Genomic DNA, 57,671 nt, shown 5'->3' with positions numbered 1-57,671 from the left:
AAACGGGTTTTTCCTTTCTCCATCTCTTCTTCCAGTCTATCAATTTCTTTTTGATACTCGATTTTTTTATCGGCAGTGGCCTCTTTGAGTCTGGCTTTCATACCAGCCATTTCTGCTTCCCAGCCTTCAATACGGGCTTGCAATTTTTGTTTGTAGTTTTCAAAAGTCTCCATGTTTTCAGATTTTAAAGATTGTGGACAGGCTCGAACATGACCAATTGTTTTTCGATAGTCTTAAGTTACAAATATACTATCATTTTAATTAGCCAAGAAGTGCCATAATTTCATCTTTCGACAGATCGTTCAGGGGATTATTGGTGTGGACAAACGTGTCGGCCAAGCGGGATTTGTTTTGTTGCAGACGGGCTATCTTTTCTTCTATAGTGCCGGTGGATATAAAGCGGTACACAAACACATTTTTATCCTGACCAATACGGTGGGCACGGTTGATGGCCTGTGCCTCAGCAGCCGGGTTCCACCAGGGATTCAGCATAAACACATAATCGGCTTTGGTTAAATTTAGTCCTACACCGCCTGCTTTTAGTGAAATTAAAAATATGGCCGCATTTTGGTTAAATTCTTCTATCACTTTTTGTCGCTCGCGTGTGGCGCCGGTGAGTTTGGCATACGGAAGTTTTTTTTGAATAAGTTCTTTCTCTATCAAATCCAGATCTTTCACAAATGATGAGAAAATTAATACACTGTGATTTTCGGCCACGATGCTTTGCAAGGCGTCAAGCATCTGTTCGAATTTGCCCGACGAACCCGTGTAATTGGGATCGACCATGGCCGGATGATTGGCTATTTGTCGCAGTGTTGACAAGGCCTGAAGCGCAATAATGGAACTTTGCTTCGGACTTTTGGATTCAAATATGTGCGCCAAGCTGTTACGTACCCCTGATTTTTCTTTTTCGTAAAATTGATTTTGTTCATCGGTCATATCGCAATGTATCACCTGTTCCATTATTGGCGGTAAGTCTTTGGCAACGTGTTCTTTGGTGCGCCGCAGAATAAATGGTTGAATGAGCTTCTGAAGTTTTTCTTCCTTGGTCTCATCTTGTTGTCGGGTGATTGGCTGGATAAAATAGCGTTTAAAAAATGCCAGTGTACCAAGCAATCCTTTGTTGACAAAATTTAGTTGTGCCCATAAATCGGTCAGCGAATTTTCAATGGGTGTTCCTGTTAGTACCAAACGATGACTGGATTCCAACGAATTTACGGCTGTATAGATTTTTGAGCCCGGATTTTTTATATACTGACTTTCATCTAAAATAACGTGGTGAAAATGATAATTTTTCAGGTATTCAATATCATTGCGTAAAACGCCGTAGGAAGTTAGCACTACATGATAATGACGTAATATTTTGCCAATATCTTTGGTTTTAAGACGATTACTTCCGGTGTAGAGGTATGTTTTAATGGAAGGCGCAAATTTTTGAATTTCATTTTGCCAGTTGTGTATGAGTGATGTTGGCATGACTATAATGGATGCCGGCTGATTCGTTTTGTTAAATTTAGCTGGCGAAGGCGCTTCAAATAATGATAGTTGCTCAACCGGTGCCGGCTCGCTGTCGCGCGCCGTTTCCGATTTGGCATAAATGTTTAGAAGCAACGTGATGGTTTGTAGTGTTTTACCCAAACCCATATCGTCGGCCAGGATACCTCCAAGATGGTTTTTCAGCAAAAAATTCATCCAGGCATATCCTTCCTTTTGATACGGCCGCAAAGTGGCATTTAGGCCTTCGGGTAACGTGGTCTCCGGAAAATGAATGCCGGTTTCTTTGTTTTTAATGTTTGAAACGCCGTATTTAACTTGCTCAATGATCTGAAAATGGGAGCGGGGTAGTCTTAGTGCATTCTGCTCTGCTTTGGCGTAGTTAAATAATTCGCTGAACCGTGTGAACCATTCGGGCGGTAACATAAAAATTTGTCCGTTTGGCAGAATAAATTCCGGGTCGTTATCAAGCAAGTTACGTCGAAACTTCACAAATGGAATGGTAAAATCACCTATTTGAACTCTTGCCCGTATTTCAAACCAGTCGTTGGTTTCGGAGGTATCAATTTCCAGAGAATGCCGGCCCACATACAATTTTTCATTTTGATTATTGGCCTCAAATGAATAATCAATACTATTTAGCTTTGACTCATGTTGACTCAGCCATTGCACAATGGTAGAGGTTACCATTGCTTCATCGGTCATATCGTGGGCTTCTTTTGGTCTGAAAAGAGCTTCACCTATTTGTTCCAATCCCCAGGTCTGAAGTTGTGCCATTACTTTTTTTTCATCGTCGTAACGACGTTTTATTTTCTTGAAATGAAACAGAGAAGCCGACTCTTCCAGTTTGACAAATACCGAAGCCCCTCTGTCAGCCAGAAAGCTGGCCTCTTCGTACTTAAAATGAAGAGCCAAAGCAGGCATATGATTAAGGTCGTAACTCATAATCAATTGTACTTTCGGGGTTTGTTCACTGTTGTTGATGGTAAAGCCTTTGGCCGTTATGTTATAATTCCTGATACAGTTTGAAACAAAGGTTTTCATATAGGTTCTCACCTGCTGCCGGGGAACTATAATGGTTGTCTTAGTAAGGAACGGATTGAGCTTCTTTTGGTCAATATTTTCAAAATAATAGAGTGTGTGCCGAATTTTTAAAACAGCGGGACTGGTGCAGATAAATTCGATTGGTTGTCCGGTTGGTGAGAATAGTTTGTCATCACCACCAGTATTTGATTTTTGTCGTATTTTAAAACTATAATGAAGATTTTCCTCTTTTATTTCAAAATTAAAATCCGGTTGTGCCGGCTCAGAGGGTATCGTAAGTCGGTCGGATTCATACAAATTGCTGAAGGTATCGTCTTTGTAATAACATGGAACGGAGGTGCCGGCAATAGCACGAATAAGATCATAAACGATTTTTTCAATAAATGGTTTTATCGTCGATTCGAAGCGTGGTAGTGTCGGTAATACATCAAAAAACTCTTTTAATGTTGCGATTTGTTTCCCGCCAAATTTTTTAAATAAGGCGTGTTCACTGATGCGCGATAGAATTATGACAATTTCTTTTTCGGCATCGTTATACCTGTCCTCATTTTTGCTGATATGCGTTGGCGTGACGTGTTCAATCAATGAAATAGGGTTGTTTTCACTGTAACTGGCGTGGTAGGGAATGGCGGTTAATCCTATGTTTCTTTTTTTTGTGAAAACGACAATAAATTGTTCCATTGATGGTATTATTTGGTGGTTCAAACCAACAAATATAGTGAAAGTCGATATTCTTGAAGCCAATTTGTAACCGAAAACAATGGGTTTCTAATCACTTTATTAAAGTTACATCTATGTGAGTAATTCTTAATGTCTGTAAAGTAGGTAGTTTATAGCCTCGTGGCTATTTCTGAATAATAAGCAGATATATAATGTCAGCGAGAAACTCTGTTTTTTTCGTTACGCTTGTTTTTAAAATAGTGATTTACAGGATTAAACTCTCATTTTTTAAGCTTCTAAACCCTTAAAAATGAAGCTTTTTAATTGACACAATATTTTTTGTCAAAACCTATATCTCATTGTATCAATAGATTAAGAATCAACAGAATTGTCTGGAGAGTGGTTTGTAACCATTGTGCTCCGATTTATTTGGTGTTATTGGGGCGAACAAATGCTCGGTTTTTTAGTTTTATTGGAAGTCGCACGAATCAATAATTTTAACGAACCGATTGGTATGAATCATTTAATAATAACCGCTCATCCCTCAGAAAATAGTTTTAGTAATTATTTGTCCAAAAGCATTTATGAATTTTATAACAATAAAGCGTGGACGGTAACAGTGAGGGATCTTTATAAAATCAATTTTAACCCCATATTGTCTCCCAATGATTTAAAGATGTTGAAATTAAGACAAACACCTTTAGATATTCAGCGTGAACAAAAATATCTGGCCGAAGCTGATTTGATTACTGTTATATACCCGCTTTGGTGGGCCAGCTTTCCGGCGATACTAAAAGGTTATATCGACCGTGTTTTAGCCAATGGTTTTGCCTTCCGGTATACGCAAAACGGACCGGAGCCCCTATTAAAGGATAAGCAGGTAATATTGCACACCACCATGGGTAATACAGTGGAAGAGTACGAAGCAAAAGGCCTTATTGAGGCCTTTCGAAGCAGTCAGGGTGACGAAGTTTTTGGTTACTGCGGAATGGCGGTGATTGATCATTTGTTTTATCCACAAATTACGGTAGCCGATGAAAGTCGACGCAATCATTTCATCGAAATGGCTTTAGATGCTTATCAGCCCGTTCAGGCCAGCCGTCTTTTTTAGTCTTGTCTTTTTTTATCACGACTCAGATTTTGTACTTTTGGACAAATTTAGGGGTTATTGATGACTGTTTCAGACTTATATCATACCATTGAATCGGCTTCTGAAGGCATTTACAAAGAAAAGGGTAGTAAGTTTTTGGCTTATGCTTACCCGGTAATGACCGAAGATGAAATAAAGACGCACATTGATGGGTTAAAGCAATTGTACTATGATGCACGGCATCATTGCTACGCCTGGCAATTGGGCCTCGATGGGATGAACTACAGGGCTTACGATGACGGTGAACCGTCGGGCACAGCTGGCAAGCCTATTCATGGACAAATTTTATCGCATGAGCTTACCAATATTCTGATTGTGGTAGTGCGTTATTTTGGTGGCACAAAACTGGGTACCAGTGGTTTGATAAGAGCATACAAAGAAGCTTCGGCCGATGCATTGGACAATGCAGCCATCGTTGCTAAAACAGTGGATTCTGTCTTCGATCTGTTTTTTGATTATGGGGCCATGAATGATGTTATGCGTGTGGTGAAAGACGAAAATCCCAATGTTCTTCAACAAAATTTTAATCTGAGTTGTTCTCTTCGTCTTTCCATTCGTCAGTCAAATGCCCCGGCACTTATTCAGAGGCTTGGTAAAATAGAGTCGGTACGTATCGAACCGTTATGACAATAGGTTGCCACTAAAAGTGCATGACTGGTGATAGCCCATTTTATGAGCATAACGCAGAAGTTGGATTTTCTAGACAGACTCTAACTAATAGTTGTTTAGAACTGAGGCGCCTCCCAATTGATGGAATACTTTAAATGTGGTTTTTCCCGCCTTTATATCAACGGTCACCTTCTCTGTTGTCTTGGTGTTTTGTCCGTACTGGTTCAACTGAAGTTGATGGATGCCTTCTGATAATGGTATTTTGGTGTATGATATTGCATAGGGTAACGATTGCCAGTTGCGCGTGTCAGCTTTCTCGGTCATGGCATTTACAATGCTGATAATGGTTCCCAGATTTTCATTCTGATTGCGACCTGCCTGTTCCATCATTTGTTTGGTTGCCAGTCTTAACAAGCTGTTTCCCAATTCGCGCAACAGTCTGTCCTGTAGCGACTGATAGGCTATTTTGTTGATATCTTGTGCCAGTTCCAAAGGATATTTTTTTGATTCCGACGCCAGTTCGGCGGTAACAAATTTTGGCGGGCGCTCAATATATTTGGGGAAGGCCATACGTACAATCGATAAATTTTTAAAGGCCGATTGTTGTTCCCTGCTTTGATTTCCAATAAATACAGGGAAGGTCATACCTAACTCATCGCTTCCAAATATCATATTGCCATTATTAACACCCATATTTGTCAAATTCAGACTCCATTCTGATTTAACCGGGCCAAAGCCGGTCATCCATATATACACCAATTTGCCATCATTTTGATTTTCGGTAGGGCAAGTCATTCCAAATTTATCTTCATAGTACTGAACTTCTTTGGGAAAACCTGATTTTTTAGCCGAGAGCAACAGGTCTTTTTTAAGTTGGAGTGGAGGGGTTACTCCAAATAGGGTGGTGTATTCGTCGTCATAAACTTCAAACGCATTTCTATAAGCAATAAATGCATTGTTATAATCGCCCATTGCATCATAAATTAAGCCCATCAGGTTATGAGCGAAGGCATCGTTGGCGTATTTATTTTTATGTTTTTTATACCGGTCGTTTAGTTGTTGTAATCGTATGTTCACCCGCCGGCACTCAACCAGTGCACCTTCGTAGTCGGCAAGGGCTATATAATTCAGCGCTTTATAATAATTAACCATTATGGCCTCAAAATCTTCCGGCTGATAAGGTTTTACCATCGGGTTGGAAATAAGAGCCAATGCTTCACTACCCATATTTTTGCTGAAATCCTCAATGTAGTAGTCAGCTTTATTAAAATACTGGTTACTTTCGTCATGCAATCCCAACATAAAATCTACTACACCGCGATTCATAAAATAAAGAACGCGATTTTGGTTCGTGGCCCACTTTTTTTCTTTTTCCAGTTGTTTATTGGCTGCCTCAAAATTTCCTTGCTGTATATTATTCTGAATAACAGCAGTAGTTTGATAAAAAGTGGCACAGCCCCAGACCAATAATGATAGTATGGCCATAGAGGGCAACGCATATTTCATGCGCGAGAATAGTTTATTATGCGAATGTGACATAAGAGAAGGTCCGGAATTTCTTTGCTGATAGAACAGTACAAAACAGCCGTAAGCTGAAGCATGGCCTCAACTTACGGTTTTTATTAACAGCAAATATTTAGTTGCGAATATATTTGCGGATTTTTTTGTCTCCAATCCAAACTACTTCGCTGGTCTCGAGATCTGTTAGTTCCAGATTAACCTGATAGTAGTTGACTTTTTCTTTTTTGTAGGAGTCTACAATAGAGTTGATGTCTCCGTTTAGCATATAATCGGCACCCAGTTCCTGTCCCCATTTTTTGGCTGTTTCTTTGGACGCAAATTCCTGTTGGGCAGCTCTTTCACGACGCAGCTCTTCGCGCTTATCGCCGGCTTGAACCAAACGGACTCGTCCGCTGTTGATGAAGGCCCGTTCTACATCTTTAATGAAGGTTTCGGCATCGATATGTTCGTGCGATTTATTGTAAACCAGACCTACAATAACCACCGGCTTTTTACCGGTATCGCCTGAATGATTAGAAATCCAGGTACCTCCCAGAATCTGGTCTACCATGGCTTCGGCCGTCATGCGGGAGTCTGAATCATTCCAACGTCCGCTTAAATCAATATTTTCTTCTGTTCCCACTCTTTCCACTTTATGTGAAAAACAGCCTTGAAGCATAAGTCCCAGGAACAATACGGTGACTAAAGAATAAATTTTCATAGTTGATAGTGTTGAATTAGTGTTTTTATTATGATATCAATATTTATGCCATCTGATTTTCTGCGACCTGCAAATTACCCAAATAGTGCTCAATTTCTTTAAGTAATTGAGCGGTCGATGTTATATCTGTATTGATCATAAAGTCAAGGTCTTCATGATAATAACCTTCAGCACCTGCTTTAAATTTTGCTTTTGATAAGCGAAGCACCCATTTTAATGGAAAATAGTCTTTTACCGCAAAAAAGAGAAGGATGTCAAATTTTTGATTGATAAAATGATCTACCTCTTTAGTTGTTGGCCGGTATAACCAGTCGCATTCCTTGATGCTGAAAAAAGTATAGGTTTTATCGCTGATATAATCATTTTGATCTTTTATGTCGGGGATAAATCCCAATATACTATATTTTGCACCTCTATCGGCCAAAGGTCGTAAAAAATCGCTAATAATTTTACGGTCCTCTTTTTGGCCTGCATCAAAGATAACGCCAACTGATTTGGCCTGTTTTAGGTTTATAGCCTTTAATTCCCGGCTGATACCCCGCGATTGCTTTTTTAGGAGGTATTCACCCAGACGAAGTTTCGTTTTTTTTAAGAAGCTCACAATATTACGATTCAATTAGTTGCATAAATTCATTTTCGCTGATGATCTTTATCCCCAGTTTTTGGGCTTGTGCCAGTTTAGCCGGCCCCATATTTTCACCGGCCAAAACAAGGTCGGTTTTGGATGATATGGCTGAAACATTTTTGCCACCATGAGCCTCTATCATAGATTTGAACTCATCACGTGGCCGACTGAAAACGCCACTAATAACAATTGACATTCCTTTTAGATTATCGGAAGCCGCTTCCTGTTTGTTGTTAATGGCCTCCATCTGCAAGCCAAACGATTGCAGGTCTTCTATCAGACGTCGATTTTCGCTGTCGGCAAACCAGGCTATAATGCTGCCTGCAATTTTATCGCCTATCTCGTCAATGGCTATCAGCTCATCGTAGGTGGCATTCATTATTTGATTTATTGAAGGCATAGCCTGTGTCAATGTTTTGGCCACTGTTTCGCCAACAAAACGGATGCCCAGTGCAAATAAGACTCTGGCAAAAGGAACCTTACGCGATTCGTTGATGCCGGTCACAATATTAGCGGCCGATTTACTTCCCAATCGTTCCAGACCCGACAGATGTGATGGTTTTAAGCGGTATAAATCAGACACTGTGTGCACCAACCCTTGTTGATAAAGTAATGCAACGGTCTCGCTGCCCAAACCATCAATATTCATTGCTTTTCGACTGATGAAATGTTCAATTTTACCCTTTATTTGTGGCGGACAAGCAACGGCATTGGGACAATAGTGAGCCGCTTCGCCTTCGATACGTATTAAAGGGGTGCCACATTCGGGACAGTTGGTTATAAAAGCGACTTTGGGTGAGCCTGGCTGACGCAACCCTGCGTCGACGCCGGTAATTTTTGGAATAATTTCGCCACCTTTTTCTACCGAGACCACGTCGTTAAGATGTAAATCAAGAGCCGCAATAATATCGGCATTGTGCAACGAGGCTCGTTTCACTGTTGTTCCGGCTAATTGCACTGGATTCAGGTTAGCCACCGGTGTGATGGCACCTGTGCGCCCAACCTGAAAATCAACAGAAAGGAGTTGTGTAAAAACCGATTCTGCTTTAAATTTATAGGCGATGGCCCAACGCGGAGATTTGGCTGTGAATCCCAATTCATCGCGTAACTGCAGATCGTCCACTTTTATCACTACGCCATCAATGTCATAAGGAAGGTCTTTGCGGGCATTATCCCAATAGCGTATGAAGTTAAAGACTTCATCGAAGGAGCGGCACAGTTGCATGTGCGGAGAGATGCGTAATCCCCACGATTGAACCGTTTTCAGCGTTTCATAATGACTGTTGGCAGGCGGGGTATCGGTTATCAGGTGGTAAAGAAAACATTCCAGTGGTCGTTTAGCCACTTGTGAACTGTTTTGAAGTTTCAGTGAGCCGGCCGCCGCATTACGAGGATTGGCAAAAGCTAACTCTCCGGCGGCTTCGCGTTCCGCATTAATCTGGTCGAAACCGACATGTGGCATGAATATTTCGCCACGAATTTCAAATAATTCGGGATAATTGCCATGTAATTTTAAGGGAATGCTTTTTATGGTACGCACATTGGCTGTTACATCGTCGCCCATGACGCCATCGCCACGGGTAACGCCCAATACCAGCATGCCTTTTTCATACGTCAGTGAAATGGCCGTTCCATCGTATTTTAACTCACAGACAAAAGTAACAGGATGCCCAATATTTTTTTCAACGCGATTCACAAAATCGCGTAATTCTTCTTCTGAGTAAGTGTTTCCCAGCGAAAGCATCGGATATTTATGTGGCACCGACCGAAAATCGGAACTCAGGTCACTGCCGACTCTAACCGATGGGCTATTGGCATCAGTCAGCTCCGGATGTTTATGCTCCAAATCAATAAGTTCGGCCATTTTTTTATCGTACTCATAGTCCGAAATTAAGGGTTCATTGAGTATGTAGTAACGGTAGTTATGATGATGAAGCTCTTCGCGTAACTGCTTTAATCGAAGGACACTGTCGTTTTGTTCCATAAATCTATTTTTCCCTGTTGACCTAGCAAAAATACAATTTTATAGGACAAAAACATTTCGTAGCCATTTATTTTACCTCTTCACGATCCTGTTTCGAATTCCCCCGGATAAAATCCACAAGCCATTGTTTTATACCAGCTTTAACTGGCTTTACCCACTCCGAGAAAAGTGTTCCTAGCAGACGTATAGGACTCAGCGTTGACTGAAGCTCCAATACCGACATTTCAAGTTTACGACGCGCCAAACGGGTTTCATATAATAAACGAAACTGCTCATTTTTAAGGTCGTTGAAGGAATTTATATGGTCGTATGCATTCTTAGGCCTCTTCATTGGTATCGAATTTTGGAAAAAATAAATTGATAAAGGAACGGATAACTGGCCGATGTACAATAATGCCACGCATTAGGAAAAAAATAACAGACAGTAAAAGGTAGATACCGGCAACAATGATGAATCCCCAACCGGTTGAGTGAAGCATCGCGCCCAAAAAAAAGGCCAAAGCCAACGAAAGAAACAATAGCACGAAAAAAAACAGGTATAAAATACCCATCTTAACGGCAAATCCTGCTGTAAAACGCGATAACTCATTTACAATATGAAGTTTTAACAGGTCGATTCGCTTATCTACATAGTTCTCAAATTCTGATTTTACTTCGTCGAAGTTTTCTTTTAATTCATCCTGAATCATGATTGGTAGAGTTTTAAATGGCTTGATTTCAGTTTCTATTTTTATTGGACTAAAAAAGTACTGCCCCCGAATTGAATTTACGGAGGCAGTATCGACTGATAATCAATAATGTTATTTGGTTTTCTCAGATACTTTTTTGTACTGTTGCATCAATTCCTCAAGACGAGCTTCTACTTCTTGAATACGCTTTTTTATATCATCCTTTAACTCGCCACCTTTTTCTTTCAGCTTGTCACGCAAACGAGAAAGCTCTTTTTCCATTTCAGCCATTTTCTTTTTAATTTCGGCTCTTGTAATATCCCCTTTTTCGGGGGCATATAATAAAGCCAGAGCTGCGCCAACAGCAGCTCCGGTCAATAATCCGGTCAAAAATGCGCCTGTCGATTTCATAATTGATCTATTTAGGGTTTAACAATAATTTTAATAATCTATTCATACGAGATGAATATTTTAAATTTAATCAAAAGATTTGATGAAGTCAATTTATCAATCAGATTATCTAAAAATATTTCTTCTATAAAAATAAGTTTAATTCAGTCCTGAAAAACGAGTGATATGCGAATTTTTAATGATACGTGATAATGTGATAATATCGTTTGATATGGATCAAAAAAGAATTTAAGATCAATAAAATTTGAATCATTGCTATTAGTATACAACGTTTGCAAAAAAAATGTTGGTTGAGTTTAACGTAATATGTTGATAGTTAATTATTTTGTATATTAAATTCGAAATTGAAAAACAGTAAGTCGTGGTTGACTTTAAAGTCCGGAGCCCCAGTTTGAAAGTTCAAATTATAGACTTGCAAAGCGCCCAAAATTTGAGTTTGCCGAAGCAAAAGCTGATCTTTCGGACAAGTTATAGCGCAGAAGTTTGGTTTTTCTTGCAAGCACTAAATGCCGGATTTTAAATCGAATGGATTGCGGTATTCGTGTTTTAGTTCAATTAAGAGACTAATTGCCAAACTACCTATCTGATATTATTCCGAATGTTTTTATCTTTACAGTTGTAAAAGTGTCTTAATATGGAAGATTCCACTTCAATTATATCGCCCGATGAACGTACTGAAATTATTAATTCGTACAGGAAACTATTACGCGTTACAACAGGAATTCTCGATACGTCTGATATTCGTCAGGTTCGTCAGTCTATTGACAGCATTCTGAAAAAAAACGGATTTAGCAGGCGGTTGTCTGGCCGATTATCTATTCTTCATTCGTTGGCGGTCAGTCGTATTGTATTTGAAGAAATGGGGTTGGGCCGTACGTCGCTTATCAGCGCCCTGTTATACGATACGGTTTGTCGGTCGGGGATGTCTGTTGAGGAGATTAAAAAGCAATTTGGCGGCAATGTGGCAGGTATTATGGACGGATTAATCAAAGTTTCTGAATTGTATCAGCGGAACACGTCCATACAAAGTGAAAATTTCAGAAAACTGCTGTTCACTTTTGCACAGGATGTGAGAGTGATTCTTATAATAATTGCCGACCGTTTGCAAACCATGCGTACGTTACAACTCTATAGTGAAGAACAACAGTTGTCTATCTCATCAGAAGTGTCTTATCTGTATGCGCCAATGGCCCACCGCCTGGGGTTGTATTCCATTAAATCGGAGATGGAAGATCTGGTAATGAAATTTACCAATCGCGACATGTATAAGTTTATTGCCAGGAAACTAAATGAAACCAAACGTGCCCGCGATAAATACATCAAAGAGTTTATTGAACCGATCGAGTTGGAGCTGAAAAATCACAACCTGAAATTCGATATTAAAGGACGCACCAAAACCATTCACTCCATCTTTAACAAGATGAAAAAACAAAAGGTGGAGTTTGAGCAGGTATATGATTTATTTGCCATTAGAGTGATTCTTGACAGCGATTTAAAAAATGAAAAAGCAGATTGCTGGAAGGTTTATTCAATAGTGGCCGACAAGTATCAACCCAATCCAAGCAGGATGCGGGATTGGCTTTCTATTCCCAAAAGTAATGGCTATGAATCGTTGCACACAACGGTACTGGGGCCCGAAAATAAGTGGGTTGAGGTACAAATTCGTACCCATCGGATGGATGAAGTGGCAGAAAAAGGGTTGGCAGCACACTGGAAATACAAAGGTATTAAAGGTGATCAGGGCCTGGATAACTGGCTGGCTAATGTTCGCGAGATTCTTGAAAATCCGGAACTTAATGCCGTTGATTTTATAGATGACTTTAAACTAAATTTATACGACGAAGAAGTTTTTGTATTTACGCCCAAAGGGGATTTGATACGATTACCAAAAGGAGCAACAGTTCTTGATTTTGCATTTGACATTCATTCGCAAGTGGGGAAAAAATGTGTGGGGGCAAAGGTCAATTTGAAGAATGTTTCCATACGTCATGTCCTGCAAAATGGCGATCAGGTGGAAGTTATAACGGCTTCCAATCAGGAGCCAAAACAAGACTGGCTAAATATTGTGGTGACATCAAAAGCTAAATCCAAATTAAAACAAGCCCTGCGTGAAATTCAGTACAAAGAAGCCGAATTTGGTCGTGAAACACTTGTTCGTCGCCTAAAGAATTGGAAATTAGAGCTTACTGACCAGTTAACAGGACAATTAGTTAAGCACTATAAATACAAAAGTGTTCACGACTTTTTTCGTGATATTGCCATCGAAAAACTGGACGTGATGGCCATTAAAGACTTTGTTCAACATCAGGCTCGTAAGGAGCAGGAGATAAATGAGGTGTCTGCAGGTGTGAGAAGTGCAGAGAATTTTGTGGCCCCGCAGCCGGATGAGGAAGATCAACTGAGCGATGATGTGCTGCTGATTGACCGGAATTTGACCAATGTGGATTACTCTTTGGCGAAATGCTGTAATCCTATTTTTGGGGATGATGTGTTTGGATTTGTATCAGTTTCTGGAGGGATTCGTATTCATCGCGTTAATTGTCCCAATGCCCCTGACATGCACAATAAATTTAGCTACCGCATTGTGAAGGCCAAATGGACCGGAGAAGCCGGAGGCAATTATCTGACAGCCATAAAGGTGGTTGGTGAGGATGATATTGGTATTGTAAGTAATATTTCGCAAGTCATATCCAAGGAATTTCACCTTAAAATAAGATCGATTAATGTTAACAGCACCGAAGGTCTCTTTGAAGGGACTATTTCAGTGTTTGTTAATAATAATCAGATACTGAACACTTTGATAAAAAAAGTAAAAAGTGTTAGAGGTGTATTATCTGTTTCCCGAATTGACGCTATTATATAATAAATACAAGATTTATTTTTTCGCTTTTTCAATTAAGTGACTGCTGATTTTCAATTGTCGTTCTTTCGCATTTTCTTCATTTACGGTGTAAGTCATTTTTTCATTTTGAACCAGAATGTTAATAACGGCATCACTTGGCGTAAAATCATTGGACTCGGTGATAATTAGGACTGATACGCCAGCCAAAATTTTGGCGGCTTTTCGCAATTGAGACAGACGGCTGTTGGGTACAAATAAAATATGACAGGCTGTTAAATCATCTGTTGACTTAAATTCAACAACTTCAATGGGTTTTCCTGCCAATTTGTAATCTTTTGCAGCAGCTTTTAATTCATTGGTGAGTGGGTGGTTTTCACTTAAAATACCAATCTTAAAACTTAATTGATTTTCGAGACCTGGCCATTCTATGTACCTGATAAAGTTCAGGATGAATATTTTATGATATTTCTCCAATTGGGCATTAACAGGTAAATTTCCTAAAAATAGTGTTGCTATAATAAGGGTCAATACTTTTTTCATATTTAAAACTTTAAAATAAATGACGTTCTTAATGTTACTCATTTTCTGCTAAACAGAACTCTTTTCAAATTAAAAATGACACTCTTTTATTTTTTTGTCAAATTAGTAATATGAAATTTCACCACAAATACCAAGCCTAAATTGAAAGTATAAAATTTCTTGATATTTTCAAATGATTAATGTAATTTAATCGTGGTAAGGGTATAAAGATAATTGTCTTGTTCATATATTTGATATAAATATCTATTTTTAATACGACTACGATAATTAAAATTTTTTATAGCGATGAAACGAGCCATGGGAATTATTTCACACACAGAAGTATGATTATCCCGGCGAGTTCCATATGGCAACTGAAAAACAAATTATAATCATATGAAAGATAAAATTATAACTCTAACAACCAATACTTTTCAGCATGTGAGCATTCTTCAAAGTTTACTTGAAGCTGAGGGTATTGAATGTGTTCTTCAAAATACTAATGTAATTGAAGGCGCAGTTAATGCCAGTGTCAAAATTCGTATCAAAGAATCTGATTTGGAACGGGCAATGAAATTGATGGAATCGATTGAAGAGCCCGGAATTGAAAAAATGGTCGCTCAAAAAACAGGGAAAACGGGTAAATCCCGTATTTTACTTCCTGTTGATTTTAGTGATTATTCTGAGAAAGCCGCTAATATTGCGCTGGACTGGGCAATGCGACTTGATGCCGAAATCATGGTGTTAAATGTATACTTTAATCCAATAGTCAATACCCTGCCATTTTCAGATGCTTATATATATGACTCAAGTATGGAAGAGATGGTGGTTGACATGGAACAACAGGCTATTACGAATATGAGTGATTTTATGCATCGTTTCCGGAAGAAAAAAGAACAATTGGGTGGTGAAACGCTTAAAATCAGGAAGAAGTTGATTAGGGGCGTGGCCGAGGATGAAATTATTCATTTTAGTGATGATTATCAGCCAACGGTGATTATAATGGGTACCCGTGGAAAAGATCGTAAGGCAGCCGATTTAATTGGCAGTGTTACGGCTGAGGTGATGGAAAAGGCCCGCGTTCCGGTGTTAGCTGTTCCGGAAGATTTTGAATACAACGGAATTGATAATATTAAAAACCTGATGTATGCCACTGCTTTCGAAGAATCAGATTTTGTAGCGCTCGAAAAGTTAGAAAAAATTGTAAGACCTCTGGATGTGAAAATTTTCTTTGTTCATGTCGGGTTGGGAGATAGCGAAAAATGGGATCGATTAAAACTGGATGGGTTAAAAAAGTTTATGGAGAAGCAATTCCCGAAATTAAACGTGGCTTGTGATTTGATTGATAACGAAGATTTTTGGGTAGGATTGGAAGGTTTTATTCAACGGCAAAAAATAGATATAATAAGTTTTACCAGCAAACGCCGTAATTTATTGGGCAGGTTAATAAACCCGTCTCTGGGTAAAAAAATGTTGTTTCATACCAATACGCCTATGTTGGTATTTCATGCTTAAGTCATGGGGTTTCAAGGGTTTTACCACCAGTTAGTATTAGCTGAATTTTTAATATCCGGAAATGGTGACATTTGCCGGATATTTTTTTGCGCATGTTAGCTATATTTGATGATTAAAAAATTTAATTATGGCAAATAGAGGATTTGCGAGTGATAATAACGCTGGCGTGTTACCTGAAATAATGGATGCGTTAGTGCAGGCCAACAAGGACCATACCAGAGGTTATGGTGATGATGATTATACCCGAAAAGCAATCGGGCTATTTAAAAATGAATTTGGAGCAGCCACTAAAGTTTTTTTTGTTTTTAACGGCACGGGGGCGAATGTGGTCTCGCTTCAGTCTATGATGCGGCCTTTTGAAGCGGTTATATGTGCCCAAACGGCCCATATAAATGTCGATGAATGTGGCGCACCTGAAAAATTCACAGGATGTAAACTGTTGGATATTCCGACACCTGATGGTAAATTAAAGCCGGAATTGATTGCGCCGTTTTTACACGGCTTTGATGATCAACACCATGTGCAGCCAAAGGTTATTTCGATTACGCAATGTACCGAAATGGGGACACTTTACTCTTTGGATGAAATAAAGACCATTTGCGGCTTTGCCCATAAAAATAATTTGCTGGTACACATGGATGGGGCACGTATAGCCAATGCAGCTGCCGCTTTAAACTGCTCATTGGCCGATGTCTCGGTTAACGCCGGTGTCGATATATTGTCGTTTGGCGGAACCAAAAATGGAATGTTGATGGGAGAGGCGGTATTGGTTTTTAATCCAGAGCTGACGCAGGCTGTTAAGTTTATTCGTAAGCAGTCGGCTCAGCTATTTAGCAAAATGCGTTTTGTCTCGGCTCAGTTTACAGCTTACCTTATGGATGAAAAGTGGCGCAAGTATGCTTTGCATGCCAATAGAATGGCCCGGTTGCTGGCTTTGGAAGCCGCTAAGGTTCAGGGCGTAAGAATAACTCAGGAAGTGCAGGCTAACGGGGTTTTTGCCATTATTCCTAAAGATTGGATTGAACCACTACAGACGACTTCTTTTTTCTATGTGTGGGATGAAAACAGATCGGAAGTAAGATGGATGACCGCATTCGATACGACAGAGGAGGATGTAAACGCTTTTGTGAATCATCTGAAGTCGATGACGAGATAAACAGTGCTGGTTCGTAAATTCAGGTGGCACATAAGAATGCTTATTTTTGAGGCTTGCATAGCCCGGAAAATTTGAATTTACTGGTGTAAATGATCCTTTTGAGTGCGAACGTAATGCTAAATTTGGACTTTATAGACAGACTCTAAATACACTAATTTTTACGATTATGTTTCAGATCATCAATAAAAATCAAACGCCGGAAAAACGCCGATTTATTCACAGTCTACTGTTTCCGTTTGTTTCAGTTTTATTGATGATTTCTGTGCGCTTAATTGAAGATCTGCAAGGCTGGAATTTATTTTTTTTAGGCGTCCGACCACTATCTTTAGAGGGATTACCGGGTATTATACTAATGCCATTTGTGCATTCCAGCTGGCAACATTTATTTAATAATGTGGTGTCGTATTTTATACTCACGGTGGCATTGTTTTTTTTCTACCGTAGCATAGCCTGGCGGGTAATGGGCGTGATATGGGTGCTGGCGGGCGCCTGGCTTTGGTTTGGCGGTCGTGAGGCCTGGCATGTGGGGGCCAGCGGCCTTGTATATGGTCTCACCGCATTTTTATTTATCAGTGGGGTTATACGTCGTTACATTCCCCTTATGGCAGTCGCGCTGTTTGTTGTCTTTATATATGGCAGTCTCGTTTGGGGGATGTTTCCTTTGGCGCCCAATTTGCCGCATTCGTGGGAAGGCCATTTATGGGGCTTTATGGCTGGTTTGTCAGCCGCGATAGTTTATCGCAAAGAGGGACCACAAAAGCCAGAATCGCCACCCGACGAGTCTGACGAGGATGATAATGATGCCGATGCCTATTGGAAGGTAAATATCTCCTGAGAATTGGAGGTTTGATGCCAAATCTGTTCCCATTCACTAATTACTTCCCGGGCTTCAGCAAAGGTGGTAACCTGCATCATTTGATTTCTAAATTCGGAGGCGTCGCGAAAATCAGAAAGATAAATTTTGAAAAAACGTCGTAAAATTGGAAAATGGCGATTCATGCCCCAGCTTTTTTCAAAAAGATCAAGATGAAGTTTTAATGTGTTGATTCTTTCTTCAACAGTTATTTTGTTTTGGTGAGGGTTAAATAACCATGGGTCTTTAAATATACCACGCCCAATCATAATCCCATCCAATTCATATTTGTTAACTTTAACGCGGGCTTCAGCAAGCGATTCAACATCACCATTACCAATAATTTTTATGTGTGGCGCCAGATGATCGCGAAGTCTTGCTGCCTTACCAATTTCTTCCCAATTGGCTGATCCTTCCGACATTTGCTTCTGAATGCGACCATGAATGATGATGGCATCCAAAGGCTGTTGTAGCAAAAATGAAATCCATCGTTCGGTATCTAATTTTTTTACGCCCAGACGGGTTTTGACACTTAACGGCAATGGAGATGCTTCTTTCGTGGCCTGGATAATCTCTCCGGCCAATGTTTCCTGATCTATTAAGGCCGAACAACTGCCATGTGCTACCACATTTTTAACCGGACACCCCATGTTGATATCAATGCCGTCAAAATGATATTCTTCGGTGAGTATTCGGGCTGCATGGCTAAATTTTTCTGGGTCGTTGCCCCATATTTGTGCTACAATTTTGACTTCTTTTTGTTGTAACAGCTGTCGTTCGCTATGGGACACCTTCAATCGATAGTCTACTTTTTTTCGACCAACGGGATGAAACAGTCCATCGGTGGAGGTAAACTCAGTAAATAAAACCTGCAGATGTCCGGTTACTGCCTTGTGAAGAACCAGCTCCCGAAAGGCAGTGTCGGTCACATCTTCCATGGGGGCCAGCATCATCAATGCCTGAGTGGAAGTATTCCAGAAATTTTTGGGGCTCACGTCTGTTACTTTTTGGTTGGCAATTATTGCTGTTATTAAATTATTATGCTCCTGCTTATTTATAACGTCAGCAAGAAAAATCAGATGCTTGATATAAAATGTGAGTTTACTGTGGTAAATAACGATTTTTAGACAAGCATAATCGCGGAAGTTATTTTTTTTGTAAGTATTATGTGCTACAGGAATTTAATAGTTGCCGTTTATTTATTTCACGGCTCTTTTGATCCGGATGGGCCTTCAGATTTTCGTGGCAGGCTACGCTGCAACAATCATTATATTTTTGTGAACATTCATTGCACTGAATCACCAGATCGTGACACGGGTCATAAGCGCAATTAATGTGAATATCGCAAGGTTTGCCACAATTGTGGCATTTGCCAAGAATATGAGGAGTGACTCTTTCGCCCAAACGTTCATCAAATACAAAATTTTTCCCGATAAAACGTGAGGACAGTCCCTTTTGTTTAATTTCAGCTACATAAGCTATAACCCCGCCATGCAACTGATTTACATCTTTAAAACCACGTTGTTTGAGCCAGGCACTTGCCTTTTCACAACGTACGCCACCGGTACAGTAAAGCAATATTTTTTTGTCCTTTTTATCTTCCAATTCATTAACCACCAATTCAACTTCTTCACGAAATGTTGATGCGTCCGGGCAATAAGCGTTTACAAACCGGCCCACTTCGCTTTCGTAGTTATTACGCATATCTACAACAATAACATCTTGTTTGTCAGACAATTCATGAAATTCTATTGGTGAAAGACGATTCCCTACATTGTTGAGGTCCACCATATTATCGTTCAATCCGTCAGCCACAATCTTTGGCCGAACCCGTACGATGAGTTTAATAAAAGAGGGCATACTTTCTTCTATGGCCCATTTTATTTGCATTCCACGCAGTTGGGGAATCGATTCAAGATAATTTAACAAAGCGTTAATATGAGGTTCCGGCACATTCATTTGTGCGTTAATTCCTTCTTTTGCTACGTAAATACGCCCATTACACTGTAATTCATCCAGACCTTTATACAATTCATCTCTGAAAATATTAGGTTCATCAATCTGAACATAGCGATAAAATGAGAGCGTACGCCGCTTAAATGTTTCGCTTTTTAATTTCTCGATCAGTTGTTCTGTATTTAATTTATTATAAAGTGACATGGTTGCAAACTTTTTTTTGCAAATATAATTAATTGGGATAATTTTATCCTAATTAATTATATTTAAATGAAGCCTTACCCTGAAACGCGAGTAGCAGAAAGGGAAACGTCATTTTAGAATCGTTTGAAGTTTGAAAAATGAGCGTTTCAAGTGTTAGGTGTTAATGACCATTTGAGAACAAGCATAATGAAGTTGTTGTACTTTATTAGACAAACACTAATTAGAGTCTGTCTGTCCATAAACTAAGGGTTTGAAATATAAAGTTCAAATTCAAGGCTTGCGAAGTCATAAAAATCAAGGGACTGACGAACGAAGTAAAGGCAGAAGCAAAGCTTTTGTTGTGGATTTATCTCATAAATGCTTTTATTATGCTATACAAGGAGGAGGAAGAAGACGAAGTCAGTTTACTTTTCGTAAATGACTGTTTTTATGGCAAACATAACGAAGTAGTTGACTTTATAGACAAACACTGATTAAACAAAAAAGAGGAGCCAGAGTTTTATGAGGTACGAATTAAGGCTACTTGGTTAAACGTTGTATGAGTACTAATTATTTAAGATTGTGAAAAATGTCTCAATACTTATTGTTGGTCAGGGGTTGGCAGGGTCGCTATTGGCCTGGCAACTGTGGCAGCGAAACATCGATTTTTTGTTGATTGATAGCCCTCACCAGCACAAATCGTCAGAAATAGCTGCCGGGTTGTTTAATCCTTTAATGTTTCGAAAGCTCAAACTGGCAGGTAAAAGTGAAGATTATTGGCCGTCGATGTTTAGCACATATACCAAAATAGAGGCGATGTATGGGGTCAACTTTTTTAATCCGACGAAAAGCTTAAAAATTTTATCAGAAGATGAATATTTGGAATGGATGACCAGCAGTGCTGATAAGTTGAAAGAATATATTAGTAAGATTACGCGCCAACAATCAATTAAAGGGTTGAATAAAACGGCAGGGTTGGGGTATTTTTCGGGCGGTGGTTATTTGGATGTCGTCGTTTTTTTGCAGACTATAAAATCGATATTGCTAAAGAAAAATCAGTTGTTATCAGATAACTTAGATTATCGACAACTAAAAATTGAGAATCATAAGGTACATATCAGTAATATCATAACAACCAACCGTGTTGTTTTTTGCGAAGGAGCAGGGGTGAAGAGTAATCCATGGTTTAAAGATGCTGGAATTGTGCCCAATAAAGGCGAGTTTATTGAAATTGAAGCACCCGATTTGGAAGAAAAGTTTATTATCAGAGACAAAATTTTTATTTTACCTCTGGGCAACCACAAGTTTAGAGTTGGAGCTACATATTGTCATCATTTTAAGAATATACTTCCAACTCAGGAAGCAATTGGAGAACTGAAAGCAAAGTTCGAAGGTATCATCAATGCCTCCTACAAGGTGCTGAGTCACAAAGCCGGACTTCGACCAGCTGCGCTTGATCGGAAGCCTGTATTGGGGGCTCATCCCAATCATCCGGAATTGGTTATTTTTAATGGTATGGGCTCAAAAGGTGTGGCACAAGCACCTTATTGGTCCAATGTTTTGGCTAACTGGCTGCTTAATCCGGCCACTAAAATACCTTCTGAAGTTGATGTTATTAGGTATTTGAAACAATAGTCTTTTGAACCTATCGTTGGTCAGACTTGTTTACAAAATGAATAGGATAACACAAAAAAAGAATTCTGTTTTTTCCATAGTATTAAGAAAACTTCATTTTTGAGGCTTTCTTAATATTATTAAATGTGAGTTTATATTGTAGCTTAACCTTTTGAGGATAAGCTTAATGTTTTTATCGCATGCACTTAAAATATATTTAGAGCCTGTCCATAAACTAAGTGTTTGAAATATAAAGTTCAAATACAAGGCTTGTGAAGTCATAAAAATCAAGGAACTGACGAACGAAGTAAAGGCATAATCAAAGCTATTGCTTTGATTATGCTTTACAAGGAGGAAGAAGACGGAGACAGTTTACTTTTCGTAAATGACTGTTTTTATGACAAGCGTAACGCAGAAGTTGACTTAATAGACAAACACTATTTAAATAAAAGAAGATGGCGTGTTCCAGTTGCCGCCGTGGTCATGGCTGATTGTTTCGGCTTTTTTGGAACACGCCATTTTTTTATAAAAGTAAAAATGCTGATTTTTTAGCACTTTTCTTCAAGTATCCTATTTTTTAACAATCAGACTAATGCTAATCCAAAATCTTTTAACATCTTTACACTCCTGTATTTTATGATAAAACAACAGTGACTGCTAAGCAATACAAATAGTGCTAAAAGATAGTATACAAGGTGTTTAATCATTCTGTACAAACTGATTATTTACGGATGAATTATTGATGAGAAGTCGTGCTGAAATAAGTTATTTAACGCTATTGGGATTATCGCTCACCGTAGTGATGACGGTTTGTCGTGAGTATTCCACACAGCAGATAGCCGTTACACAGGACGGGTTGCGACATCAGATTTATCAACTTCAAAATGTAAATCTGCCCGGTTGGCTGTTGGAACAAACAAATCCGGAAGGCGTTTTTGTTTTCGACGACCAATTTTTAGTAATTTATGCCGCCGGCACTCCCCATACTTTTGATATTGATTTATCTGCGTTTGCTGGCTGGCCTGTCATATCAAACGGTTCGTTGCTCAACGACTCCGAAAATAGCTTAATTTCCAATGGTTGCTGTTACTGGTCAGGTTCAGCCGTTCTTTTTTATGACTTCAATACAACTCCTTTTGTTTTTATAAAGAGTTTATCTAAAACCTATTCGGGTTTTGACGCTTCTATACAAGTGCGAGCAGGTCCTTTAGTGGCCTGAATATCGTATTTTCTACCACAATTAGTCTTTTTAAGACATTTCTCTGTTTTTATATTATAAATTTTAGAATTGAACCATTATGGGTTTTATTGATAGTATATTATCCACGTTTTTGGGTAATAAGTCGGATCGCGACATGAAAGAAATTGCCCCTATTCTTGAGCAAATTAAAGCTGCTTATCCTGCCATACAAGCGCTTGGAAACGACGAACTCAGAAATCGAACCGAAATACTGAAACAGCAGTTGCGTGATCACGTGAAAGAGGAACAGGCGCAAATTGATGCCATCAAAAAACGTATCGATGATGAAAATCCAGATATCACTGAACGCGAAGCAATGTATGATGAAGTCGACCGTCTTGAAAAGTCGATTACAGAAAAATTCGAAGATGCTTTAAGCGCTATTTTGCCGGAAGCTTTTTCGGTAGTAAAAGAGACCGCTCGTCGTTTTTCCGAAAATGAGACGGTTGTTGTAACGGCAACTCAGTTTGACAGGGATTTAGCTGCTTTGCATGATTTTGTTGAAATTGAGGACGATAAGGCCATTTATCATAATAAGTGGTTGGCTGGGGGAAATGAAATCACCTGGGATATGGTGCATTACGATGTGCAGTTGATAGGGGGTGTCGTTTTGCATCAGGGTAAAATTGCAGAAATGGCTACCGGTGAAGGTAAAACACTGGTTGCCACTTTACCTGTATTTTTGAATGCATTGACCGGACGAGGGGTTCACTTGGTTACTGTTAACGATTATTTGGCCAAACGTGACTCGGAATGGATGGGACCGTTATTTATGTTTCACGGGTTAAGCGTGGATTGTATTGATAAGCACCGGCCCAATTCTGAGGAACGCCGTAATGCCTATAAGGCTGATATTACTTATGGTACCAATAACGAATTTGGGTTCGATTACCTCCGCGATAATATGGCCATTTCACCCGACGACCTGGTTCAACGCAAGCACAACTATGCCATTGTCGACGAGGTCGACTCAGTGTTGATTGACGATGCACGGACGCCATTGATTATTTCTGGTCCGGTGCCGAAAGGAGATGACCAATTATTTGTGGAATTGCGTCCAAAGGTTGAAAAAATCGTCGATATTCAGCGAAATATGGTTTCCCGCTATTTGGCCGAAGCCAAACAAAAGATGAATTCTTCGGATAATAAAGAACAGGAAGAAGGCGCGTTGATGTTGCTGAGAGCTTTTAAAGGAATGCCCAAAAATAAACCGTTGATTAAGTTTTTGAGCGAACCGGGCATGAAAGCGGCTATGATAAAAACGGAAAATTTCTACATGCAGGAGAATAATAAAAAAATGTATGTAGTCACCGATCCGTTGTTGTTTGTTATCGATGAAAAAACCAACTCGGTCGAAATGACCGATAAGGGTATTGATTTGATTACTGATGATTCGGAAGATAAAGAATTCTTTGTACTCCCGGATATTGCTTCACAATTATCGGAACTTGAAAATGCCGGTTTGTCGGATGAAGATAAGGTTCTTAAGAAGGATGAACTGATGCAGAATTATGCCGTTAAGTCGGAACGGGTTCATACCATCAACCAGCTTTTGAAGGCCTATGTGATGTTCGAGAAAGATGTGGAGTATGTTTTGATGGATAATAAGGTGAAAATTGTGGATGAACAGACAGGCCGTGTTATGGAAGGTCGTCGTTATTCTGACGGTTTACACCAGGCCATTGAAGCCAAGGAGCGCGTTAAGGTCGAAGCAGCCACGCAAACGTATGCAACCATTACGTTACAAAATTATTTCCGGATGTATAGCAAGCTGTCGGGTATGACAGGTACGGCAGAGACGGAAGCAGGCGAGCTTTGGGATATCTACAAACTGGACGTGGTGGTAATACCAACCAACCGGCCAATCCAGCGCAAGGATATGGAAGATAAGGTTTACAAGACCAAGCGTGAAAAATACAATGCTGTTATTGAAGAAATTGTTGAACTGGTTAAAAATAACCGACCGGTTCTGGTTGGTACAACTTCGGTTGAAGTTTCTGAATTACTAAGCCGTATGTTGAAGCTGCGGGGAATTCAGCACAACGTATTGAATGCCAAATTACACCAACGAGAGGCCGATATTGTGGCCGATGCCGGTAAGAAAGGGGTTGTTACCATTGCAACCAATATGGCAGGTCGTGGTACCGATATAAAGTTATCGCCGGAGGTGAAAAAGGCTGGTGGTTTGGCCATTGTTGGTACCGAGCGCCATGAATCACGACGTGTCGACCGTCAGCTACGTGGTCGTGCAGGTCGTCAGGGTGATCCGGGTTCATCTCAGTTTTTTGTCTCTTTGGAGGACGATTTAATGCGTCTGTTTGGTTCCGATCGATTGGTTCGGTATATGGACCGGTTAGGCGTTGAAGATGGGGAGATGATTCAGCACAGTATGATTACAAAATCCATCGAAAGGGCTCAGAAAAAAGTTGAAGAAAACAACTTTGGTATTCGTAAACGATTGCTGGAGTACGATGACGTGATGAATTCACAACGTGAGGTCATTTATAAAAAACGTCGACATGCGTTGTTTGGCGAGCGGATGCAGGTGGAAATATCAAATATGATGTATGATAGTGCCGAAGCTATTTTGAGTGAGTATCATGAGTTAGCCGATTACGAAGGTTTTAAAATGGAGCTGATACGGATTTTTTCCATTGATTCGCCTTTTACTGAAGATGAGTTTCTTAAAGCACGTGACAATGAGTTGATTGATAAGTTGCACGAAGTGGTCTGGAAAAGCTATCAACGCAAAATTGAAGCCATGGCTAAACAGGCTTATCCTGTTATAAAAAATGTGTTTGAAACCAAGGCTGAGACCTATGAAAATATTGTTGTTCCCATTTCTGATGGTCAGCGTGTATTTCAGATTACCACGAATTTGAGAAAAGCCTATGAGACTGAAGGCCGGGAATTGGCCCGCTCATTTGAGAAGGCTATGATGCTTATTACCATCGATGAGGCCTGGAAAGAACACTTGCGTGAACTGGATGACCTGAAGCAGGCGGTTCAAAATGCTTCATATGAACAGAAGGACCCCTTATTGATTTATAAATTTGAATCGTTTGATCTGTTTAAATTAATGGTTGAAAAAAACAACAGGTCAGTGGTTGCTTCGCTTTCTAAAGCTCACATTCCCATTCGCGATGCCAGTCAGGTGCGTGAAGGAGATAAACGTCGCAAGGTCGATTTAAGCCATTTACGAACCCAAAAAGATGAGCCGGGTGCCGGTTCTCCGATGAACCGTAAAGGCGCAGATCCTAAGCAACCGCAACATTTGGAACCGGTAAGGGTGGAGAAAAAAGTAGGCCGTAATGATCCTTGTCCCTGTGGCAGTGGTAAAAAATACAAACAGTGCCACGGTAAAGGTTTATAGTTGTTAGCATAAGATGATCCGGTTAAGATAAAAATCCGGCTTTTGTTTGTAACTTTAAGACGATGTTTTAATGTACTGGATGAGCTAATTATAGTGAAACAACAACAGTCACAGGTAAACGTTATTTTAAGGGTTGCGAAGTCATAAAAATCAAGGAACTGACGAACGAAGTAAAGGCATAAGCAAAGCTATTGCTTTGATTATGCTTTACAAGGAGGAAGAAGACGGAGACAGTTTCCTTTTCGTAAATGACTGTTTTTATGACAAGCGTAACGCAGAAATTGACTTTATAGACAAACACTAAATAGTGCCTGTCCATAAAGTCGGGAGCTTGAGCTATAAAGTTCAAATTCAAGGCTTGCGCAGCTCGAAAAATGTGAGTTTACTCCCGTAAATGACCATTTTGAGAGCAAGCATAACGCAGAAGTTGGACTTTATAGACAGACTCTAAATAGAACTAATGCTGGTGGTTCATCTTTCATTAGAACAGTTAATTTTATAATACAGGTGGCATCAAAATTTATTAAGTCACTTCAAAATAATAAGTTTATGTTTTTTAATTTTATCACATGGGCACCGGCCCCCGAAATATTTTCGTTGGGACCGCTTACGGTTCGATACTACGGGGTCTTTTTTGCTGTGGCCTTTTTATTGGGTTATTATATTGTGGAGCGCATGTTTCGGCGCGAAAATGCACCGGAAGAGTGGCTCGACAAGTTGTTTATTTACGTCATGGTGGCTACGGTTGTTGGAGCTCGTCTGGGACATGTCTTTTTTTACGGCTGGGATTATTACTCCGTGCATCCCGAAGATATATTGAAAGTCTGGGAAGGTGGACTGGCCAGCCATGGAGGGGCAATTGGTATTTTAATTGCCATTTGGTTGTTCTCGAAAAAGGTGACCAAACGATCTATGTTGTGGACGCTCGACCGGATGGTAATACCGGTGGCTTTGGCCGGGGCTTTTATTCGAATGGGGAACCTGATGAATTCGGAAATAGTAGGTGCTGAAACCACTTTACCATGGGGCTTTCAGTTTTTGAGAGCCCATGTTGCCAATCCGGAAATACCCCGACATCCATCGCAAATATATGAGGCCTTGGCTTATTTGGCCACCTTTGTGTTGCTGATGTACATGTATTGGAAAAAGGACGCTCATAAACGTCCGGGACTTATTTTTGGCGTATTTCTTATTGGGATTTTTCTGGCACGTTTTTTAATTGAATTTGTGAAGGAAAATCAGGAAGCATTTGAGAATGCCATGACTTTTAATATGGGACAAATACTTAGTATTCCTTTTGTTATTTTGGGAGGATATTTAATATACCGGGCTTTTCGACGCCCGCCGGTTGAAACAGCGGCAGGTAAAAGAAAATAATCAATGAAGAGATTTTAAACCATAGAAGAGTCAGGCATTAGTATGGTGTCTGGCTTTTCTGTTTTTTATGAATATATGATGCAACACACAGCTTTATTTTATGTTATACTGGCAATTATCTTGTTGGATTCTGTCTGGGGTTTCTTTTTAGATGCGCTGAATAGTAAAAACTGGGCACAAGAAGTGCCTGATCGTCTTAAAGATGTATTTTCAGAGGAACAATTCAAAAAACAAAAAGCTTACCGAAAGGTGAACTATCAGTTTGGGATATTATCTTCGTTATTTTCATTGTTGGTTTTGTTGGCATTGCTTTGGTTTAACGGATTTGCTTTTATTCATGAATGGCTGAAAGGTTATACTGAAAGCTGGTTATGGCTGCCCCTGTTATTTTTCGGTCTCATCGGATTGGGAACGACGATAGTCTCCTTGCCTTTTTCGGTGTATGAAACATTTGTGATAGAACAAAAATTTGATTTCAATAAAACGACACCGGTTCTGTTTTTTAGCGACATCTTAAAATCATTGCTTTTGGGTGGAATTATTGGCGGTTTATTACTGGGTTTATTTATCTGGTTTTATGGCTGGGCAGGCACCCGTTTTTGGCTTTACGCATGGGCGGTGACAGCGTTATTTATGCTCTTTTTTGGTAAATTTTATTCCTCTGTTATTTTGCCGCTTTTTAACAAACTTAAACCATTGGATGATGGTGAATTAAGAAAGGCTATTGAAACAATGAGTCGTAATACTGGATTTACACTCGAAAATATTTTTGTGATGGATGGATCTAAACGATCTACCAAATCAAATGCCTTTTTTAGTGGTTTTGGAAAAAATAAAAAAATTGTCTTGTTTGATACTTTAATTGATGAATTAACCAACGACGAAATAGTGGCTGTACTGGCCCATGAAATAGGCCATAATAAATTAAAACATACAATTAGAGGCACAATTCTGGGAATTTTACAGAGTGGGCTGACACTGTTTCTGCTGGGTTGGTTTATTAATTATCCGGCTGTTTCGCAGGCTTTAGGGGTCGACGAACCGACTTTTCACATTGGATTACTGGGTTTTGGCTTATTGTATACACCCGTGAGCGGCGTTATAGGGTTGGCCATGACACTGCTTTCACGCCGACAGGAATATCAGGCCGACGCCTTTGCGGCCAGATATTGTAAGGCTGAAGCACTTCAGTCGGCATTAAAAAAAATATCCGCATCAGCGTTGAGTAATCCCACACCACATCCCTGGTACGTCTTTTTTCATTATTCACATCCGCCATTGCTGGAGCGCCTCAGTGCTTTGGATAAATTTTGTTAAAAGAAAAATAGCGGTTTTTATTATCAAATTATAGATATGGATTAAATTCTATAGTCTTTAATCTCAATAAATTATGCAAGTTGATATTATTACAATTGGCGATGAACTACTAATTGGGCAGGTCATTGATACAAACTCAGCCTGGATGGGCCAGGAACTTAATAAGGAAGGGTTTTATGTTAACCGTATAACTTCGGTTAGCGACGACCATGAAGAAATTCTTTCGGTGTTGCGTGAAACAACCGAACGATCAAAGATAGTTCTCATAACAGGCGGTCTGGGGCCGACCCGTGATGATATCACCAAAAATACTTTGTGTGAATTCTTCAATACAAAATTGGTGCACAATGAACAAGTGTTAGCCGATGTAAAGACCTTTTTATCAGGACGGGTTAAAAATCTAAACCAGCTGAATCAGGATCAGGCGCTGGTGCCGGAATCGGCAACGGTGATTCGAAATCCGGTCGGCACAGCACCCATTCTTTGGTTTTCATACAATGGCGGGGTGGTGGTCAGCATGCCCGGTGTGCCTACGGAGATGCAACACGCAATGCATCATGAAATATTACCGCGGTTACGAAAGTCTTTTGACACAGGATTTGTTGAGCATAAAACAATTTTGATTCATAATATCCCGGAAGCCGTATTAGCCGAGATGTTGTCGGGGTGGGAAGATGCGGTGCCGAAGTTCATAAAAGTGGCATATCTGCCATCGCCAGGTAAAATTCGTCTTCGTTTATCTGCAAGGGGAAACGACCAACAATTGCTTAAATCGGCCATTCAAAACTCGGTTGAAGCGCTTAAACCTATCATTGGCGATAATATCTATGCAGAAGAAGATCAGGCAATCGGCGAAGTAATTATTAATCTGCTAAAGCAACAACATAAAACGGTTTCTTTGGCTGAAAGTTGTTCCGGTGGTTTAATGGCTCATTTAATAACGGCTGTTCCTGGTGCATCTGAAGTATTTAAAGGAAGTTTGGTTGCTTATTCCAACGAAATAAAAAATCGCGTTTTAGGTGTAAACAAAGCCGATTTAGACCAGTATGGCGCCGTTAGCAGGCAAGTTGTTGAACAAATGGCCAAAGGAGCTGTAGATGTGTTTAAAACTGATTTTGCGGTGGCTACGTCAGGAATTGCCGGTCCGTCGGGTGGCAGCAAGGATAAACCGGTGGGAACAGTCTGGATAGCATGGGCTTCGGCTCATAAGGTGGTTAGCGACTGTTTTCAATTGGGACAGATGCGTGACCGGGTTATCATGCGAACTGCTGATACCGGCTTAATACGGTTAAAAAAGTTAATCGAAAATAACGATTTATAAACAAAATATTACACTGTTATCAGATTATAAGTTGGATTTGATGGACAGGGATTTTTAGACGTTTCAACTTGAAAAATAAGGCTAAATGTGTTATTTTTGCTTTAATAACAATGATTAATAAATCTTAATTAATTGTTTTATCGATTTTTAATCAACTTATTTAAAGTCTTTCTTCTGATAAGTGTGAAAGATTACCTAAACAAAAATCATTTTTTGGAATAAAAATGTATAAAACAGGTAAATAAAAAAGTGAGTTATTTGTTTTTTTGGAATAAAATAACGTATTTTGCGCTCTGTTTGAAAAACGTAGATATTAAAAAACGGTTGAGCAATGTCAAAAGTTTGTGAAATAACTGGCAAAAGGGCCATGGTAGGAAACAATGTTTCCCACTCAAAAAGACGCACCAAAAGAAGCTTCGATGTAAATTTATTTTACAAAAACTTCTATTTGCCTGAAGAGGGTCGTTGGGTTAAGCTGAGAGTATCGGCTTCCGGATTACGACTAATCAATAAAATTGGTGTGGAAGCTGCCATAAAATCGGCACAGGACAAAGGTTTTTTAAGTGTAAAACAATAATAACGGAGGGTAGAAAAAATGGCAAAAAAAGGAAAAGGCAACCGCATCCAGGTAATTCTGGAGTGTACTGAGCACAAAGAAAGCGGACTACCCGGTACTTCCAGGTATATTACCGTTAAAAACAGAAAGAATACGCCCGATAGAATGGAGTTGAAAAAATACAACCCAATTTTGAAGCGTATGACTATACATCGTGAAATCAAGTAAATTTTAAGTCATGGCTAAGAAAGTAGTTGCAACACTGCAAAAAGGTTCGGGTAAAGGTCACACCCGTGTTATTAAAATGGTGAAATCTCCCAAGACCGGTGCCTACACTTTCCGTACGGAAATGGTTACCAACGATGCTGTTAAAGATTTCTTTAATAAAAAATAACCGGATTCCCGGATTCTTTTAATGAATAAAAAGCTCTCTGTTTCAGGGAGCTTTTTTTGCTACTGTTCATAGCACCTGTGGGTAGTCTTTGCTTATTTATCACTATATTTACCACCAATTTATCAATTTATTATATTATGGGTTTGTTCGGAAGTTTAAACCGTTCGAAAAAGGAACGGCTGGATGAAGGCTTGTCGAAAACCAAAGAGAGTGTTTTGCAAAAAATTACTCGCGTGGTTGTTGGCAAATCAAAAGTTGATGATGATATTCTTGACGAACTGGAGGGTGTTCTTATCAGTTCGGATGTTGGGGTTGATACGACCATTAAAATCATTGATCGTATTGAAGCCAGAGTGGCAAGGGATAAATTTGTGAATGCCCAGGAACTGGATAAAATTTTGAAAGAGGAGATCTCTGCACTTTTGGCTGAGAATAAAGTCAATGATGTGTCTGATTTTGATATACCAAGCGGGAAATCTCCTTATGTTATCATGGTGGTGGGGGTCAATGGCGTTGGTAAGACGACGACCATTGGAAAGTTGGCTCACAAGTTTAAAGCAGCGGGAAAGAGTGTTGTTTTGGGCGCTGCGGATACTTTCCGGGCTGCGGCCATCGAGCAGTTAGAGATCTGGGCTCAGCGGGTAGAGGTCCCTTTGATTAAGCAGAAGATGGGGTCTGATCCGGCTTCAGTGGCATTTGATACGCTGACGTCGGCCAAGGCAAACAATGCCGATGTGGTGATTATTGATACTGCCGGCCGTTTGCACAATAAAGTGAATTTGATGAATGAGCTCTCGAAAATCAAAAAAGTAATGCAGAAGGTCGTGCCCGATGCCCCTCACGAAATAATACTGGTTTTGGATGGCTCCACAGGTCAGAATGCTTTTGAGCAAGCCAAACAATTTACCCTGGCTACAGAGGTTAACGCTTTGGCCATCACCAAGCTCGACGGGACTGCTAAAGGAGGTGTTGTGATTGGTGTTTCAGATCAGTTTAAGGTGCCGGTAAAATATATTGGTATTGGTGAAGGCATTGACGATTTGCAGCCCTTCGACCGTGAAGCTTTTGTAAATTCACTATTCGGTAAATAATTAATTTAAACAATGGGGCAAAAAAAGGTTGATGTTATCACTCTGGGTTGTTCAAAAAACCTGGTCGATTCGGAATTGTTAATCAAGCAATTTGAGGCAAGTGGTTTCAGAGTGGAACATGATTCTCCCAATCCAACGGGCGACATTGTCGTGATTAATACCTGTGGGTTTATTGGTGATGCCAAGGAAGAGTCCATCGATATGATTCTTCGTTTTGCCGAAGCCCGCAAACAGGGCGATATAGAAAAATTGTTGGTGATGGGCTGTCTGTCGCAACGCTATTTCGAGCAACTTGGAACTGAAATTCCAGAAGTAGATCAGTTTTATGGCAAATTTAACTGGAAGGATTTGATCGCTGATTTGGGTCTGGTTTACCGAGCCGATTTACGAAACGAGCGTTCTCTTACTACGCCGGACCATTACGCTTATTTGAAAATATCAGAAGGATGTGACCGCACTTGTTCATATTGCGCCATTCCTCTCATTACCGGCAAACATAAGTCCCGAACCATTGAAAGTTTGGTGGAAGAAACTAAGTTGCTGGCATCCAAAGGTGTGAAGGAATTACAGGTGATTGCACAGGAGCTTACTTACTATGGTCTGGATATCTACAAAAAACGAATGCTGGCACCGTTGATTCAGGAACTTTCAAAAGTGGAGGGAATTGAATGGATTAGGTTACATTATGCCTATCCGGCCGGATTCCCGTCGGATGTTTTGGATGTAATGGCCAATAATCCTAAAGTTTGTAATTATTTGGATATTGCCTTTCAGCACATTTCCGATCCGATGCTGAAAAGTATGCGTCGTAATGTTACCAAAGCTGAAACGTTAGATCTTATTCGCCAGTTTAGGGCGAAAGTGCCGGGTATTCATTTGCGCACCACACTTATTACAGGACATCCCAATGAAACAGAAGCTGATTTTGAAGCATTGAAAGATTTTGTTATTTCACAAAAATTTGACCGGCTGGGCGTTTTTCCATATTCTCATGAAGAAGATACCTATGCTTATAAAATGTATGACGACAATGTCCCGGATGAAGTTAAGCAAGATCGGGCCAACATTATTATGGAGCTTCAAAGTAACATTAGTCGTGAACTGAATGAAAATAAAATTGGTTCAACACAAAAAGTAATTATCGATCGCAAGGAAGCTGACTTTTATGTGGGGCGTACTCAGTTTGATAGCCCTGAAGTAGATCCAGAAGTATTGATAAGCACCGATAAACCAATGCAGATAGGTCAATTTTACGAGGTTACCATTAATGGGGCTGAGGACTACGATTTATTGGCCGATTGGTGATGTACGCTGAAAAACAGCAATTTGGGTGTTGCTATTCAGCAAATATAAAAAGGGTTCTGAAATACGATAGGTGTTAACCCGCGACAGGGCATTTACAAACTCAGCTTCTGCAACCCCACGGCAAAACATTTTTGTGGATACCATACGGATAATTTGAAGGCGGCTGTTGTAACGGTTGACAATATATGATCCTTGCATACGGTTACAACCATTGTATCCGGCTACCGTTGAATCGCTAAAAGTCAAAGTGGGCACTCCTGAAGGAAAAATTTGTGACAGATCATTAAAATCCTGCCATTTAGCCATTTCCCAGTTTCCCTTGAGCGTATCGGGCTGTAAACTTATTTTTTGAGTTGTAACACAGGCGGTTACCAATATGCTGATAATAGCTGTTAATTGAATAATTCGTTTCATAACGGCCGAATTTGAAATTATTGAAATTTTGAAATTTTTGCTTGTCCCTTTTGAGCAAAACAATATTTTTTGGTTATCTGGAGCCTTGAGTTCCGTTTCATCCTCTATTTTCGTTAATGGTCATTGCGCTGATTAAAATTCATAAATTCAGTTTTATTTAGAATTTAATCATCAATGAATATGAACCACGAAACAGTTCATTATTTTTTACTTTTTCGCTCAATTCCCAGAAAAGAACATGCCAAATATGCAACTTCCTGTTAAATTTGTCGCTTGTTATTTCAAAAAAGGTTGATTGTGGATATTTTATTTATCATTATAAACGTCATTGGTGGATTAGGGCTCTTTTTATTAGGGATGGAACTATTGAGTTCCGGAACAAAAAAGATGGCCGGGCATCGATTGCGTCATCTGTTGGATGGCTTTTTAAAAACAAAAACCGGTGGAGTGGGGTTTGGAATACTGTTAACCCTTCTGTTTCAAAGTAGTAGTGCTGCATCGGTGGTCCTTATCGGTTTCATTGATGCCTCACTCATTACATTCACTCAGACTTTGCCGGTGGTTTTGGGAACCGGCATCGGGACAACCATTACAACGCAGCTCATTTCTTTCAACGTGGGGCAGTATGCGTTGATGTTTGTGGGTTTTGGTTTTTTCATAAAATCCTTTACCAAAGGACGTTGGAGTCATTTAGGTCAACTAATACTTGGATTCGGGGTTCTATTTTTCGGGATGCGTTTGATGTCGGATGGCATGTCACCATTACGCGATATGCCCCAATTTGTAGAACTGTTAACGCACCTTGAGCGACCATGGGCCGGACTCCTTGTAGGGATGCTATTAACGGCGGCCATACAAAGCAGTGCTGCTTTTATTGGTATCCTTATAACGCTGGTAAATAGTGGTTTAATAAGTTTTGAAGCATCTTTACCTTTAATATTGGGGACCAATATAGGAACCACCGTAACGGCCTTATTGGCTGCACTGACGGCCAGTCATCAAGGACGAAAATTAGCCGTAGCCAATGCCTTATTTCGTGTTTTTGGCGCTATGCTGTTTATCTGGTTCATTCATCCGTGGGGTGAATTCACCACCTTTATAACCGGAAATTCGGCTGCCAGTGCTAGGTTGTTGGCCAATGCACACACCATTTTTAATGTGGTAATGGCTTTCACAATGTTGCCTTTTACCTCCTTCATTGGAAAAATTGCTGCAAAAATAGTCCCTTTGCCCAAAAAACAACATCGTTTTTCGTTGCAGTACCTAAATAACGATTTGTTAAAATCGCCGGAGCTATCAATGCCTTTTCTTCAAAAAGAGGTGCAGGATATGGGTGAGGTGGTTTACAGCATGGTAAAAGTTTGTCTGCGTCCGTTTATTCAACGAGACGAAAAGTCGCTGGATAAAATCAAAGCGTGGGAAGAAAAAACCGATTTTTACCGCGATGAAATTAACCAGTTTATGGTTCGTCTGAACGACGGACACCCAATGGAGCAATGGGGAGAAGAGATTTTTAGAATGCTGCATGTGATAAATGAATTGGAGCAGATTGCCGACGTGGTATCCGTAAATATTTCCCGGCAGGCCGAAACATGGCTCAACAGGAATATTAAATTTTCGGAACAGGGTCAGAAAGAATTGATTGAATATCATCAACGAAGCCTGAAGCAATTGGAGCGGGCGCTGATTTTGATGCACGACTGGAATCCGTCGGATGCGCTTAAAATGAAAATGAAATATCGCAAATATGCAACCAGGGCTTTTGAGCTCGAACGCGAACATTATAAACGTCTGTTTAAACCACAGACGCAATCGCTGGAATCGAGCAAGGTACACATGGAGCTCATTAATTTATTGCGCATCGTTAACAGCCGTGCCACAAATTTCGGTCGCATGGTTTTCATGTCGGAGGAATACGAATAGCAGAATTTTTTTATCTTTGTGAAGCTGCTTAAAAAAATAGCAGTCATTGAAACTATGGAATACATTGTCTCAGCCCGGAAATATCGTCCATCGACCTTTAGTTCTGTTGAAGGACAGGGAAATATAACGGCAACACTTAAAAATGCCATAAAAAATAAGCAGCTGGCTCACGCCTACCTGTTTTGTGGGCCACGAGGTGTGGGAAAGACAACGTGTGCACGTATTTTTGCAAAAACCATTAATTGTCAAAACATCACCGACGATTTTGAACCGTGTAACGAATGTGAATCGTGCAAAGCGTTTAACGAAAACCGTTCATACAATATTCATGAATTAGATGCTGCCAGTAACAACTCGGTGGAGGACATCAGACTGTTGACCGACAAAGTACGTATTCCACCGCAAATGGGCAAGTACAGTGTATATATTATCGACGAGGTACATATGCTGTCGCAGGCTGCTTTTAATGCTTTTCTTAAAACATTGGAAGAACCGCCACATCATGCCATTTTTATTTTAGCAACCACCGAAAAACATAAAATATTACCAACGATTTTATCCCGGTGTCAGACGTTTGATTTTAACCGCATTTCGGTTGAAACGGCTGTTCAATATCTTAAATATGTAGCATCAAAAGAAGGTATAACAGCCGAAGATGATGCCCTAAACGTCATTGCAACAAAGGCCGATGGGGCCATGCGGGATGCGTTGTCCATTTTCGACCAGATTGTTGCTTTTTCAGGAAAAAATATCTCCTATCAGCAGGTCATCGATAACCTGAATGTGTTGGATTACGACTATTATTTTCGCCTGGTAGAAGCGTTTCTGAAAGAAGACAGTACCAGTGCACTTCTTATTTATAACGATATTTTGCAACACGGTTTTGAGGGTAGTCATTTTATTAATGGATTAAGCAGCCATTTGCGTGATTTAATGATGTGTAAAGATCCTAAAACTGTACAATTACTTGAAGTAGGAACTTCAATTAAGGAACGATATGCAGCTCAGGCAAAACAGTGCGATACTGATTTTTTGTATACGGCACTCGACATTGCTACCAAATGTGACTTGCAATACCGCATGGCACGAAATAAGCGTCTGCACATTGAATTTGCGTTGCTGAGTCTGTCGCGCATCTTTACTGAAAAAAAAAAGCTATTGAGTTAGCAAAAAAGAAAGCAGCTCAGAATAAGACTCCTGCAATCACGGCTTCACGAACAGTTATTCCTGCTTCGCCGGCTGTCGGCGGAAGCAGTGCGACTCCTAAACCGGGTATTGCTTCTGTTTCGATCAAAAATTTAATAAACCGGACGCCTTCGGCTTCATCCCCTCAAAAAAATAGTTCTGAAGAAAATAATGGTGCTACACCATTAATAACAGAAAATAAATCTATTGACGCAAGTCATCTAAAGTCTTCATGGAAGAAATATGCGAATATAATCGAGCAAAGTAACCCGCGACTTTTCAGTATTGTCAGCAACCATTTTCCCACATTGGAAGGACAGGAAACCATCAAAATAGAGGTGAATACCCGAATTCAGGAAAATGAATTGTTGAAGGATAAAACCAATTTGTTGTTATTTTTGCGGAAGGATTTAAATAATAGTCGCATCGACTTAAATATTATTGTAAAAAAGGAAGAAAAAGGCACTTCCACGAAAGTATTTACGGCGGCAGATAAACTGAATGCGATGATGTTAAAAAATCCGGCGTTAAAAACATTAAAAGAAAAGTTTAATCTTGATATCAATTAGATTAAACAATTTGCGTTAACCAGTTGTTGTGTTTAATGGCAAAAAAGCATTTCGTATTAAGCTCATAACTTGGATTAATGATATTTTCGTACTTTTGGGATAATGGAAAATAAGGATATAAATACGGATAAATTAATTAAATACTGGATTGATGGCTCAGATGACGATTTTGAGACAATGATTGCAATGTTCGATTCAAAACGATTTAGTTGGTCTTTGTTCATTGGTCATTTAATGATTGAGAAATTGTTAAAAGCCTATTATGTCAAGGTTAAATCAGATTATCCACCCTTTATTCATAATCTATTGCGGCTTGCTGAAAAAGCGGATTTGAAATTAACCAATGATAAAAAAGAGCAACTTGTGACTATTACGGCATTTAACATCAATGCTAGATACGATGATTATAAGATGAGTTTTAAGAATCAATGCACTCCTGAATTTACTTCTGAGTGGATTATAAAACTAAAAGACCTAAGACCATGGATAAAAACATTGATATCACAATAGGTAAATATTTGGATTTAATTAAGGCAAAATTCTCTGATATTGAGAGTGTCTATCTGTTTGGTTCATACGCTAAAGGAAAATCAACAGATGATAGTGATATTGACGTAGCATTGATTTTTACAAGTTTGGATGATTCAAGACGATTTGATATTCAGGTTCAATTAATGTTATTAGCAGCGCAGATTGATTCAAGGATTGAACCACACCCAATATCTCATGATGACTTTAATTCCGGAAATCCTTTTGTTGTTGAGATAAAAAAGACTGGAATTGAAGTTGCTGCATAAGCCACATAAGCACAACAACGGGTATAGTTCATTGGCGGATAGGAGGTTTGCTAGCGTTTGTATTTCAAATTTTAATATTCTGCAACTTGATAAGTAAGAGCTATGAAATTGCCAACGAAACCATACCCAAACCGTTAACATTCTGTTTCTTCAGAAGAAAAATAGGAAAATTAAAAGCGTATTACCATATCTTAAAAATTCACCGAACATGAGTAAAATTAAAGTAGCCAATCCCGTTGTGGAGCTCGACGGCGATGAGATGACACGTATCATTTGGAAAATGATTAAAGACCAATTGATTTTGCCTTATCTCGACCTCAATATCAAATATTATGATTTGAGTATGGAAAACCGCGATGCCACCAATGATCAGGTGACGATTGATTCGGCACATGCCATTCAAAAATATAATGTTGGGATTAAATGTGCCACTATCACACCAGACGAGAAACGGGTGGAAGAGTTCGGCCTGAAAAAAATGTGGAAATCACCCAACGGCACCATTCGTAATATATTGGGTGGTACCGTATTTCGTGAACCCATCATTATTAAAAATGTACCACGTTTGGTACCGGGATGGGAGTATCCGATTTGTATCGGTCGTCATGCTTTTGGCGATCAGTATCGCGCCACCGATTTTCTGGTCAAGGGAAAAGGCAAACTAACCATCACCTTTACCCCCGAAGACGGCAGCGAAATTCAGTCGTATAACGTGTACGATTTTGAAGGTGACGGCGTGGCAATGGCAATGTATAATACCGATGAGAGTATTACTGGTTTTGCACACAGCTGTTTTAATCAGGCTATCAACAAGAAATGGCCTTTATACCTTTCAACTAAAAACACAATTTTAAAACAATACGATGGCCGTTTTAAAGACATTTTTCAAAATGTTTATGAAACGTATTACGAGGCTAAATTTAAAGAGCTGGGCATCACTTATGAACACCGATTGATTGATGACATGGTGGCGTCGGCCTTAAAATGGAATGGACAATTTGTTTGGGCTTGTAAAAATTACGATGGCGATGTACAATCCGATACGCTGGCTCAGGGCTTTGGTTCTTTGGGACTTATGACGTCTGTTTTGGTGACTCCCGATGGTCAGACAATGGAAGCAGAAGCAGCTCATGGCACGGTAACTCGTCACTTTCGCATGCATCAACAGGGAAAGCCGACATCCACTAATCCTATCGCATCTATCTATGCCTGGACACGCGGGTTGGCATTTCGTGGTAAACTCGATGGCAATCAGCCTTTAATTGATTTTGCACGGAAACTGGAATCTGTTTGTGTTGAGACGGTTGAAAGTGGTAATATGACCAAAGATTTGGCGCTGACCATTCATGGTAAAGAGCTGAAAGAAGAGCATTATTTGACCACCGAGGCGTTTATGAGTGCCATCAAAGAAAATCTTGATGCAAAAATGAGATAGTTTTTAAATATAGATAAAAAACAAGAGCGACCTAAAATGGTCGCTTTTGTTTTTTTATGCTTGCCCCAAATGAAGTTTTATCAGTTGCTCACATTCCTCAACCAACGACTCGGCGTTGCGCTGGCAGGGTTCAATGGGCTGTAGTGCCGTATAAGTAAGTTTAGTGCCAAATTGAAGCGGAAAATAGCCATTTTTCATGAGTCTGTTGTGTCCATCAATAACAAAAGGAACTACAAGCGCTGAAGGTGCAGCCTTTAATAAGGTTTTTACACCCGCCGACTGAAATTTTTGAACAATGCCGGATGGATTACGGGTGCCTTCGGCATAGATACAAACAGCATATTTTTTGGCTTCGATAAGCCGCCCCAGTCGGATAATTTCGCGAATGGACTGACTGCCATTATTACGGTCAATTAATGCCGATCCGCCATGACGCAGATTATATGAAATGCTTGGGATACCGTGTGCCAACTCAATTTTGGCCACAAATTTGGGATGAAACCTGCGAAACGCGTGTACAAAAGCCTGTATATCAAATAAACTCTGATGGTTCGATACCACAATTAAGGGCCGGTCGTTTGGCAGATTATCTAATCCTTCAAACGTCATTTTTACCCCCATAATGCGCATACTTAATACTAGAAACCTATTCAGCATTATAACACTATTGGTATGTGCCTCTCTATTGCCTAAATGAAGTGCCCACATCTGAACAGGGTGAAATATAGCCAGCGTTAATCCAAAAGCGACATAATAAAACGGGGTTAACAGATAATTGAGAATCATTTGCATAAAATTGCTTAAAGTTAAAGTCATAAAAACACAAAATAAACATTTTTTAGCCACATAAAATACAAGAAAACCCTCATAAAGTTTGGAACCATGATAATAAAGCGACTCAGCAGCGATATTTTGTATTTAATTACAGTCTTTGCCAGAAAAAAACAACTTTTGCGTTAGGCTTGCTTTCAAAATGTTCGTTTTCGGGAGTCTGCGCACGTTTTCAGGGCTTCGTAAATCTTAAAAATGAATATTTTTTATCTACCACCGAAGTTTTCGGTCAATCGCTAATTTTTCATACTGTTGGGATATCCATGTTCTATCCGGATGTTGCTTCCGGTATTCATATTTCAAAGGCACAATTTTTCCCGTATGTTTCTCAGTCATAACATTTGGTAGGAACTTTTGCAGCTGCCAAATATCTCATTCCGAGGTGCTGGAGATGAAGTGGAGAGCCTTCCCCCGACATTGAATAGCATTTTTCATACGGGGGCGTTTGAAATTTTTTGTTCTCCTTCTCTCAAATTATTTTAGGTGTCACAAACAAATTTGTAAATGAGATGTTAATAGGATAAATAAACACAGTAGCGAGTATTTATTTAGACTTGTTTAAAATAAATATAAATCATAATTTTGCCATCATTTTAGAACAAGTTCGTTATTTGTTCAAGATCGATAGATCATTAAGCGTAAAATATTAAACAAATTCTTATAACATGTCAACATTCGATATTCTAATGCCCAAAATGGGCGAGAGCGTTGAAGAAGCAACCATTACAAAATGGTTTGTGAAACCCGGCGATACCATTGAAGAAGATCAGGTATTACTTGAAATTGCCACCGACAAAGTGGACTCTGAGATTCCATCACCTGTTAGTGGGGTGGTTAAAGAAGTTAAATTTGAAGTAGATGCATTAGTTCCTGTTGGTGAAGTTGTTGCCGTTATCTCTTTGGAAGGCGAAGACGCAGGTGATGAAACTGAAGAAGTTAAAACACCGGCTGCAGCCGCAAAACCAGTGGAAAAAGAAGCCGAAGTTTCTGATGCAGACAAGTCTGCCGACGACTTTAAAGACTCCGACCGTTTTTATTCTCCTTTGGTTAAAAGTATTGCCAAAGAAGAAAATATTTCAATTCAGGAATTGGACAAAATCACCGGTACCGGAAAAGATGGCCGTGTAACTAAAGAAGATATTCTGGCCTACGTTAAACAACGTGGCAATGCAACCACACAACAGGAAAAACCGGCTGCAACTCCGGCAACCGGCGGTGCTAAAACAGTGGCCGCTACTCGCCCGGACATTAAGCTGCCAGACGTTAAAATAAATGAAGGCGATGAAGTGGTTGAAATGGATCGAATCCGTAAGCTTATTGCCGATAACATGGTGATGTCGAAACAGGTATCTCCACACGTTACCAGCATTGTTGAGGCCGATGTGACCAATTTGGTTATCTGGCGTAACAAGCACAAAGAATCGTTTCAGAAAAAATATGGTGAGAAATTAACCTTTATGCCTATGTTCGCTCAGGCAACGGCGAAGGCTTTGCGCGATTACCCGGGCGTTAATGCTTCGGTGAGTGGTTCTAGCCTTATTATTCGTAAAAATGTGAATGTCGGTATGGCGGTTGCTTTGCCATCGGGAAACTTAATTGTTCCTGTTATCAAACAGGCCGATCAGAAAAATTTGGTGGGACTGGCAAGCGATATCAACAGGTTGGCCGACCAGGCTCGGAAAAATAAGTTATCGCCTGAAGATATACAAGGTGGAACTTTCACGATTACTAACTTTGGTTCATTTAAAAATGCCATTGGAACACCGATTATAAATCAACCCCAGGTGGCCATTTTGGCAACAGGGACTATCGAGAAAAAACCGGCAGTAATTGAAACCCCGACAGGCGATGTAATTGCCATTCGCCATAAAATGTTTTTGTCGCTTTCGTACGACCATCGTGTTGTTGATGGGGCACTGGGTGGATTTTTCCTTCGTAAAATTGCGGATTATCTCGAAGAATGGGATATTAATATGGAAATATAAACGATAATAAAGTTTCACTAAATTTATTGGTCAATCGGCAAATTCAATATTAGTGCCGGCCCAAAGCGGTTTATAAAATAGGTGACGGCTTTGGGACATAGTTGAGATCAAAGCTGAAAATATGAAACGATCATGATAAAAAAGTTAGCTTCGCTTATCCTTGATTTTCGAACAGTACGATGCTTCGTTTATGAGCGTTTCATTTGACCAACAAAACAAATTATAAGCACATGAAAAGTAATGTTCCAATCATTTATTCAATAAAAAAGACAGAAAAAGAGACCCTTTTAAAATGGTACTATCTTCTGTTTCTGGGTCGTACGCTGGATGAGCGTGCCCCCAATTATCTTAAGCAGGCCATCGGTTGGTCGTACCACGCACCGGCTGCCGGGCACGATGGTATTCAGCTGGCAATTGGTCAGTCGTTTCGTAAAAATAAGGACCATTTATTTCCATATTACCGGGATTTGCAAACTTGTGTTTCGGCGGGCATGACTCCCGAAGAAATTATCTATAATGGCATTTCCCGGGATGCTGATGTGGCCGGCGGTGGTCGGCATATGTCCAATCACTTTGCCAAACCATCCTGGAATATCCATAATGTGAGCAGCTGTACCGGCAACCATACATTACATGCTTCGGGTTTGGGCCGGGCACTCAAAACATACGATGAGAAGGATGCTGTGGTTATTAGTAGTCAAGGTGAAAGTTCTGTTTCCGAAGGGTATGTTTATGAGGCTATTAATGGTGCTTCAAACGAACAATTACCGGTTATTTTTGTCTTTCAGGATAATGGATATGGCATTTCAGTGCCCAAACAGGATCAGACAGCCAATCGTAAAGTGGCCAAAAACTTCGAAGGGTTTAAAAATTTGCGCATTATTTATTGTAATGGTAAAGACGTCTTTGATTCAATGAATGCCATGACTGAAGCAGTTGCATGGACCAAAAAAGAGCAAAAGCCTGTGTTGGTTCACGCGAACTGTATACGTATTGGCTCGCATAGTAACAGCGACCGTCATGAGTTATACCGTGATGAGAATGAATTGAGCTATTCAAAAGAAAACGATCCTCTGGCCAAATACCGTCGTTTACTGGTTCGTTATAATCGTGCGACCGAAGAGGAATTAAAAGAGATTGAAGACCGTGTTACCAAAGAAGTAAAAGCAGCACATAAAAAAGCACTGACAGCGCCTCAGCCTACCGCAGAATCAATCTACGATTTTGTGATTCCAACACCTTATAAGGCCGATAAATATCCCGGTGGTACCCATCATTATGAAGGAGAACCTCTTAAGTTTATACAGGCTTTAAATGAAACGTTGAGAGCTGAATTTCGCCTTAATCCCGACACATACCTGTGGGGACAGGACATTGCCAATAAAGACAAAGGTGGCATCTTTAATGTATCCAAAGGGTTACAACAGGAGTTTGGTAAAAAACGTGTCTTTAACGCTCCAATTGCCGAAGATTTTATCATGGGCACAGCCAATGGTATGTCGCGCTATAAGAAAAACTTGCGTGTAGTGGTTGAAGGGGCCGAATTTGCAGATTATTTTTGGCCGGCCATGGAGCAATTTGTAGAAACGACCCATGAATACTGGCGCACCAAAGGCCAGTTTTCGCCTAATATTACTGTACGTCTGGCTTCGGGTGGCTATATTGGTGGAGGTTTGTACCATTCGCAAACCATTGAAGGGGCTTTGGCTACATTTCCGGGAGTTCGGGTGGTATATCCGTCCTTTGCCGACGATGCAGCCGGCTTATTACGAACAGCCATACGTAGTGAAGGCATGACCTTGTTTTTAGAGCCTAAAGCGTTATACAATGCGCCCAAAGCTGCCAGTCCGGTGCCTGATGATTTTGAGGTTCCATTTGGGAAGGCTCGTATTCGTCGGGAAGGAACGGATATGACAATGTTTACTTATGGAAATACCACTCATTTTTGTCTGGAGGCAGCAGAAAAGCTGGCAAAAGAAGGTGTGGCCAATATTGAAGTGGTTGATTTACGTAGCTTATCGCCCTTGGACGAAGAAACTATTTTGGCTTCCATCAAAAAGACATCAAGAGCCATGGTTGTTCATGAAGATAAAGTGTTTGCAGGCTTTGGCGGTGAGATAGCAGCAGTCATCGCCGATTTGGGGTTTGAATATCTGGATGCGCCGGTTAAGCGTGTGGGCTCAGCTTTTACACCCGTCGGTTTTAATCGTATACTTGAAGCTGCGGTTTTACCTAATACTCAGAAAGTATTGTCGGCTGCCCGTGAATTGTTGGCCTATTAAACGGCGTGTTGTAGAATAATAAAATTATTAGAAATGAAAAAAATAGGAATTTTTTATAGTTTCCGGTCCATTAAAACTCATCAACAGGTCAAAAAGATGATTAAGCAGCTGGGAGAAGAAAATTGCGAAGAAGTGGATGTCGATGTGGCCACCGGCGACGATTTTAAAAAGTTTGACCATTATATTTTAGCGGTGCCGACCTGGTTTGATGGTGAGTTACCGAATTATTGGGATGAATATTTACCTGCCATAGAAGATCTCTCTTTCAAAAATAAAAAGTTTGCCATTTTTGGCGGTGGCGATCAAAAAAATTACCCGGAAAATTTTGTTGATGGCGTAGGAATAATGGCCGAATTTATAGAAAGTCATGGTGGAACAGTGGTTGGATTTACGTCAACCGACGGTTATACGTACGAATATTCGAGAGCACAGCGGGGAAATCAGTTTGTTGGTTTGGCGCTTGATATCGAAAATCAGTCCGCTTATACCAGCGATCGAATCAAAAATTGGATTGCGCAAATTAATAAAGAATTTGGACGTAAGTAAAACCTGAGAATTCATTCAACCCAAAACCGGAGGCGTAAGCTTCCGGTTTTTTTTTGCTGAAATCAGACTATAGGAAATATCCATTTTAAAGACAAGCATAACGTAGAAATCCATTTTTTTTTGCAACTGGCTACCTAACATAATTAAAGCTCTTAAAATGGCGTATATGGTTGAATAATTCACTGTGGGGCGAAAGAAATGTAATGGTGTTTTTTGTGCAATTTGCAGGCAATGGCAACCAAACAGTGTATGACACGACGAATGAAGAACAAAACGATCACAACCTAAAACAACAATAAACGATCGAGTTTTGATAAAAAAATGGGAGAGAGGTCTTATATTACAGATGTAAACTGTTTTTTGGATAAGATTAAGTTCATGCAATATAAATATAACAATCATAAAATCATACTATTGTGAGGATTACTGAAAGTCTAAATTCAATATATTCTAATCTGTTGATGTATAATTATACAAAAGGATGGAGGTTTACTTCTAAATAGACTATTATGTAACTAATAACCAGTTATATAATAGAATTATTTCAAGCATTACTTTTTTTTGAAAAGAGAATTTATTCAAATACTTAAATACAAGGCAATTAAGTATTCGTAGTATCAATCAAAATAAGTAGTTTTAAAAAGGACGTCAATCAAAAACCATAGAATCGTAGCTGATTGATACATTCTATTACAAATAATTATAACAACCCAATTCATTCTCTACTGGAGCAACCTCTAAACGCTATTAATTTGACCGTGGTAAATGCTTCAATTAGTTACAAGAGTAAACATTTGATTGTTTACAAGAGACGATCAAATTGTAATTTTTAATTATTACTTTTGTAAACAAGTGTGTACAATAATAAGAAATGGCCTTATTAAATCTGCCATACGACCAAATATGTAAACAAATGAAAACACGCCTCTTAAAACTCATGAATTACAAAGGCCTAACACCGATTCAGTTTGCTGAAATTATAGGCGTACAACGTTCCAGTATTAGCCATTTTTTATCCGGACGTAACAATCCCAGTCTGGATGTGATGCGTAAGATTTTAACTGCATTCCCCAACATTAGTGGTGATTGGCTGGTTACCGGTGAAGGATCAATGCTTAAAAGTACGGAAACAACCTCAGGCAGTGTAAAACAAGAGCCTACTTTCAATAGTCTGTTTGACGAAACTATAAAGGATGAACAGCCAGGTGTTTATAATATTAAAAACCAGTTAAGAACAGAAGAAGTGGTCATTAAAAAGCCATCAGATGATACAAACAGACCTATTGATAATCCCATAAGCGAAAAGCCGGATACAGGCATAGAGCGTATTGTCTTTTTTTACTCGGATGGTAGTTTTGCCGAATACCATCCAAAGTGAATCAATAAGTTGTTGTCATTTCCTTGAATTGCAATTTTTAGTCGCAGCAAAATGTACTATATTTGCAATGAAAACAGATGGTTTACATTTGTAAACCATCTGACAATTGAAATTATAAGCAACTACCTATGAAATATCAACACGACTTTACCGTCGTTGACAACGAAAGGCAAACACACGATTTCGTGGTGTTGACGTTGCAAGCCAGTCAAATATTACCAGAGATACTGCCTGGTCAATTTGCCGAGGTTTTGGCGCCACACCCACAAGCTTATTTACGCCGCCCTTTATCGATTCATGATGTCGATTACGAAAAGAAACAAATAAAACTTCTGATACAGGAAGTGGGCAAAGGCACCGAATCGTTGACAAAACTGGAAATTGGCAATAGGGTTAATATGATTTATCCTCTGGGCAAGGGGTATGATTTACCCGATAGTAAACGGGTTTTATTGGTTGGCGGCGGCTGTGGTGTCGCTCCTTTATTATATTTAGGTCGTTACCTGAAAAAAAATGGTATTATGCCACGATTCTTGATAGGCACACGTACCAAATCGGCCCTGGTACGACTCGACGCTTATCGTGAACTGGGGGATGTGATGGTGACAACAGAAGATGGTAGTTACGGTACCAAAGGTTTTGTGATTAATCACCCGGTGATGCGTACCCAGCAGCCCGATTTTGATTGGATTTATACCTGTGGACCGGAAGCCATGATGCGCATATTGGCCAAATACGCCACAAACCACCAACTCACTTGTCAGGTTTCGCTTGAAAATCATATGGCTTGCGGTATAGGCGCTTGTCTGTGTTGTGTTACCAACACCCGCGACGGTCACAAGTGCACCTGCACCGATGGGCCTGTTTTTGACTCAAAATATTTGCTATGGTAAATTTGAAAGTACAATTGGGTAATATCACGTTAAAAAACCCAGTTATGACCGCTTCCGGAACTTTTGGCTACGGAGAGGAATATGCTGATTTTATGGATTTAACGGCATTGGGAGGTATGGTGGTAAAAGGCACTACATTGAACCACCGCGAAGGGAATCCATATCCACGTATGGCCGAAACTCCGATGGGAATGCTAAATGCAGTGGGATTACAGAATAAAGGCGTTGATAAGTTTATAAGTGAAATTTATCCAAGGATAAAAGGATACCAGACCAGTATTTTTGTAAACGTTTCGGGATCAACCATCGAAGAGTACGTTCAGACGGCTGAGAAGATAAATGAACTGCAACATATTCCAGGTATCGAATTAAATATATCCTGTCCGAATGTTAAAGAAGGCGGAATGGCTTTTGGCACCAGTTGTCCTTCAGCAATAGCAGTTACAAAGGCAGTGCGTGAGGTTTACAAGAAACATCTGATGGTAAAACTATCGCCCAATGTAACCAACATTGTCGAAATTGCCAAAGGCGTTGAAAGTGCGGGTGCCGACTCCGTGTCTTTGATTAACACGCTTCTTGGGATGTCCATAAATGTAAAGACCCGGCGTCCGGAACTGTCAACTATCACCGGTGGACTATCAGGTCCAGCCGTGAAGCCGGTGGCTGTGCGTATGGTCTGGCAAGTAGCACAGGCATTAAAAATCCCCATAGTAGGTATGGGGGGCATCAGTAGTGCCGATGATGCCATCGAATTCATGCTGGCAGGTGCCACGGCCATTCAAATCGGAACGGCCAATTTTGTTGATCCACAAATTACTCTGAAAGTCATTGATGGAATAAAACAATATCTTGAAAAGCATCAGCTGACCGATATTAAAGAGCTAACAGGTGGAATGATTACAGATTAATACAAAGGGTTTGAATATTGAGTGCGTCAAATAGCAATTATTAGCCTGTTTGACGCATTTTTTGTTCGCGTTGTACCAGATTAGTCAGTGGACGGAAATGCTCTCTAATAACCGGCCATTTTTCGGGATACTGATTAAGAAGAAGCATCACACGTCGCTGATTTTTTCTCAGCCAATCGGTAATAGCAGGAGCCGACACAGGGCGCTGTAATGACTGTCCAACAGCAGCTCCGGTAGGCTCTTCACCAACTGAAACCAGACGTGCTGCTGCTGTTTCAATATTATCAAGCCATTGTTTGGTTCGACTCATACGACTCTCGCTATTGTTTATAGGCGATTTTTCCACCGGGCGAACCTCTTGTTTCGTCGTAAAGAAAATGGTTGCAGGTAAAATAGTCCAATCGTCTTCTTTACCATATAACATCGCAGTCATTTGGGCCGCCTTCGAAAGAGCCGTTTTTGCCGCATTAAAATCCGCTGCTTTTTGCAATTTCTTCAACGAACTTTCGTGCAAAACCCATCGCCCAGAGGGTTGTAAGGGATAATTAGATAAAAAATCTTCCGCCCAATGCGAAATCCATTCAATACCAACTACAGGTTCAGAATCAACCGATTGGTTCTCCAGAAGGCCTCGTGTTACAGATGTAAACTCTTCAATATAATCAAAAAATTGCTGCGCTGATTTATAAAACATTCTTGCCATTCTAAAAACAACAGATCCAATGAGTGCCTTACGAGCAGTATCAAGAGGCCCCTGCAAGCGGCTGACGCCAAAATTGCTTTGATCCTCACGAAAAAAGAGATAGAAGAAATCTACCATACCACCAGTATTCCCCAATCGTAGCGATAACACCACATGTTGTTCTTCGCTAAACAATTGAAATTGATCACTTAGAGTGTTTTTGTTTTCAAAAGGCAACTGATCAGGATGAAGCCATGTGTAACCGAGATCTCCTTTGGTTACCAGATTCTCCAATCCATCAATCACGAGCGTCCTTAACCGATAACTATTACCTTGCCTAACGAGCTCCTGACCCGATATGCCGGCGTTGTCTGGCTCGTTAAATAACAGTACAACCCGGTCGATTCCCGGGAAGACAGACGGCCACGACTGCATCAGCTGATCTCTGGATGGTAATAAAGACATATAGTCGCTTAACTTAAATGAAGGTACTAAAGGTAATTACAGAAGCTTAGTTAAGCAAACAATTAAGCATATAATTAAGCTTGTGAATATGGAGAATTGACTTAAGTCTTTAAAAAATAATGCTTAACGAACAAGACTAAATTAAAGTATGTCATAAAGCTAAATCTCTTCATACTTCATACACTCAAAATGGTTGTTTACATAAAACAAAACTTAATTATAAAACTTCAAAGCCTTTTTATTAAGATATTCTTAACCCTATTATTGTTTACATCTGTATAAAGTCTATTAATAACTGCATTTTTAGCTGGGTTACATATGTAATCAAATCGTAAAACGTAGCCCACCTATGTGACTTTTACAAAAAAATAAAACTGAAATAACCAATCAGGCATCTTCATCGTTCAAAATTGGCTATATTCGTTCAAAATTTTAGAAAATGAATCTGGACCATAGCAATCATAGATCAAATTGTGCTGAAAACTCATTTTTATCATTACCCATCAACCGTGCGGTTCAACTTAAATACCTACTTCTCACACTCTTAATATTGTTAAATAGTTTTCAGAAAATTGAAGGACAATTTTCGTCGCATTCTTCAATTTCGATTTTAACCTGTGCGCCCGGCGAAGAGCTATATAGTTTATTTGGACACACCGCGATCAGAATAAAAGATACCACCCAGCAAAAAGATTTTGTATTTAATTACGGCACCTTCGATTTTAATACGCCAAATTTCTATCTTAAATTTATGCGTGGCGAATTGAATTATCTATTATCTGTTTCCAGTTACAGGGCTTTTATCAGAGAATACCGTTACCATCGTCGTTCGGTTGTCGAGCAAAAACTAAATCTCACGCCGGAAGAGACTGAAAATATTATTTATGCATTAATGGTTAATTCCCAACCACAGAACCGTGAATATTTGTATCATTTTTTTTATGACAACTGTGCCACAAGGATTCGTGATGTAGTAGTTAACAACCTGAATGGCGATATTTATTTCCCGGTATTAACCGACTCGCAAATAAATATGACTTATCGGGATGCCATTAATAATTATCTAAGTACCCGCCAATGGACTCAGCTTGGACTAAATATTATTTTAGGGCAGCCTACCGACGACGTTTTATCACCTTTAAGTATACAATTTTTGCCCGATTATTTGCACAATCAATTTGCTAAAGCCACAAAAGCCGATGGGACCTTGCTGGTCGAAAGCACTGATCAACTGCTAAATTATCAGGCACAGAAAGCCAATAAAAACATTTCGCCAGCATTTGTTTTTTGGGGACTATTGTTCCTGTTGAGCTATTTGACGTGGTGGGAATACAAAAACAACCGGTTTATTAAATGGATAAATGTAATGCTGTTTTTAATTACTGGCATTATTGGTTGTCTGATTTTTTTTCTTTGGTTTTTCACACTTCATTCAGTTACAGGCCCCAACTGGCATCTATTGTGGGCCAATCCGCTCTATTTTATGGCAATCATCGCTCTCTTAAAAAAACAAAATCGATTTCATTATTTGCTATTACTACTGGCGGGTTTCAATCTAATTATGCTGTGCCTGATTATGGTTCTGCCACAACATCTATCGCTGCTGTTAATCCCGGTATGGTTGTTAATGGCAATTCGGTTAGTGGCACAATGGTTTTATTATCAGAAAACAGCTGCGCATTGAACCAAATTACGGCATCAACTGTTTCACAAACTAAAGTAGATGCCGATGAAAAGAATAGTCGTATCCAGTCTCTTAATTTGTGTTGTCTTTTCTTTGTCTTTTGCCCAAGCTGAAAGAGTGGAGGTTAAGACGCTGGAAGTATCACAGCTTCTTCAACAAATAAATAACCAATCAGATACCCTTTATGTTGTCAATTTTTGGGCTACTTGGTGCACGCCGTGTGTAGCAGAAATCCCGGAATTCAACAAAATACCAACTCAATTTAATCATCGACCTGTAAAAGTAATTTTAGCCAGCCTTGATTTCCAGGGGCAAAAAGAAAAACGTATTATTCCTTTTATCAAGGCAAACAAAATCTCACATACGGTTGTGCATCTTATTACACCCCGGGGCGGTGACTGGATCAACCAAATTGATTCGTCATGGAGCGGGGCTATCCCAGCAACTCTATTGGTTTACCAGCAATCAAAAAGAACATTTTTTGAAGGACAACTGGATTATCCAGGTATTATATCATTGATGGAAAAGACTTTGAAATAAACCAATATTAAAAATCAATTTAAAACGATAACATTATGAAAAAGAAAATTGCACTAGTTGCTTTACTTGGGCTTATGCTCATCCCTGTAACAGCACAGCTAAAAGTGGGTGATGTGGCTCCTGATTTTAAACTGAAGAACATTGATGGAACCTGGGTTCAATTATCGGATTACAACAATCAAAAAGGTGTAGTGGTAATTTTTACCTGTAATCATTGTCCATATGCCAAAATGTATGAATCACGTATTCAGGAGATTCATGCGCGCTACCAATCCCAAAAAGTGCCTGTTGTAGCAATTAACTCAAACGATTCGACAATTGTCCAAGAGGATAGCTATTCAAATATGATAAAAAATGCAAAGAAAAAAGGGTTCACGTTTCCTTATCTTTTGGACGACCAACAATTGTTCCGGAAATATGGCGCCACAAGAACTCCGCACGTGTTTTTGCTGAAAAAAGATAAAAAGCAGTTTGTCGTGTCTTATATAGGCGCCATTGATGATTATCCGCAAAATGCCAAAGAAGTCAAGGAAACCTATCTTGCAGATGCCATTGAAGCTGTTTTACAGGGTAAAGCTCCCAAAGTGACTCTCACAAAATCGGTCGGGTGTAGCATAAAATTTAAATAGTGTCAGCAATAAAACACGATTTTTCATCCGTTAAGGAATTTCAAGGATGCCATAATATTAGTTTTCCGGCAGATTTAAAAGCGTACGAAGCCATAATCGTGCGTTTTTTTTTGTGCGCTTGCTTCAATTAAGTTACTTTTGCAATAATTAAATCTTGTGAATCAAGGATTAACCACGACAGAAGCGAGATACTTGAAGAGAATGAGGTGGTTATTAGAGGTTTATATAAAGTAATTGGGGTCATTTTATGTCATTTAAATATAAAACATCTTTAGTTGTTTGTGGTTTAGTTGGTGGCGTTTTCTTGGATTATCTTACTGGTCCGTCAATCAATACCTTTGGTACTGATTTTATACCTTCGTTGCCTGTAACCACTTCGGCTCATATTTCAGGGCGGCTTTCGTCTGATTCTGTTTATCAGAACATTGATAAACAGGTCAAATATTTCATCAATAGATGGGATATAGCTGGTGCATCAGTTGCCATTGCCAGGGACGGGAAACTCGTGTTTGCAAAGGGCTATGGATGGATCGACAAAGAAAATAAAACTCCCGCTGAACCCTATAATTTGTTTAGGGTGGCCAGTATCTCCAAACTTATTACCGCTACGGGCATCATGAAGCTCGTAGAAGACGGGAAGCTGAAATTAGATGATAAAGTTTTTGGTCCGAAGGGTATTTTAAGTCGTTCACCATTTGATCATTACAAAGACAAAGGGGTGGAAGACATTGAAGTATTACATCTTTTAAACCATTCTGGCGGCTGGACAACGCGATGGGGAGATCCAATGTTTATGCCATACAGTATTGCTCGTCAAACCGGCAAAGAACTACCCCTAAAAGATGAAGATATTATCGAATTTATGTTGAGTAAGCGACTTCATTTTAAACCCGGCACGATGGCTTATTATTCCAATTTAGGCTATGTTGTTCTGGGAAAGGTAATTGAAGAAGTGACAGGGCAGGACTATGAATCGTATATCAAAACGCAGGTTTTATATCCTCTCGGTATATATGACATGCAACTGGGAGGTAGTTTCCCGGATGAGCGTTTGCCCTTGGAATCAAAATATTATGAACCTGCCGATCATGTGCTTGTAGATGATTATTTGGGTTTTGGTGAAAAAGTACCAGGTTCGTATGGTGGCAACGATATTCATACGCTAGGTGCAGCGGGTGGTTGGGTTGCGTCTTCTACCGATTTATTGAAACTAATGCTTTCGATTGATGGGGAGTCGTTCCCGGCTGATATTCTTACACCTGAATCAATCCAAAAAATGGCAACACCATCAAATCCAGGTAATCAACCATTGGGATGGCGGGCTATTACGTCTGACAGTTGGTATAGAACAGGTACATTGGCCGGAACTTCGGCTATTATGGTGCGACAGGACAACGGTATTTCATACGTCGTATTATTTAATACGAGCACATGGAAAGGACCTGCTTTATCATCAGAAATCAGACACATGATGAAACGAGCTATTGGAAAAACTGATCATTGGATGAATACAGATCTATTTCAAGAACATTCTTAACGATTAGACTGCATTCAGATATCTAGGTGTGCTTATAATTATTTAGGTATAATGTCAATTCATTAGCCAATTTTTTCTCGATAGTTTCGCTATGAATTTCTAATTACATCAATTTCATTTTAAGTGTGAGCCTTTATTTAGTTGGCTAAATTTCGGCGTTTGGCTGGAACAGACTGAAGGTGGTCTATTTATTTGTAAGTTAACAAAGAATGAGCTCGCAGCCAGGATTTTTTTTTGTTCGTATGTCGTTTTGTCAATATTTGACGATGCGAAATAAGTAGACGCCTGAAACTAATGCGATTTAAATACCTAACATGGTCGTTAATTATCTTTTTAAAATCCACTCCTCTTGTCTTATAATTGATATTATGATAAATAGGATATGTATAAAGAAAGCCGGATTTCACACCGGCCTCCTCTGATAAAACTAATATCTTACAAAGCTTTCAACTTACTATCCATTTCATTGTATTGATCCATCATGTCAAACCGGTAATACAAGTTCTTCAGCGTTTCCATAACCATAGTATCCTCGGGTTTCACTTTGTGAGCACGCTCCATATATGGTAACGATTTACGAAACGTTTCATTAGCAGCTTTCTTCGCAGCTTCATATTTTTTATTATCCTGAATATCATTAGCTGCATTCATTTCTTCAGCCCCCTGATTGTAATAGATCACACCAATATTCAACAAAGGTTCAAAGAAATCGTCCTTGAGTTCCAACGCCTTTCCGTAATCCAACAACGCCTTTTCATAATCTTTACTCATATCGTAAAGCACGCCTCTGGCATTATAATAACTAGCATTTTCAGGATCTGTACTAATAGCCTTATTCAAGTACTCAAGCGCTTCAGCATTTTGCTCTGTTTGCAAATAGAAATTAATCAGCATGGTTAAAATACGGTCATCTTGCGGATATTTTTCAAAACCACGTTTCAGGTTCTCGCCCATTTTAACCGTATCCTTTGTGGCGGTATAAATTTCATTCAATAGAAGAACCGCATCACCACCCTCATATCCTAAATCTAAAGCTTCAGATAGATATTTTTCTGCAATATCATATTTTTCACTTCTACTGGCTGCTAAGCCTGAATAATAAATAAATACAGAGTCGGCAGGCAATTTATCTTCTTCATATAAAGGCAGTTTATTTAATTTAATTACGCTTTCAAAAAGATTTAAAGCCAACGGATAATCCTCCGCATTAAAAGCTTCAATACCAGCATTTTGCAATTCAGGCATAAAAAAAGTCAAAGCGACCTTAATTTCTTTTTCAAAACGACCCGCACCTTTACCTTTTTCATCACCAAGTTGGTCGCGTTCAGCGGCTTTAAAATAATTAGATACGGCGCTTAAAATCAAATCTGATTTCGATTTATCGGCTTTGTACTCCTCTGTAGCTAATCGGGCTGCCACAATATAGGTCTTAGCCCAATCTTTTGATTTAGGATGTTCAAGCGCCTCATTAATTTTCTCTTTAGCCATTGCTAAATCGCCATTATCAAGAAAGGCCGATGCCGCAGCCACCTTTCCACGCTGTGCGTAAACAGCAGAAATGGCAAGAAATGAAACAAATAATAATACTAACCTTTTCATTGTCATCTTTTTTTGTTGTTTTCTTGAGTTGATAATCTGTAATTTAATCTAACTTGATACTAGTATTTATTCAAAAAATTACTCTGAATCATTTTCATCATCTGCTTTCGACGTAACGTCACCCTCTTCCGGCAATTCTTCATTTTCAACTGCCATAAGTTCATCTTCTAAACGTTGCGCCATGACTTTTGTTACAGAAGCAATTTCATCATGTTTTTTCTCCAGATTAATAAAACGCACGCCTTGTGTTGCTCTTCCTGTTGTTCTAACGTCAATAACTGCCAACCTTATTGTAATGCCTGACTTGTTAATTATCATCAGATCATTATCGTCAGTCACATTTTTAATTGATATCAGGTTGCCGGTTTTATCGGTGATTTTCATGGTTTTAACACCTTTACCACCACGGTTCGTAACCCTGTAATCTTCAATTTTAGAACGTTTACCAAATCCTTTTTCGGAAACAACTAAAATATCTTCATCCATGGATTTAACACAAACCATGCCAACGACTTCATCGTGCTCCGCGGTAAGAGTTATACCTCTAACACCCTGGCCAGTACGACCAATACAACGAACGGTACTTTCGTTAAAACGAATTGCCCTGCCTGATTTAGTGGCCAATAGTATTTCGTTTTTTCCGTTGGTCAAACGGGCTTCAATTAATTCATCACCGTCTTTAATTGTAATGGCATTTACCCCATTTTGACGTGGACGTGAGTAATCGGCCAAGAGCGACTTTTTAATTACGCCTTTTTTGGTGCCCATTATAATGTAATGTGAATTAGCAAATTCCACATCTTCGCCTAAACGTTTGATACGGATAAAAGCCTTCACGGTATCATCGGAATCGATGTTAAGAAGATTCTGAATAGCACGTCCTTTAGTACTCTTATTACCTTCCGGAATTTCATATACCTTAAGCCAGAAACAACGACCATTTTTGGTGAAGAAAAGCAAAGTATGGTGCATTGACGCCGGATAAATATGCTCAATAAAATCTTCATCGCGCATACCAGCACCTTTAGAACCAACTCCACCTCTGTTTTGGGTTCTAAATTCAGCCAGCGGCGTGCGTTTAATATATCCCAAATGCGACACGGTAATAATCATTTCCTCATCGGCATAAAAATCTTCGGGATTAAATTCTTCGGAAGAATAAACGATATCGGTTCTTCGGTTATCGTTATATTTAGTTTTTATTTCAAGCAGCTCTTTCTTTATGATATCCATACGCAAGTCAATATTTGCCAGGATCTCTTTTAAGTGAGCAATAACTTGCATTAAATTATCATATTCTTCGCGAAGTTTACCCTGCTCCAGACCAGTTAATTGGCGCAAGCGCATTTCAACAATAGCTCGGGATTGAATATCGGTCAGTTCGAATCGTTGAATCAATTTTTCACGCGCTTCATCAGGCGTATTGGCTGCTCTGATAATTTTGATGACTTCGTCAATATTATCACTGGCAATTATTAACCCTTCAAGAATATGGGCGCGTTTTTCGGCCTGTTGCAATTCAAATTGCGTACGACGTATGACAACGTCGTGACGATGTTCCACAAAATTGCTTATAATAGCTTTTAGATTAAGCAATTCAGGACGACCTTTCACCAGAGCAATACTATTTACCCCAAAAGACGATTGCAGAGCCGTATACTTATATAAATGGTTGAGTACGACATTAGCGATGGCTTCTTTTTTCAAGTCAATCACAATGCGCATTCCATCCCGGTCTGATTCATCGTTAACGTTTGAAATCCCGTCAATTTTCTTTTCATTAACCAAGTCGGCAATTTTGATAATTAATTCCGCTTTGTTAACCTGATACGGTATTTCGTTAATAACAATTTTCTCCCGGCCATTTTTATCTGTTTCAACATCACTTTTAGCCCTAATAACAATTCGGCC

Annotated in this window: 52 protein-coding genes (2 of these 52 cut by a window edge); 35 read left to right on the top strand and 17 right to left on the bottom strand. The window is 39.6% G+C overall.

The annotated features are described in order from the left end of the window. Together ACT3CD_RS06105 and ACT3CD_RS06100 are read right to left on the bottom strand one after the other, a co-directional pair. On the bottom strand, positions 1 to 173 hold the 5' portion of the coding sequence (locus ACT3CD_RS06105; protein WP_444643920.1) for a hypothetical protein. The gene continues 112 nt to the left of window position 1, outside the view; the window shows 173 of its 285 coding nt (coding positions 1-173); the start codon lies at positions 171 to 173; its stop codon lies beyond the left edge, outside the window. 88 nt (positions 174 to 261) lie between these two features. Continuing rightward, positions 262 to 3,219 (bottom strand): DEAD/DEAH box helicase, encoded by a 2,958-nt coding sequence (locus ACT3CD_RS06100; protein WP_444643919.1) that lies wholly within the window; start codon positions 3,217 to 3,219, stop codon positions 262 to 264. 493 nt (positions 3,220 to 3,712) lie between these two features. Here ACT3CD_RS06100 and ACT3CD_RS06095 point away from each other — a divergent pair, with 493 nt between their 5' ends. Together ACT3CD_RS06095 and ACT3CD_RS06090 are read left to right on the top strand one after the other, a co-directional pair. After that, on the top strand, positions 3,713 to 4,309 hold the full coding sequence (locus ACT3CD_RS06095; RefSeq protein ID WP_444643917.1) for an NAD(P)H-dependent oxidoreductase: 597 nt from the start codon (positions 3,713 to 3,715) through the stop codon (positions 4,307 to 4,309). 60 nt (positions 4,310 to 4,369) lie between these two features. Next, a complete protein-coding gene (locus tag ACT3CD_RS06090) occupies positions 4,370 to 4,975 on the top strand; it encodes an IMPACT family protein (RefSeq protein WP_444643915.1) in 606 nt (201 codons plus the stop codon). 87 nt (positions 4,976 to 5,062) lie between these two features. Here ACT3CD_RS06090 and ACT3CD_RS06085 read toward each other — a convergent pair whose 3' ends face one another. The 7 genes from ACT3CD_RS06085 to ACT3CD_RS06055 form a co-directional block, all read right to left on the bottom strand. After that, positions 5,063 to 6,463, bottom strand: a complete 1,401-nt coding sequence (locus ACT3CD_RS06085; RefSeq protein WP_444643913.1) for a COG3014 family protein — start codon at positions 6,461 to 6,463, stop codon at positions 5,063 to 5,065. A 130-nt stretch (positions 6,464 to 6,593) separates the two neighbouring features. Next, on the bottom strand, positions 6,594 to 7,178 hold the full coding sequence (gene lpoB, locus ACT3CD_RS06080) for a penicillin-binding protein activator LpoB (protein ID WP_444643911.1): 585 nt from the start codon (positions 7,176 to 7,178) through the stop codon (positions 6,594 to 6,596). A gap of 43 nt (positions 7,179 to 7,221) precedes the next feature. Continuing rightward, the gene (locus ACT3CD_RS06075; RefSeq protein WP_444643909.1) at positions 7,222 to 7,779 is read right to left on the bottom strand and encodes a DUF6913 domain-containing protein; all 558 of its coding nucleotides are present in this window, start codon (positions 7,777 to 7,779) and stop codon (positions 7,222 to 7,224) included. A 4-nt stretch (positions 7,780 to 7,783) separates the two neighbouring features. Beyond that, on the bottom strand, positions 7,784 to 9,787 hold the full coding sequence (gene ligA, locus ACT3CD_RS06070; protein ID WP_444643907.1) for an NAD-dependent DNA ligase LigA: 2,004 nt from the start codon (positions 9,785 to 9,787) through the stop codon (positions 7,784 to 7,786). A gap of 67 nt (positions 9,788 to 9,854) precedes the next feature. Further along, complete coding sequence (locus ACT3CD_RS06065; RefSeq protein ID WP_444643906.1) at positions 9,855 to 10,118, bottom strand: hypothetical protein; 264 nt, start codon at positions 10,116 to 10,118, stop codon at positions 9,855 to 9,857. Further along, positions 10,105 to 10,476 carry a phage holin family protein gene (locus ACT3CD_RS06060; RefSeq protein WP_444643904.1) on the bottom strand — a complete coding sequence of 124 codons (372 nt, stop codon included), beginning with the start codon at positions 10,474 to 10,476 and terminating at the stop codon, positions 10,105 to 10,107. Before ACT3CD_RS06060 ends, ACT3CD_RS06065 begins: the two co-directional genes overlap by 14 nt. Positions 10,477 to 10,587: 111 nt before the next feature. Beyond that, positions 10,588 to 10,866 (bottom strand): YtxH domain-containing protein, encoded by a 279-nt coding sequence (locus ACT3CD_RS06055; RefSeq protein ID WP_444643902.1) that lies wholly within the window; start codon positions 10,864 to 10,866, stop codon positions 10,588 to 10,590. Between the two features lie 634 nt (positions 10,867 to 11,500). Between ACT3CD_RS06055 and ACT3CD_RS06050 the strand changes: the two genes are divergently transcribed. Further along, positions 11,501 to 13,729 carry a RelA/SpoT family protein gene (locus tag ACT3CD_RS06050; RefSeq protein ID WP_444643900.1) on the top strand — a complete coding sequence of 743 codons (2,229 nt, stop codon included), beginning with the start codon at positions 11,501 to 11,503 and terminating at the stop codon, positions 13,727 to 13,729. A gap of 12 nt (positions 13,730 to 13,741) precedes the next feature. On the opposite strand, the gene ACT3CD_RS06045 is transcribed toward ACT3CD_RS06050, so the two are convergent. After that, a complete protein-coding gene (locus tag ACT3CD_RS06045; RefSeq protein WP_444643899.1) occupies positions 13,742 to 14,248 on the bottom strand; it encodes a YfiR family protein in 507 nt (168 codons plus the stop codon). Positions 14,249 to 14,623: 375 nt separating this feature from the next. Here ACT3CD_RS06045 and ACT3CD_RS06040 point away from each other — a divergent pair, with 375 nt between their 5' ends. The 3 genes from ACT3CD_RS06040 (at position 14,624) to ACT3CD_RS06030 (ending at position 17,733) form a co-directional block, all read left to right on the top strand. Next, entirely contained in the window at positions 14,624 to 15,742 is a 1,119-nt protein-coding gene (locus ACT3CD_RS06040) for a universal stress protein (RefSeq protein ID WP_444643897.1), read from the top strand. A 127-nt stretch (positions 15,743 to 15,869) separates the two neighbouring features. Then, positions 15,870 to 16,898, top strand: coding sequence for a threonine aldolase family protein (locus ACT3CD_RS06035; RefSeq protein ID WP_444643896.1), 1,029 nt, complete (start codon positions 15,870 to 15,872; stop codon positions 16,896 to 16,898). Positions 16,899 to 17,064: 166 nt separating this feature from the next. Continuing rightward, positions 17,065 to 17,733 carry a rhomboid family intramembrane serine protease gene (locus ACT3CD_RS06030; protein WP_444643894.1) on the top strand — a complete coding sequence of 223 codons (669 nt, stop codon included), beginning with the start codon at positions 17,065 to 17,067 and terminating at the stop codon, positions 17,731 to 17,733. Here ACT3CD_RS06030 and ACT3CD_RS06025 read toward each other — a convergent pair. Both ACT3CD_RS06025 and trhO read right to left on the bottom strand, forming a co-directional pair. Further along, entirely contained in the window at positions 17,709 to 18,746 is a 1,038-nt protein-coding gene (locus tag ACT3CD_RS06025) for a tRNA dihydrouridine synthase (RefSeq protein ID WP_444643892.1), read from the bottom strand. The genes ACT3CD_RS06030 and ACT3CD_RS06025 overlap by 25 nt on opposite strands. Before the next feature lie 169 nt (positions 18,747 to 18,915). Then, positions 18,916 to 19,911 carry an oxygen-dependent tRNA uridine(34) hydroxylase TrhO gene (gene trhO, locus ACT3CD_RS06020; protein ID WP_444643890.1) on the bottom strand — a complete coding sequence of 332 codons (996 nt, stop codon included), beginning with the start codon at positions 19,909 to 19,911 and terminating at the stop codon, positions 18,916 to 18,918. A 561-nt stretch (positions 19,912 to 20,472) separates the two neighbouring features. Between trhO and ACT3CD_RS06015 the strand changes: the two genes are divergently transcribed. The 12 genes from ACT3CD_RS06015 (at position 20,473) to rimO (ending at position 33,478) form a co-directional block, all read left to right on the top strand. Continuing rightward, the gene (locus ACT3CD_RS06015) at positions 20,473 to 21,525 is read left to right on the top strand and encodes an NAD(P)/FAD-dependent oxidoreductase (protein ID WP_444643888.1); all 1,053 of its coding nucleotides are present in this window, start codon (positions 20,473 to 20,475) and stop codon (positions 21,523 to 21,525) included. Between the two features lie 318 nt (positions 21,526 to 21,843). Then, positions 21,844 to 22,056, top strand: a complete 213-nt coding sequence (locus ACT3CD_RS06010) for a hypothetical protein (protein ID WP_444643886.1) — start codon at positions 21,844 to 21,846, stop codon at positions 22,054 to 22,056. Between the two features lie 190 nt (positions 22,057 to 22,246). After that, the gene (locus tag ACT3CD_RS06005; protein WP_444643884.1) at positions 22,247 to 22,723 is read left to right on the top strand and encodes a hypothetical protein; all 477 of its coding nucleotides are present in this window, start codon (positions 22,247 to 22,249) and stop codon (positions 22,721 to 22,723) included. Positions 22,724 to 22,802: 79 nt separating this feature from the next. Beyond that, positions 22,803 to 26,117 carry a preprotein translocase subunit SecA gene (secA, locus tag ACT3CD_RS06000; protein ID WP_444643882.1) on the top strand — a complete coding sequence of 1,105 codons (3,315 nt, stop codon included), beginning with the start codon at positions 22,803 to 22,805 and terminating at the stop codon, positions 26,115 to 26,117. Between the two features lie 549 nt (positions 26,118 to 26,666). Further along, entirely contained in the window at positions 26,667 to 27,494 is an 828-nt protein-coding gene (gene lgt, locus ACT3CD_RS05995) for a prolipoprotein diacylglyceryl transferase (RefSeq protein WP_444643880.1), read from the top strand. A gap of 75 nt (positions 27,495 to 27,569) precedes the next feature. Further along, the gene (locus ACT3CD_RS05990) at positions 27,570 to 28,811 is read left to right on the top strand and encodes a M48 family metallopeptidase (RefSeq protein ID WP_444643878.1); all 1,242 of its coding nucleotides are present in this window, start codon (positions 27,570 to 27,572) and stop codon (positions 28,809 to 28,811) included. A 73-nt stretch (positions 28,812 to 28,884) separates the two neighbouring features. Then, entirely contained in the window at positions 28,885 to 30,132 is a 1,248-nt protein-coding gene (locus ACT3CD_RS05985; protein WP_444643876.1) for a CinA family nicotinamide mononucleotide deamidase-related protein, read from the top strand. Positions 30,133 to 30,463: 331 nt separating this feature from the next. Next, positions 30,464 to 30,709: a 50S ribosomal protein L28 gene (rpmB, locus tag ACT3CD_RS05980; RefSeq protein ID WP_444643874.1), complete on the top strand. Its 246-nt coding sequence runs from the start codon at positions 30,464 to 30,466 to the stop codon at positions 30,707 to 30,709. A gap of 18 nt (positions 30,710 to 30,727) precedes the next feature. Continuing rightward, positions 30,728 to 30,916: a 50S ribosomal protein L33 gene (rpmG, locus tag ACT3CD_RS05975; protein WP_444643872.1), complete on the top strand. Its 189-nt coding sequence runs from the start codon at positions 30,728 to 30,730 to the stop codon at positions 30,914 to 30,916. A 10-nt stretch (positions 30,917 to 30,926) separates the two neighbouring features. After that, the gene (locus ACT3CD_RS05970; protein ID WP_444643870.1) at positions 30,927 to 31,082 is read left to right on the top strand and encodes a DUF4295 domain-containing protein; all 156 of its coding nucleotides are present in this window, start codon (positions 30,927 to 30,929) and stop codon (positions 31,080 to 31,082) included. Between the two features lie 137 nt (positions 31,083 to 31,219). After that, positions 31,220 to 32,173 carry a signal recognition particle-docking protein FtsY gene (gene ftsY / locus ACT3CD_RS05965; RefSeq protein WP_444643868.1) on the top strand — a complete coding sequence of 318 codons (954 nt, stop codon included), beginning with the start codon at positions 31,220 to 31,222 and terminating at the stop codon, positions 32,171 to 32,173. A 12-nt stretch (positions 32,174 to 32,185) separates the two neighbouring features. After that, the gene (gene rimO / locus ACT3CD_RS05960) at positions 32,186 to 33,478 is read left to right on the top strand and encodes a 30S ribosomal protein S12 methylthiotransferase RimO (RefSeq protein WP_444643866.1); all 1,293 of its coding nucleotides are present in this window, start codon (positions 32,186 to 32,188) and stop codon (positions 33,476 to 33,478) included. On the opposite strand, the gene ACT3CD_RS05955 is transcribed toward rimO, so the two are convergent. Beyond that, positions 33,461 to 33,892, bottom strand: coding sequence for an META domain-containing protein (locus tag ACT3CD_RS05955; RefSeq protein WP_444643865.1), 432 nt, complete (start codon positions 33,890 to 33,892; stop codon positions 33,461 to 33,463). The genes rimO and ACT3CD_RS05955 overlap by 18 nt on opposite strands. A 297-nt stretch (positions 33,893 to 34,189) precedes the next feature. Here ACT3CD_RS05955 and ACT3CD_RS05950 point away from each other — a divergent pair, with 297 nt between their 5' ends. The 6 genes from ACT3CD_RS05950 (at position 34,190) to ACT3CD_RS05925 (ending at position 39,801) form a co-directional block, all read left to right on the top strand. Further along, a complete protein-coding gene (locus ACT3CD_RS05950) occupies positions 34,190 to 35,815 on the top strand; it encodes a Na/Pi cotransporter family protein (RefSeq protein WP_444643863.1) in 1,626 nt (541 codons plus the stop codon). A 54-nt stretch (positions 35,816 to 35,869) separates the two neighbouring features. Then, positions 35,870 to 36,982, top strand: coding sequence for a DNA polymerase III subunit gamma/tau (locus tag ACT3CD_RS05945; protein ID WP_444643861.1), 1,113 nt, complete (start codon positions 35,870 to 35,872; stop codon positions 36,980 to 36,982). A 326-nt stretch (positions 36,983 to 37,308) separates the two neighbouring features. Further along, positions 37,309 to 37,569 carry a hypothetical protein gene (locus tag ACT3CD_RS05940; RefSeq protein ID WP_444643859.1) on the top strand — a complete coding sequence of 87 codons (261 nt, stop codon included), beginning with the start codon at positions 37,309 to 37,311 and terminating at the stop codon, positions 37,567 to 37,569. Positions 37,570 to 37,671: 102 nt separating this feature from the next. Continuing rightward, positions 37,672 to 38,079, top strand: a complete 408-nt coding sequence (locus ACT3CD_RS05935; protein ID WP_444643857.1) for a HEPN domain-containing protein — start codon at positions 37,672 to 37,674, stop codon at positions 38,077 to 38,079. Then, positions 38,052 to 38,366, top strand: coding sequence for a nucleotidyltransferase domain-containing protein (locus ACT3CD_RS05930; protein ID WP_444643855.1), 315 nt, complete (start codon positions 38,052 to 38,054; stop codon positions 38,364 to 38,366). The genes ACT3CD_RS05935 and ACT3CD_RS05930 overlap by 28 nt, the downstream gene beginning before the upstream one ends. A 208-nt stretch (positions 38,367 to 38,574) precedes the next feature. Then, positions 38,575 to 39,801, top strand: coding sequence for an isocitrate dehydrogenase (NADP(+)) (locus tag ACT3CD_RS05925; protein WP_444643854.1), 1,227 nt, complete (start codon positions 38,575 to 38,577; stop codon positions 39,799 to 39,801). A 54-nt stretch (positions 39,802 to 39,855) separates the two neighbouring features. Here ACT3CD_RS05925 and ACT3CD_RS05920 read toward each other — a convergent pair whose 3' ends face one another. Next, positions 39,856 to 40,593, bottom strand: a complete 738-nt coding sequence (locus ACT3CD_RS05920) for a lysophospholipid acyltransferase family protein (RefSeq protein WP_444643852.1) — start codon at positions 40,591 to 40,593, stop codon at positions 39,856 to 39,858. Between the two features lie 704 nt (positions 40,594 to 41,297). On the opposite strand from ACT3CD_RS05920, the gene ACT3CD_RS05915 reads away from it, so the two are divergent. From ACT3CD_RS05915 to ACT3CD_RS05885, 7 genes are all read left to right on the top strand, one after another. Further along, entirely contained in the window at positions 41,298 to 42,617 is a 1,320-nt protein-coding gene (locus tag ACT3CD_RS05915) for a dihydrolipoamide acetyltransferase family protein (RefSeq protein WP_444643850.1), read from the top strand. Positions 42,618 to 42,847: 230 nt separating this feature from the next. Continuing rightward, positions 42,848 to 44,899, top strand: a complete 2,052-nt coding sequence (locus ACT3CD_RS05910; protein WP_444643848.1) for an alpha-ketoacid dehydrogenase subunit alpha/beta — start codon at positions 42,848 to 42,850, stop codon at positions 44,897 to 44,899. A gap of 33 nt (positions 44,900 to 44,932) precedes the next feature. Continuing rightward, positions 44,933 to 45,445 (top strand): flavodoxin, encoded by a 513-nt coding sequence (locus tag ACT3CD_RS05905; RefSeq protein ID WP_444643846.1) that lies wholly within the window; start codon positions 44,933 to 44,935, stop codon positions 45,443 to 45,445. 170 nt (positions 45,446 to 45,615) lie between these two features. Further along, the gene (locus tag ACT3CD_RS05900; protein WP_444643845.1) at positions 45,616 to 45,744 is read left to right on the top strand and encodes a hypothetical protein; all 129 of its coding nucleotides are present in this window, start codon (positions 45,616 to 45,618) and stop codon (positions 45,742 to 45,744) included. 614 nt (positions 45,745 to 46,358) lie between these two features. Then, positions 46,359 to 46,823: a helix-turn-helix domain-containing protein gene (locus ACT3CD_RS05895; RefSeq protein WP_444643843.1), complete on the top strand. Its 465-nt coding sequence runs from the start codon at positions 46,359 to 46,361 to the stop codon at positions 46,821 to 46,823. A 128-nt stretch (positions 46,824 to 46,951) separates the two neighbouring features. Further along, complete coding sequence (locus ACT3CD_RS05890; RefSeq protein WP_444643841.1) at positions 46,952 to 47,716, top strand: dihydroorotate dehydrogenase electron transfer subunit; 765 nt, start codon at positions 46,952 to 46,954, stop codon at positions 47,714 to 47,716. After that, entirely contained in the window at positions 47,710 to 48,624 is a 915-nt protein-coding gene (locus ACT3CD_RS05885; RefSeq protein ID WP_444643839.1) for a dihydroorotate dehydrogenase, read from the top strand. The genes ACT3CD_RS05890 and ACT3CD_RS05885 overlap by 7 nt, the downstream gene beginning before the upstream one ends. A 40-nt stretch (positions 48,625 to 48,664) precedes the next feature. Here the strand turns inward: ACT3CD_RS05885 and ACT3CD_RS05880 are convergent, their stop codons facing one another. Then, positions 48,665 to 49,771 carry a hypothetical protein gene (locus ACT3CD_RS05880; protein ID WP_444643837.1) on the bottom strand — a complete coding sequence of 369 codons (1,107 nt, stop codon included), beginning with the start codon at positions 49,769 to 49,771 and terminating at the stop codon, positions 48,665 to 48,667. Positions 49,772 to 50,210: 439 nt separating this feature from the next. Between ACT3CD_RS05880 and ACT3CD_RS05875 the strand changes: the two genes are divergently transcribed. From ACT3CD_RS05875 to ACT3CD_RS05860, 4 genes are all read left to right on the top strand, one after another. Continuing rightward, complete coding sequence (locus tag ACT3CD_RS05875; protein WP_444643835.1) at positions 50,211 to 51,455, top strand: Lnb N-terminal periplasmic domain-containing protein; 1,245 nt, start codon at positions 50,211 to 50,213, stop codon at positions 51,453 to 51,455. A gap of 45 nt (positions 51,456 to 51,500) precedes the next feature. After that, positions 51,501 to 51,995, top strand: a complete 495-nt coding sequence (locus ACT3CD_RS05870) for a thioredoxin domain-containing protein (protein ID WP_444643834.1) — start codon at positions 51,501 to 51,503, stop codon at positions 51,993 to 51,995. Between the two features lie 35 nt (positions 51,996 to 52,030). After that, the gene (locus ACT3CD_RS05865; RefSeq protein ID WP_444643832.1) at positions 52,031 to 52,624 is read left to right on the top strand and encodes a thioredoxin family protein; all 594 of its coding nucleotides are present in this window, start codon (positions 52,031 to 52,033) and stop codon (positions 52,622 to 52,624) included. Positions 52,625 to 52,871: 247 nt separating this feature from the next. Beyond that, on the top strand, positions 52,872 to 54,161 hold the full coding sequence (locus ACT3CD_RS05860) for a serine hydrolase domain-containing protein (protein WP_444643830.1): 1,290 nt from the start codon (positions 52,872 to 52,874) through the stop codon (positions 54,159 to 54,161). A 435-nt stretch (positions 54,162 to 54,596) separates the two neighbouring features. Here the strand turns inward: ACT3CD_RS05860 and ACT3CD_RS05855 are convergent, their stop codons facing one another. Together ACT3CD_RS05855 and gyrA are read right to left on the bottom strand one after the other, a co-directional pair. Beyond that, complete coding sequence (locus ACT3CD_RS05855; protein ID WP_444643828.1) at positions 54,597 to 55,760, bottom strand: tetratricopeptide repeat protein; 1,164 nt, start codon at positions 55,758 to 55,760, stop codon at positions 54,597 to 54,599. A 78-nt stretch (positions 55,761 to 55,838) separates the two neighbouring features. After that, positions 55,839 to 57,671, bottom strand: the 3' portion of a protein-coding gene (gene gyrA, locus ACT3CD_RS05850; RefSeq protein WP_444643826.1) for a DNA gyrase subunit A. Its footprint extends 708 nt past the window's final position; the window shows 1,833 of its 2,541 coding nt (coding positions 709-2,541); its start codon lies off the right edge, out of view — the gene reads right to left on this strand; its stop codon occupies positions 55,839 to 55,841.

The organism is Geofilum sp. OHC36d9, assembly GCF_052400685.1.
GTDB lineage: Bacteria > Bacteroidota > Bacteroidia > Bacteroidales > Marinilabiliaceae > CAZHHH01.
Note: the sequence above shows the minus strand (reverse complement) of the source record. Positions and strands in the feature narration are given on the sequence as shown.

Coding starts and splice junctions, on each gene's coding strand:
- ACT3CD_RS05990 (WP_444643878.1), top strand. CDS start 27,570: ATGATGCAACACACAGCTTTATTTTATGTTATACTGGCAATTATCTTG.
- ACT3CD_RS05910 (WP_444643848.1), top strand. CDS start 42,848: ATGAAAAGTAATGTTCCAATCATTTATTCAATAAAAAAGACAGAAAAA.
- rimO (WP_444643866.1), top strand. CDS start 32,186: ATGGGGCAAAAAAAGGTTGATGTTATCACTCTGGGTTGTTCAAAAAAC.
- ACT3CD_RS06100 (WP_444643919.1), bottom strand. CDS start 3,219: ATGGAACAATTTATTGTCGTTTTCACAAAAAAAAGAAACATAGGATTA.
- ACT3CD_RS06045 (WP_444643899.1), bottom strand. CDS start 14,248: ATGAAAAAAGTATTGACCCTTATTATAGCAACACTATTTTTAGGAAAT.
- ACT3CD_RS06090 (WP_444643915.1), top strand. CDS start 4,370: ATGACTGTTTCAGACTTATATCATACCATTGAATCGGCTTCTGAAGGC.
- rpmB (WP_444643874.1), top strand. CDS start 30,464: ATGTCAAAAGTTTGTGAAATAACTGGCAAAAGGGCCATGGTAGGAAAC.
- trhO (WP_444643890.1), bottom strand. CDS start 19,911: ATGTCACTTTATAATAAATTAAATACAGAACAACTGATCGAGAAATTA.
- ACT3CD_RS05985 (WP_444643876.1), top strand. CDS start 28,885: ATGCAAGTTGATATTATTACAATTGGCGATGAACTACTAATTGGGCAG.
- ACT3CD_RS05855 (WP_444643828.1), bottom strand. CDS start 55,760: ATGAAAAGGTTAGTATTATTATTTGTTTCATTTCTTGCCATTTCTGCT.
- ACT3CD_RS05945 (WP_444643861.1), top strand. CDS start 35,870: ATGGAATACATTGTCTCAGCCCGGAAATATCGTCCATCGACCTTTAGT.
- ACT3CD_RS05860 (WP_444643830.1), top strand. CDS start 52,872: ATGTCATTTAAATATAAAACATCTTTAGTTGTTTGTGGTTTAGTTGGT.
- ftsY (WP_444643868.1), top strand. CDS start 31,220: ATGGGTTTGTTCGGAAGTTTAAACCGTTCGAAAAAGGAACGGCTGGAT.
- ACT3CD_RS05970 (WP_444643870.1), top strand. CDS start 30,927: ATGGCTAAGAAAGTAGTTGCAACACTGCAAAAAGGTTCGGGTAAAGGT.
- ACT3CD_RS05935 (WP_444643857.1), top strand. CDS start 37,672: ATGGAAAATAAGGATATAAATACGGATAAATTAATTAAATACTGGATT.
- ACT3CD_RS05875 (WP_444643835.1), top strand. CDS start 50,211: ATGAATCTGGACCATAGCAATCATAGATCAAATTGTGCTGAAAACTCA.
- ACT3CD_RS05885 (WP_444643839.1), top strand. CDS start 47,710: ATGGTAAATTTGAAAGTACAATTGGGTAATATCACGTTAAAAAACCCA.
- lpoB (WP_444643911.1), bottom strand. CDS start 7,178: ATGAAAATTTATTCTTTAGTCACCGTATTGTTCCTGGGACTTATGCTT.
- ACT3CD_RS06035 (WP_444643896.1), top strand. CDS start 15,870: ATGGCAAATAGAGGATTTGCGAGTGATAATAACGCTGGCGTGTTACCT.
- ACT3CD_RS05870 (WP_444643834.1), top strand. CDS start 51,501: ATGAAAAGAATAGTCGTATCCAGTCTCTTAATTTGTGTTGTCTTTTCT.
- ACT3CD_RS05925 (WP_444643854.1), top strand. CDS start 38,575: ATGAGTAAAATTAAAGTAGCCAATCCCGTTGTGGAGCTCGACGGCGAT.
- ACT3CD_RS06085 (WP_444643913.1), bottom strand. CDS start 6,463: ATGAAATATGCGTTGCCCTCTATGGCCATACTATCATTATTGGTCTGG.
- ACT3CD_RS05930 (WP_444643855.1), top strand. CDS start 38,052: ATGGATAAAAACATTGATATCACAATAGGTAAATATTTGGATTTAATT.
- ACT3CD_RS05895 (WP_444643843.1), top strand. CDS start 46,359: ATGAAAACACGCCTCTTAAAACTCATGAATTACAAAGGCCTAACACCG.
- ACT3CD_RS06095 (WP_444643917.1), top strand. CDS start 3,713: ATGAATCATTTAATAATAACCGCTCATCCCTCAGAAAATAGTTTTAGT.
- ACT3CD_RS05905 (WP_444643846.1), top strand. CDS start 44,933: ATGAAAAAAATAGGAATTTTTTATAGTTTCCGGTCCATTAAAACTCAT.
- ACT3CD_RS05955 (WP_444643865.1), bottom strand. CDS start 33,892: ATGAAACGAATTATTCAATTAACAGCTATTATCAGCATATTGGTAACC.
- secA (WP_444643882.1), top strand. CDS start 22,803: ATGGGTTTTATTGATAGTATATTATCCACGTTTTTGGGTAATAAGTCG.
- rpmG (WP_444643872.1), top strand. CDS start 30,728: ATGGCAAAAAAAGGAAAAGGCAACCGCATCCAGGTAATTCTGGAGTGT.
- ACT3CD_RS05920 (WP_444643852.1), bottom strand. CDS start 40,593: ATGCAAATGATTCTCAATTATCTGTTAACCCCGTTTTATTATGTCGCT.
- ACT3CD_RS06050 (WP_444643900.1), top strand. CDS start 11,501: ATGGAAGATTCCACTTCAATTATATCGCCCGATGAACGTACTGAAATT.
- ACT3CD_RS06055 (WP_444643902.1), bottom strand. CDS start 10,866: ATGAAATCGACAGGCGCATTTTTGACCGGATTATTGACCGGAGCTGCT.
- ACT3CD_RS05865 (WP_444643832.1), top strand. CDS start 52,031: ATGAAAAAGAAAATTGCACTAGTTGCTTTACTTGGGCTTATGCTCATC.
- ACT3CD_RS05915 (WP_444643850.1), top strand. CDS start 41,298: ATGTCAACATTCGATATTCTAATGCCCAAAATGGGCGAGAGCGTTGAA.
- ACT3CD_RS05890 (WP_444643841.1), top strand. CDS start 46,952: ATGAAATATCAACACGACTTTACCGTCGTTGACAACGAAAGGCAAACA.
- ACT3CD_RS06065 (WP_444643906.1), bottom strand. CDS start 10,118: ATGAAGAGGCCTAAGAATGCATACGACCATATAAATTCCTTCAACGAC.
- ligA (WP_444643907.1), bottom strand. CDS start 9,787: ATGGAACAAAACGACAGTGTCCTTCGATTAAAGCAGTTACGCGAAGAG.
- lgt (WP_444643880.1), top strand. CDS start 26,667: ATGTTTTTTAATTTTATCACATGGGCACCGGCCCCCGAAATATTTTCG.
- ACT3CD_RS05880 (WP_444643837.1), bottom strand. CDS start 49,771: ATGTCTTTATTACCATCCAGAGATCAGCTGATGCAGTCGTGGCCGTCT.
- ACT3CD_RS06060 (WP_444643904.1), bottom strand. CDS start 10,476: ATGATTCAGGATGAATTAAAAGAAAACTTCGACGAAGTAAAATCAGAA.
- ACT3CD_RS06010 (WP_444643886.1), top strand. CDS start 21,844: ATGCTTTACAAGGAGGAAGAAGACGGAGACAGTTTACTTTTCGTAAAT.
- ACT3CD_RS06040 (WP_444643897.1), top strand. CDS start 14,624: ATGAAAGATAAAATTATAACTCTAACAACCAATACTTTTCAGCATGTG.
- ACT3CD_RS06030 (WP_444643894.1), top strand. CDS start 17,065: ATGTTTCAGATCATCAATAAAAATCAAACGCCGGAAAAACGCCGATTT.
- ACT3CD_RS06005 (WP_444643884.1), top strand. CDS start 22,247: ATGAGAAGTCGTGCTGAAATAAGTTATTTAACGCTATTGGGATTATCG.